Here is a 56,361-nt window from a genome sequence, read left to right as displayed (position 1 = left end):
AAAATGTACCCGGAATCCTGGGCGCAGTTTGCGGCCATCACGATGTATTTCGGCTTCAACATGACGTTTCTGCCGCAGTTCGTGGCAGGCTATTTGGGCATGCCGCGGCGCTACCACACCTATCCGGCCGAATACCAGGTCTACAACGTGATGTCGTCAGCCGGCGCGGCCGTTCTTGCAGCCGCATATCTTCTTCCGTTGATGTATCTCACGTGGTCGCTTTTCCATGGCATGCGCGCCTCCAACAATCCCTGGGGCGCGACTGGATTGGAGTGGACGACGACTTCGCCGCCGCCCCCCCAAAATTTCGACGTCCAGCCGCTGGTCGACCGGGCTCCCTATCAATACCACGCTGAGGGCGAGTCGGCGGCGACAGACGCGCCGGAAGTCCAGAACGCGAGGTCGCTGCGATGACTGACGCAACCGCACAGCTTCGGGAACCCTGGGAGGGCTTGGAGCGCCAGCGGCAGGCGGGTAAGTTCGGAATCTGGATCTTCCTTGCGAGCGAAACCCTGTTCTTCGGCGCGCTTTTGCTCACCTATGCGGTCTGCCGCATCGAGCATCCCGATGCCTTCGCCGCAGCGGGCGGGGAGACCAACATCTGGTTCGGCACGATCAACACCGCCATCCTTCTCACGAGCAGCCTTACCATGGCTGTGGCGTCGCAAGCTGCGGCTCAGAACGGACGCGCCACGCAGCTGATCCTCGCCTGCCTCGGCGCCACTGCTGCGCTCGGCGCGGCTTTCATGATCGTAAAAGGTTTCGAGTACAAGGAGGACATCGAGAAGCATCTCGTGCCTGGCGCGGCCTTCGCGCTGCCGCAGCCGGCGGCACAGTTGTTCTACGGCCTGTATTGGCTCGTGACCGGCGTCCACGCCATCCATCTGACGATCGGAATCGTGCTGGTCGTCAGGCTCATTCTGCTTGGCGCCCTCAGGCGAATTCGACTGCGCGGTAGTCCCGAGCTGGAAGTGACGGCGCTGTATTGGCATCTCGTCGACGTGGTTTGGATCTTCCTGTACCCCCTCATTTATCTGCCCGGGAGGGCCTCATGAGCGCGGGACGAGGTCATCAGCAGGGGCGGTCCTCGGGATTGTGGCTGAGGAACGCTTCGGTCTGGGCTGCCCTGCTCGGTTTGCTCCTTCTCAGCATGTTACTTGCCTACATCCCGATGGGACCGGTCACGGTTGCTTCCGGAGTGGCCATCGCAGTGGTCAAATCCACTCTGGTCCTCGTGTTCTTTATGGAGCTGGTCCGATCACGTGCGTTGATCAGGCTTGCCGCGCTCGCCGGACTGATCTTCGTGGCGGTGATGTTCGCGCTTACCCTCGCGGACGTGCTGACCAGAGCCGGGAAGATCTAGCCCACTGGGTATTGCTCGGTGCAGCACCGTACAAAGCGTGCGAACGACCCGTCCCCAGACGCGTTGTAAACCCAGGAAGGGCTGCTCTCCGGAGAAAGGATTGAGCATGAACGTACGATGGGTGAATGGTTCCCAATCGGCTAATGGGACGCTCCGGGAGCTCGCCGTGTTGGGCCAGCTTCGAGGTGCGCTGACCATCGAGGACATTCGGGCCGCGCTTCCGATCGACCGCATGACCGAGGACGACGTTGCGCGGGCAGTCGCTTATCTCGAGGAAAAAGGCATCGAAGTCCTGGTCGACCCGAGCTTGCTGATCGGACCAGCATCGACAACGCGGGAGGAACTGGTTGATCGAACCGCCGCGGCGGGACCTCCGAAGACGACCTCGCCAATGCCCGAACAGTCCCAGCAAGTGGCCCGCAGCGTACCCGCACGACCATCTGCTGGCGGGGACCTCGACCGCTCGGCCTCGGCGACGGTCTGTGTTCTTCTTGCGGCAGTCCTGGTCTGCATATTGGCTGCGATTCTCTTCTGGAAGGTTTGGTGACCCTATGTATGGTCCGGCCGTGCGTTGCAAGTGGTTTCGCCGAGCTGGCGGTGAGCGGTCTTGCATCAATGTGTCCGGCCTTTGATTGGAGCATTTGCTCCGGACCATCATGGATATCAGCGCGCGTGCGTTCTCGTTAGCGGACAGGCCTCGATTGGGCCATTTGGGTCACCAGTGTTCGCATGCGCCGGGAAGACCGAACCTCCATCTCGTCTCATCCTCTCGCAGACCTCGGCTGGAAAATGTTGATAGGGCTACGTCATCGCTTGCTCCTCATATCGCTCAGTCCCTTTGTTCGAGCCAAGGGCCGTTACTTCGTCCCGGCCCGCAGAACGTCGATCGCGTCGCGCGCAGGGGCGGTCAAGGACAGCCGTCGCGCTTGGCTTGCGGCTGGCTCGGGCGTTGCCAGGCTGCGCCTTGACCGCGCCGAGCACGGCGCGAGGATCAAGCGGGTCGGACGCCTGCATCGTCGGTCCTCGTCAGCTCGAAGGCGCGTCCTTTGGCCAGCACCGCCCAGGCGATGCGGGCAAGCTTGTTGGCGAGCGCGATCGCGACCACGTTGTGGCAACCGCCTTTTGGCGGCTTCGATCCAGGACTTGAGCCCGTAACGTTCCCAGTTCTTTATTCTGACCAGCACAACCCATGCCGCCGGAACGAACAGAACGCGCAGGTAGCGATTGCCGCGCCTTGAGATTTTGCCGAGGATCGTGCGGTCTCCCGTTGAGATCTGCTTGGGCACCAGTCCGAGCCAGGCGCCGAAGTCGCGGCCTTTGGAGAATACGTCTCCAGTGCCGATCGCGGCCACCATGGCGCTCGAAATGATCAGCCCGATGCCAGGCACCGTCATCAGGCGCGAACATGCCTGATCTTGACTGGCCAGTGCTTCGATCTCGCCGAAGAGGCTATCGATGCGCTGATCCAGCCGGCGCCAGTCGCCTGCCAACTACTCGATGATACGCAACATGCGTGGCGATAGGGCATCGGTGCGCGTCGCAAGGATAGTGGGCAATTCTGTACGCAAGAAGCCGATACCCTGGCGTACGGCGATCCCGCGTTCCAGCATGAAGGTACGAATCTGGTTGATGATGCCGGTGCGTTGCGACACCAGCCGCTCGCGCACCCGGTGCAGCGCCTGCAGATCCAGTTGCTCCGCGGTCTTGGTCGCCACGAACTTCATCGTCGGGCGCTGCACGGCTTCGGCAATCGCTTCGGCATCATTGAAGTCGTTCTTCTGCCCCTTGCTATAGGGACGGACATATTTGGCCGGCATCAATCTGGCATCGTGACCAAGCGATGCGAGTTTGCGGCTCAGGTGATGTGCGCCGCCGCCGGCCTCCATGCCGATCAGGCAAGGTGGAATATTTGCGAGCCGCGCTTCCACTTGGCCGCGCGACCACTTTTGCCGCAGCACGATGGCGCCGCGCGCATCGTGGCCCACGACGTGGAACGAGTTCTTGCCGATATCGATGCCAATCACGGCGATCGCGGTATTGGGTGTCTGAGACATGGCGGGCTCCTGGTCTTTGGCGCCCCTTGCCAGCTTCGCTTGCTGGCGGGGCGGGAGCACGGCCGGACCATCCCATTAGCGGAGGCATTTGGACGTTGACGGAATAGGCATGTGATCCCCGTCTGGGCAAGTGCGGGCCTCTGGGGCCTGCTTGGAGCTTCTTCGTTGGTGGCCGGGACCGCCGTAGCCTACCTCGCGACGCTGCCAAGGTGGCTGACCCCCGGCATCATGTCGTTCGGCTGCAGGGTTCTGATCTCGGCGGTGGCCTACGATCTCTTGGAGGATGGCTACCAGGAAGGCGGAATATTGCCGATCGTTGCCGGCGCTCTCGTCGGCTCTATCGCATGGGCCTTCGCGGACCACGTCGTCTCGGAACGTGGCGCACATCTCCGCAAGCAGTCCGGCAACCGCCAGCGGCAGGCGGCCAAGGGCGGAGGCATGGCCATCGCCGTCGGATCGCTCCTGGATGGCATTCCCGAAAGCGTTGTGCTCAGTCTCTCGTTGTTGAGTTGGAAAGGGGTGCGCAGGGCGATCCTCTGCGCGATCTTCCTGTCCAACTTTCCCGAGGGTCTGTCGAGTGCAGTTGGCATGCGCATTTCCGGACGGAGTGCGTCGTAAGGGTTCGGGCTATGGATCAGGATCGCCGTTCTGTCGGGGCTGAGCTCTCTTTGTAGCGCAGCGTGTCTGCAGGGCGCCTCCCACAGCTGACCGCCACCGTGAACGCTGTGGCGGCCGGCGCGCTTTTGACGATGGTGGTGAACATTATGATCCCGAAGCGCTGGCCGCTAGGGGTTCTCGGCCGCGAACATTCATCGGGCGCGTGGGCGATTCGTGCCGGACTGAGAAGATGCAGCGTTGCGGCAGTCTCGATGCAGCGGATGCGGCAAACAGCGCCGACTCCGACCGATGTCAGCGACAGTCGCCAGCCGAACTGTGCATCGCAGCTCTCACCGTTCGAGCATCTACCTAGCTCCTAGCTTAGGGTACTGCTGTCGGTCGCCAGCGCTTGGCGGCTTCTGAACATTGGGAGCTATCCGCTGGGCGCCACGTCCTTCTCTTGGACAGCTCCTGGATCGTGGAGAAGATCTCCGACAGCCAATCGTCGTGCTGACGTCCCAGATGGCGCCGACGACTCTCCGCTCGCCGACGGGACGCTCGCGTTTGCTGGCCGATCTCGCCGGTTCGCGCTTAGCCAGCTATGTCCCAGCGCTGTCCCGGTTCTGCGAGTTCTGTATCAGGAAGACCATCAGGAACGTGACAATGGTAGTGCCGGTGTTGATGACCAGCTGCCATGTATCGGAAAACCTGAAAAGGGGCCCCGTAACGGCCCATACGATCACCACGGAGCAAGCCAGAACAAACGTCGAGGCGCGGCCGGCTGCTTGAGAAGCTTTGTTGGCAATAGTCGGGAACAGGCTGCGACCCGGTCGATCCCTCCCCTGATCGGTCTCCCACATATCTGCCTCCTGGTTGTCGTGGATGGTCGTTGAAACACCCTGCGAAAAACAACTGCGGTCTAGCTGCGTGAGTTCCCATCCGCGGGGCGTCAGCACTCAAGAGGTAGGCCCGCCTTCGCGCGCAACACGAGCGACCCGTATAGCTCGCGCGGTTTGGTCTCGCTTGGCGGTCGGGCCGTGCGGGTAGCTCGTGGACGAACAGCACATCAGCCTCCACCGTTGTGCGATCTTGCCCCTCAAAGGCGAGAAGTTCGATCTGGTGAGCCATCCGCCTAACGGGGACGATGCGCCGCACCTGTCCGCTGCAGCGCCGGGGAAAGCGCCCGTGTTGGCAGCAATCTAATCGGCACAGAAGCCAGTCCCTGCTGCTCAGTCCGTTACTGTACACAGAACGAAAACGACGTCAGGAACGACCGCCGAGGAGCGTGATTGTGTCCCTGATGGCGCGCGCCACTGCTGGCTTTGTACGACGCGCGCACGTTGAAAGTGCAGCGCGGATTTTTCTTCAGATCCGGCTGCGTGAGTGCTCACAAGAACCGCGTGCGGACCGAACTTCCATTTCTGCTTTCCCTGGGGAGGCTACACTAGGACCCACTACAGCGCCGATTATGCCCCGGCCTATTACGGCTACCGCTATCGGCACGTGGTTCGACCGGCCTTTGTTTTTTTTGGCGGACGCTCCCGCGGCGGCACTTCTATCACCATCGCTGGTACCATCACTGGTGATGCGAAGCCGCGATAGATGGTTTGGCGCCAGACGCTGAGCTCTTGTTCGGGTCGATAGCTTGCAAGGTCGCCCGAGGCAGTTCGATGCGGATAACAGAAACGCTGCGAAGTAAACCGAGGAGGATCAGATGAACACGACAAAGAGCAAGTTTCTGCTGACCACAGCAGTGTTGCTCGCTGGCGTCAGCCTGGCGTCGGCCCAAGGCATGCGCGAAGGTGGCAGCGGCGGAATGAGCGCTGACCGAGAAGCCGGCGGCGGCGCTGCGGAACACGGCCGGTCGGGCGCTGAAATGTCGCACGGCGCAGGTGGTGCTGCCCACAGCGAGGGAATGGCGCAAGGCCGCGCAGGCGGTCGGACGGAGGGTATTCCAGCTGCGCACGATAGCGACCGCACCGCCTCCAAAGGCGAGCAGACCATCGGCCATGGACGCGGCGAGCGCGACAACGCGCGTCAGTCCCAATCCGGATCTGAGATGCATGGCAAGGACCAGACCGTCGGTCAGAGCAAGAGCGACCGCGACCAGGCGCGTCAATCCAGGTTCGAAAACGACAAGAACAAGATCGGGCAGAAGAACCAAACCATCGGCCGGGGCCGCAGCGATCGCGACAATGCGCGCCAGTCCAGGTCCGATAGCGACAAGAGCGGCCAGAAGGAGCAGACCGCCGGACAGAGCGGCAGCGACCGCACGCGTCAGTCTCAGGGCGCGGAGCAGAACAAGAGCGCGACCACCGGTGGCAACACCAAAGACAATGCGCAGGGCAGGAACGCTCAGGGTCAGAGCACGACTACGACTGGTTCCAACGCCAACAGCAACGCTCAAGGACAGGCGCAGCGCCAAGCCCAGGGTGGGACCGCTCAGAGCATGTCCGGACGCGTGCAAGTGAACGCGCAGCAGCAGGCGAAGCTGCAGCAGTCGGTATTGAACTCTCGTAATGTGGAACGGGTACGCGTCAACGACAACGCCATCCATTTCCGCGTCGATGCCGGCGTGGTCGTGCCACGGAACATCTCCGTCGTCTCCGTCTCAGCTTATCCGGCGCTTATCGACATCTATCCGGACTACCGCGACGATAGCTTCTTCGTCGTCGATGACGAGATCGTCATCACTGACCGAAGCCGCAGGATTGTCGACGTCATTCCAGCGGGTCCGCGGACGCACTTTGCCCACCGTGGCAGCTCGAGCGGTACAACCGGCGGCAGTATCGCCGCGCTAGATCTCAGCCCGGACGAGATTCGCGTTGTCCAGCGAGTCCTGATTGAACGCGGCCTGCTGTCGGGCGAGGCGGACGGCATCCTCGGACCCGATACGCGCGCCGCGCTGATCAGCTTCCAAAGACAGGAAGGCTTCCAGACAACGGGTTCGATCGATACCCGCACGGTCGCTGCCCTTGGTGTGTCCAATCAGATCAGAGCCGCGCAGGGCCGACCGACGACCGTTGGTCAAGGTCGGAACGGCGAGGCGGCGCAGCAGCACACGACGGGGCAAGGCACAAGCCAGAACAACGCGCCGGAGCAGCAGAACCAAACGTTGACCTCAGGCCAGGCAGGCACAAGCAAGCCTTCGGAACAGACGACCGGCCAGGCTCCCGCGCGAGACAACAATCAGTCCACCAGTCAGCCGGGCACCAGCCCGACCACACAGCCTGGACAAAACAACCAGAATAGCGCCCCGCCGCCTTCGACGTCGGGTCAGCCGGCCCAGAAGCAACCCAGCCGCTAAATGCGCCGGGAAAGCCCGGCCTTGAGGCGGGGCTTCTCTTTTCCGGGCAGGCTCAACCCGGTGCGCTCGGCGACGGCCTTTGCGCTGAGACCAGATTGCTGCCCGGCTGGATCTCCTAAGCCACCGGGCTGTCGATCAGCCGAGTTGCCCGGTGAGCAGAAACGCGTGTGCAATAGCGGGATTGTGGTAGGCGATGAGCAGGCTCAAGCACCATGGCAGGAGTGAGGCCAGCGCTATCAGCTCGCACTCGGACGCCGGCGGGAATCGGGATCTGACTGGCAGCTCAGTGGGCAAGGGAAGCGCTCCTTTCCGCGAAGCCTCGTCGCGCAAGCGCGAGCACTTCGCCAGCCACCGCTTTGAATCGCCGGCCCTGGCTTCAGCCGTTGCCAACGAATCGCATCCGCAACGGCTTGAGCACGAACAGAGCCAATGCAACCACCACGAAGTTCATGACGGCAGTCAATACGAAGACCAGGTGCCAACCGCCGCTCGCTGATTTGATGAGATTGGCAACCGGCACCAGGAAGGCCGACGCGCCTTTGGCAGTGTAGAGCAGGCTGAGATTGACGGTCGCAAACTTGGTTCCGAAAGTGTCCGTGCATGTGGACGGGAACAGGCTGAAGATTTCACCCCACGTCAGGAAGATCAACGCAGCGAAGAGAACGAATGCCCAGGGAGCGTGCCCCAGCGTCCCCAGCAGCCAATACGCTACGCCGCCGAGACCGAACGCGATCGCCATGGTGTGTTCGCGCCCAATTTGGTCTGAGATCCAGCCAAACAGAGGACGCGCTCCACCATTGCAGATGCTGTCGACGACCAGGGCCACGCTCAGCGCCGACGCGCCAAACAGGATTACCACGTTCCCAATATTAAAGTCCTTGGCAATAGGTGCGATCTGCGCCGTCGCCATCAACCCGCTCGCCGATACCATGATGAACATGATGTAGAGGAGCCAGAAAACCGGAGTGCCCAATACTTGCCGAGGCGTGTAGCTACGCGTCGTCTGCATCACTCTTGGTGCCGCGACGCCGACCATCTCGTCGGGATCCGGTGCCCGCAAGAACCACGCCAGAATGAAAACCATCCCGCCCTGGACCAGCCCGAACCAGAAAAAAGCTGTTTCGTAGCCGGCAGCATCAATCACCGCGCGAATAGGAATGACGGTCAGCGCCGCGCCGGCCCCGTATCCGGCAGCCGTAAGACCGACGGCCAAACCGCGACGGTCCGGAAACCACTTGACGGCTTGACCGACACAGGTCGCGTACACCGCTCCGCCTCCAGTGCCACTGACCACGGCACCGAGATAGAGCATCGCAAGCGATTCTGCGTACGCATTGATGATCCAGCCGAGAGCGACCAGGATGCCTCCAACGGCGACTACCAGCTTGGCGCCGCGTCGCCCGCCAAGACTGTCAACGATCCAGCCATGGATCGGCGTGAGCCAGGTCTCGAGCGCGATGAAGATGCTGAATGCAACCTGGATCGACGCGATCGACCAGCCATGCGCCTGGCTGATGGGATTGACGAAGAGCGTCCAACCATATTGCAGGTTGGCGATCAGTATCATGCAGAGCAGGCAGCAGATGAGCTGGGTCCGCCGTGTCGCCGGAATTGCGTGCGATCGGGAATCGATGGTTACAGTTGTCATGTTCTGTCCCTGTTCCGGCACGGATGTGCCGATTGGCCATTCATAGAGGCAGGGGCGCCCGCGTGCTTTGCGAGTTTCGGGTTGGCTCAGTTGGACTTTAAGCTCAGGTCCCGAAAGGCGGGCCTCTTTCCATCTGCCCGGTACGCGGCAGGATTTCACTGACCTTTGGAATAGGTAGAGGTCCGGGATGTTCCAAAAATGTATCTAGTCCTTTCGTTGTGGAGCACTCGTCGAATGGCCGGTCAGGCCGCTACGCCATTTGTCCGGAAGCCCTTTGCCGAAAGGGGAGATGCTGCCGGAGTCGTTCGGCCCCGATGACTTCGGAGCGAAGAGAGAGTAGTCTTGGACGATGACGTTCTATGCCGGCGGGGGGACAGGCGAGTTCGGACGTTTCGGAGAGCGTGCGATGGGATAGCGCTGGAAAATGCGCTGATCAGTGACGACCGCGAGCAGACGGTTCGGGTCCAGAATCGCGTGCTCGCTGGACTCGCGCCAGCGTCCTTCGAGCGGCTCCGTCCCTTCCTGCAGCCCGTCGCCCTCAAGCGCCGGGCGATACTTCAGGACCATCATCATCCCATCGAGCACATCTACTTCATCGAGCGCGGCGTTGCGTCGCTGCTGGCGCGGACGCAGCGCGACGGGCCCGTCGAAGTCGCGATGGTCGGACGTCTTGGCTTGGTAGGCGTCACGGCCGTGCTCGGAATTCAGAGCTCGCCCAATCGATGCCTGATGTCAGTCCCCGGTTATGCATTGCGCATTGCGGTATCCGACCTGCGACGGGTCGCGCACAGAGACCCCGACGTCCAACAGCAGTTGTTCAGCTATATCCACGCGCTGTTGGTCCAGAACACACAGACCACCCTTTGCAGCGCCCGCCACAGCGTTGAAGAAAGGCTGAGCCGATGGCTTCTGCTTGCGGCCGACCGGCTGGACGACCGGATCATTCCGGTGACTCACGACATGCTGTCGGTCAGCCTGGGTGTACGGCGGGCCAGCATCACGACGACGCTTGCGGAATTGGAGCAGATCGGCGGTCTTGCCCGGCAGCGCGGCGGGATCTACCTAACCGATCCGGCGACTCTGGAGCGTCGGACCTGCGAATGCTATCAGATCATAGCGTCGGAATACGGGCATCTGAATCGCGGCCTGCATGAGCACCGCATTCGCGCGGATCGCAGCATGATCCGCACCTGTCTTTGCTGCGTCTGACCCACTCACTCAAATTGCAGGATTGGTCGGCGCGGCGTGACTTTCGGCCTCCGTCGATCTTCGTACAGCAGCGTACCAAGTGACCGTCTTTAGTCAGAAGGCCAGCCAGCCCGTGAAAGCTATAGTGACGTTGAAGAAAGCAAGATCCAGGACGAGCCAGACTGATCCACCATCCGGATGAGCCTTCTCCGACTGGAGACATCCACGGGAGGAATCCAGATGAGTATGGGTAAATCCTTGCGCGTCTCGAGACGCCGTTTCCTGAAGCAAGCCGGTCTCACCCTGGCTGCCGCTTCAGCACCGTCTCTGACTGCGCCATTCATATCCAGAGCGCGCGCCGACGTTAAATCGCTCTCCATCGTTCAATGGAGCCATTTCGTTCCGGAATACGACAAATGGTTCGATCAGTTCGCAAAGGACTGGGGTGCGAAGAACAACGTCACCGTCACCGTAGATCACATCCCCGTCGCCAACGTCGCCGCCCGCGCGGCGGCCGAAGCCTCGGCCCAATCAGGTCACGATCTGTTCGGCTGGAATGGCGCAGGCGGGGCGCACCTCTACCGGAAGTTCCTGGTCGATGTGACAAGTCTTGTCGATGCAACCGAGAAGAAATACGGCACGGTCAGCACGATCGGTCGGCAGATCGGCTACAATCAGGACGACAGGACCTGGTCTGCATTCCCCGATTTCTACATCAGCTTCCCGGCCATGTATCGCAAGAGCATGTGGGACGAGATCGGAATGAAGCCGGACACCTGGGACAACCTCCGAATCGGCGGCGCCAAGCTGAAGGCGAAGGGGCATCCGGTCGGCATTTCGCTCGGACACAGCAACGACCCCAACACGACCTGGCGCGGCCTGCTGTGGAGCTTTGGCGGCGCGCTTCAGGATGCGGAAGGCAAGAACGTCGTGCTCAATAGCAAGGGGACGGTCGAAGCCGTCAAGTTCGCTGCCGCGCTCTACAAGGAGGCGATGACGTCGGAAGTGCTGTCGTGGGATGATTCGAGCAACAACCGCTATCTTGTTTCGGGCATCGGCTCGATGATCGTCAATCCGATCTCAGCCTATCGGACGTTCCAGAAGACAAACAAGCAGGGCGCTGACGACACCTTCGTGATGGCGCCGCCGAAGGGACCGGTGCGCCAGATCATGGGCGGCGCCTCCGAGTTCTACGGCGTCTGGAAGTTCGCCAAGAACAAGGATGGTGCGATCGAGTTTCTCAAATACTACGCCGATCATTGGCCGGAAGCGTTCAAGGCCAGCGAAGGCTACAATAACCCCTGCTTCGCAAATCTCGTGCCGAAGCCGATGCCTATTCTCTCGAACGATCCGACCTCGACTCCGGCCGACAAACTGGCGGTGCTGCAGGATTCGGAGCAGTGGTCGGCATCTCCGGGATATCCGGGACCGTCCTGGCCCGCAGTCGACGAGGTCTACAACGACTTCGTCATCTGCGACATGATGGCGAAAGCCGCGAGCGGTCAGATGTCCGCCGAGGACTCCGTCAAATGGGCGCACCAACAGGCGGAGGCGATCTTCACGAAGTGGCATGGGAAAACCTGAGGCGGCGCCCGGGTCGCGACTTTCCTTTGCGCGATCCGGCCGCTGCTGAGGTCGTCGCTTTTGACGATCACAATGGTCGCTCCGTCCAGGCATTGACGGCAGAGCGCGATGCATGAGTTCTTGGAGGTTCAATGGCAGCGGTATTGACCAGGGACATCGTCAAGCGGTTTGGCGAGGTCGCCGCCGTCAATGGCATTTCGCTGACGGTGCCGGACGGCGAGTTCATGGTGCTGCTCGGCCCCTCCGGCTGCGGCAAGACAACGTTTCTGCGCATCATCTGCGGCCTCGAGCAGCAAACCAGCGGCGATCTCCTGATCGGCGGCAACGTCGTCAACGACATCCCGCCACGGGCTCGCGGAGTTGCGATGATGTTTCAGAGCTATGGTCTCTACCCGCACTACACCGTAGCCAACAACATCGCCTTTCCGCTGCGTACGCAGCGCTTGCCCGGCGAGGAGATACGCAAAAAGGTCGCATGGGCCTCACAGCTGCTCGGCATCGGCCACCTCCTGGACCGCCGGCCGCGCCAACTCTCCGGTGGTGAGCGCCAGCGTGTTGCGCTGGCGCGCGCCCTCGTCCGCGAGCCGACCGCGCTGTTGCTGGATGAGCCGCTGTCCAATCTCGATGCCAAATTGCGCACCTCGGCTCGCCAGGAAATCAAGAACTTTCAGCAGCGCGTTCGTCTCACGACCATCTACGTGACCCACGACCAGATCGAGGCGATGGGCATGGGCGACCGCATTGCGGTGATCGACCATGGACGGGTTCGGCAAGTGGGCACGCCTACCGAGATCTACGAGGACCCTGCAGACCTTTTTGTCGCGACCTTTGTCGGTGCGCCGGCGATGAATATCGTCACCCGCAACGGCGGCGGGTACCTCGGATTTCGACCGGAGAATTTCCTGCCCAAGGACATGATCGACGACGGCGGCAAGACCGAATTCTCGTTTCGTGTCGATCGTTCCGAATATTTGGGGTCAGAACGCATCGTTTATGGCGTGATGGACGGGTTCGAGTCAAAGCAGCCGATCACCGCGAAGCTGCCGCCAGCTCATGTGGCGGAAGACAGTATTCGTCCGGGCGAATGGCATTCCTTTGCGGTGAAGAACAATGCGCTGCGGCACTTCGACGCCAGCGGCCATCGCCGAGCTCGCCACTGACCCAGGGATTTGCCGATGGCCGTCATCGCAGAACCTATTAGCAAGCCGATTTCGCGCTTTCGCTTCATCCTCGACCGTCGAGAGGTGTTCGCAGCGATCCTGGTCGCGCCGGCGATCATTTACGTCCTGCTTCTGGTGGGCTTGCCGCTCCTGCTCGCGGTCTACTACTCGCTGAGTGCCTATACGATCTACGATCCGACCTGGAAGTTTGTCGGTCTGGCCAATTTCGAGCAGATTCTGCAGGATCCGACGTTCCTCGATACCCTGCGCAACACGTTTGTTTTTACGTTCGGTTCGCAACTGCTCGGCCTCGTGCTCGGAAAGTTCGGCGCCTTTCTACTGTTGCGACCCTTCCCCGGCCGCAGGATCGTGCGGGCGCTGATCATCCTGCCGTTTGCGGTGCCGGTCGCGCTCGCCACGATCGCCTGGCAATGGATGTTCGATTCGCTCTACAGCGTGATCAACTGGACCTTGATTGCGGCCGGCCTTCTCACCCGGGAGGAGGCGCCGAACTGGCTCGGCAATTCGTACCTCGCGATGCTGTGCATCGTCATCATCAACGCCTGGCGCTTTTTCCCGTTTGCCATCGTGATCTTCCTCGCCGGCATCACCTCGGTTCCGCAGGACGTGATCGACGCTGCGACCGTCGATGGGGCGGGCTTCTGGCGTCGCAACTATCAGATCATCCTGCCGATGATCCTGCCGATCATGGCGATCGGCCTGATCTTCGGCATCGTATTCACATTCACCGATCTCTCCATCGTCTTCCTGCTGACCATGGGTGGCCCCGGTGGCGCGACTTCGGTCCTGGGCTTTGCGGGCTTTCAGACCGGCATCATCTCCGGCGACGTATCGCATGGTGCGGCCATCTCACTCTTCATGCTGCCGGTGCTGCTTGTCGTCGTGATCTTTATGCTGCGGTTCATTCGTCGTCGGGAGATCTGACATGTCGCGTCCGTTTTTACGTTCGCTCCGTGAAATTGGCTTCTTCCTCGGCCTCGCTTTTTTCGTCGTCCTAGCGGCGTTTCCGTTCTATTGGATGGTGATCACTGCGTTCAAGCAGAACAGCGACCTCTACGACGTCACCAACATCCCGTTCTGGTTCAATGAGCCGCCGACGCTCGAGCACATCAAGTATCTGTTCGAACAAACGCTGTTCGCGCGCTGGCTGCTGAACTCGCTGATCATCGGCATCTGCGTGACCGCGATCACGCTGGTGACCGCGATACCGGCCGGCTACAGCCTGGCCCGCATGACGAGCCGCAAGGGCGAAGCGCTCGGGATCATGATCTTCCTGACTTATCTGGTGCCGCCGACCCTGTTGTTCCTGCCGCTGTCCCGGATCATCGCCGGACTCGGGTTGCAAAACTCGATGTGGTCCCTGGTGTTGGTCTACCCGACGTTCACGATCCCGTTCTGCTCCTGGCTGTTGATGGGATTCTTCAAGGCGCTGCCGGTCGAGATCGAGGAAGCTGCAATCGTCGATGGCTGCAGCCTGTTCGGCGCATTCATCAAGATGGCGGTCCCCTTGTCGGTTCCGGCAATCTTGACCGTGGTGATTTTCACCTTCACCCTGACTTTGCAGGAGTTCGTCTACGCACTGACCTTCATCTCGTCGTCAGACCAAAAGCCGATCACGCTGGGCGTGTCGACCGACCTTATCCGCGGGGACGTGTTCTTCTGGGGCGAGATCATGGCCGGCGCCTTAATCGCCGCCGTCCCCGTGGCGATTGCCTACAATCTCTTCCTCGATCGCTTCATCGCCGGCATCACCGGCGGTGCCATTAAGTAGATGGTCGCAGGGCCTGCTTTGGCAAGCTGTTAGGGGGTGGGTGTCCTCGATGCGCTTCGAGGGCTACGCCGCTTCATTGGCCAGCGCAGCACGATGTGCCAAGCGCAAATAGTCCTGGCGAAACTCGGTCTAGTGACAAAGTTAAGATATATTGAGTCAAGCTGCGACGCGGTCTTCAATATCGTCGATCTCGGGCTCGTCTACGATATTGCCGTCGCGGAGGACGGTGTGGCCCGGATCTCCATAACTACGAGCGGCTGCCCCGCGACCGGCTATCTGAGGGACGGTGCCGGTGAAGCAGCGCAGTCCATCGCCGGGCTTCCATGGGTCGATGTCCAGCTCACCTACGATCGACCATGGGCCACCGACATGATGAGCCAGGCGGCGAAAGACTACCTGGGGGTCGGCCGATGAGGCAGGCCTCCCTCGGTCCCGGCCTCGATCAACTTGCTCTTGCTCGATGCCCTGCAAAAGCTTGCCGACGCCACCGAGGTTGACGCAGCCTGCCGAATTGCCGGCAACGCCTGCGTCATCCTCCGTCGAACTGCGCCAAAGGATGAGAGGCGCTTCAACGCCCCGCTACAGCGCCTCGTGCGCAAGCTGTGATCGATCTCGTGGAGGTGGCCGGATCGCATGCTGGCTAGGACTGGAAATGGAGGCGCTGCAGTTTGCAAAACATCGAAGCTATGTATACCTTTAGTCCTCTCCGGCTGCCAATTAGTCAATTTGGGATCCGCATGCGACTGACGAACTTTACCGACTACGCGCTCAGGCTGCTGATGTACGCGGCGGTCCATGACGACCGCCTGATCACCATCGAGGAAGTGTCCGAGGTCTACAAGATATCGCGCGCGCACCTGATGAAGATCACGAACACCCTGACGCGGGCAGGTTTTCTGAAGGCTGTGCGGGGACGCTCCGGCGGACTGACGCTGGCAAAGCCGCCGCGCAAGATAGGCTTGGGAGACATCGTCCGCGCCACCGAACCCGATTTCGCTCTGGTCGAATGCTTTTCTACGGGCAACCAATGCATCATCACACGCAGTTGCCGGTTGCGCGGCATCTTCCACGAGGGGCTCGATGCGTTCAATGCGGTGCTTGACAAGTACACGCTCGCCGACCTGATGCTCAGGCCCAAGGACTTTGGTGTCCGCCCCGCAGCATGACCGGCAACGCTTTCAACTCGCCGGTCAGGCGGCTAGTCTCGCCGCCAATGCTGCTTGCTCGGCGGCAGCCCGCGTCGCTGCCACTGCCATCCAATCGCGCAGAAGGCCCTTGTCCTCTTTCGAAAATGATTCCCGCCGCTTGACGTCATCCAGCGTTTCGCCTGGGTGGCATCGCTCGAAATCCTCGCGGATAAGCGCCTCGAGGTAAGTCTGTTCCGCCTCGTTCGCCGGATCTACATGGTGATGGGAGTTGCTCAACATTTCCGTTTTCCATTGACGGGTCTTCATTCACGTCACCGCGCTCAAGCATCGAAATGATCCATGCGGAACATTCGCTCGTCCCGGCTGAAGCCATGACTTCCAGCCTCTCCGCGCGCGAGAGCCGGCCGTCGTGGAAGCAGTTCGGCTTGCCATCCGCCATGATGGGCTGAACGGAACGTCGCAAGCTCAGAATCAACGGATCAGCCATGGTCTTCAGTCCCGCGGTCGAGCAGACGCAGGCGAACTCGCCAGACATAGGGTCCCGTTTCCAGATATGACCAGCCGCAACGCGAGCCATGACGCGCCTCGAGTTGCAGCCGCAGCCGCCTCGGATCGTGATCCACCACGATCTGCAGCGAGTCATCCGGCGCGAGGTGCTCGAACAGGCGGAAGAGGATCGAATGACGGTATTGCGGGTCGATATCCGCAACGTTGATGACGCGTTCAGTGCAGTTCAACTCTGGCACGATCGGACTCCTCAGGAGCTATGCTCCGCGCAGGCGGCTGCGCGGGATGTTGAGCCATCAATTCGAGGTCGCGAAACAACGCTTCGATATGTCGGATCAGCCGCTCCGACTGGGGCGGATCGAGAAGTCTGTGCAGGACCGCATGGAAATGGGGCTTCAGGATCTTTCCAGTGATCCCCCGCTCTGCGACTATCAGATCGACGATGTTCCTGCCAAGCGGAGAAAGCTCATCGCTTGTCGTCGCGGGATCTAGGATGGAGCTGATGGATCGTTCCACCTCGCTCCACTTGGCGCGCGAAATGTGGGTCAGTACGTTGCAGATATGCGGATGGGCGCGAAATGACGCGTAGATGCGGAAGGCGAGCTCGGCCGTCGGGAGCTTCGGGCGCAGCTTGCTTTTAGACACCTCTGTAGTCCGCGGCCGGGCTTGGGCCCGGAGTTTCGTACCGCGGGCCGGCCGCGCCATTGCTCGGGCGTCCAACTTGGCAGACACGGACATCACTTGACACTCCAGCTCTTAAAGATATATATGATATATATCTTTAAACGTGCTTCGACAAGGAGAATCTCTGATGATCGAGAACCTCCAAAACGCCCTATCTCAAGCACCGTCCGATCGCGTCATAGAGTTCAGCGACAACACCTTTCTCGTGGACGCCGCACTCATTGGCGAGCTCCTGCACGTGCCGGCAACCAGCGTGCCGATCCTGATGCGGGAGGGAAGGATCACGAGCGTTTGTGAGCGCGGAACCGGGCAAGACGAAGGGGAGTTTCGGCTCACCTTCTTCTACCGTAGCCGCCGCGCACGGTTGATCACGGACCCGGCGGGCCGCCTCCTCCGTAGATCGGCGATCGATTTTGGTGAACGCCCAATACCGGACGCCCTGCGCCGGGGCGCCGGCTGACAGGCATGACGTTGCTATCGGGACCAGGAGACGAGAGATGACTGATATTCATTCCATTCATGGTGTGGACCTGCCTGGCGGCGACCTCGAAATCGCTAAGATGCCGGGGCATTGGCTGCTTGCCAGGCTCGGCAAGCGTGTCTTGCGTCCTGGAGGCCTCAAACTGACGCGGGCGCTGCTCGACGATATGGCCATCAACCCCGCGGACGAGGTCGTGGAGTTTGCGCCCGGTCTCGGCGTCACCGCCCGCATGATTCTGCAACACGAGCCACAGCATTATACGGCAATCGAGCGTGACGCCCACGCGGCGCGATGGACCGGCCGGCAGCTGCCGTCCGCTCCTCATATTTCGGTCCTCGTTGGTCGATCCGACCAGACGCAGCTGCCCTCCGCGTCCGCTTCACTCGTCGTCGGTGAGGCGATGTTGAGCATGCAGACCGCGGAGCACAAGCGCCGGATCGTGGCCGAGGCGTTCCGGCTGCTGCGTCCCGGCGGCCGGTACGGCATTCACGAACTCGCTATCGTCCCGGACGACGTGCCGCCCGACCGGCAGCGCGAGATCGATCGGGCGCTTTCCTCGGTCATCCACGTCGGTGCCCGGCCGCTACGCAGTCAGGAATGGAAAGCCCTCTTACAGAGCGTCGGATTTCGCGTTGTTGCCCTCGGAAATGCGCCGATGCACCTGCTTCGGCCGCTTCGGCTGATCGAGGACGAAGGCATTCTTGGAGCTTTGAGGCTGGCAAGAAATCTCATGAAAGACAACGCGGCGCGACGCCGGGTCATGGCCATGCGATGGGTGTTCGAGCGCTATCGGTCAAACCTGAGCGCCATCTACATGGTCGCGCAAAAGGACCCATAGCGCATCGCGCGGCGGTGAGCCCGACGAAAAACAGGGAGCGACTGTCCTGATGGCAGTCGCCACCAGCCCGGTTCCGCGCGAGCGCCGGTCTTCAGGCCTTGGCTTGACTTTCCACTTCGTCCGTAGCCGTCAATGCGAGGGCGCTATGGGCATAGGCACCACCGGCCCGCATCTCGGCTGCGACCCAAATTGCCTCCATCAGTTCCTGGCGCGTGGCACCCTGGCGGAGCGCGGCCTTGGTGTGTCCCTTGATGCAGTAGGGACACTGCGTCACGTGGGCCACTGCAACCGCAATCAGCTGCTTGGTCTTCGCCGGCAGCGCGCCGTCGGCAAACACTTGGCGGCTGAAGGCCTGGAAAGCTCTTTCGGTCTCTGGCGCAAGATGTCGGCGCTTTTCGGCAAGTTCGCGTGACGATGGCGGATACAGCGTATCGGTCATTTCAATACTCCCTGTTCTCGGCGAAAGCGGAGCCGGTTGTCCCTCGCGGCCGGGGCAAGATCACTCGCCGTTAGTGATACCCAACGCACATCACGTAGTCCCGCAGCAGGATCTGCTGATATTCCAGCTCTTCGAGGAGCGCTTCGAGCGCATCCTTCGCATTGAGCACGCCGACTGGACGGGAATCCGAATCCAGAATCGGGAAGTTTTTCAGATGCCGCTCTTTCATGATCGACCAGATATCGCTCAACAAGTCGGTGGGGCGGCAATAGACGACCGGCTTAGTCATAATGTCCGAAGCCGCCGCCATGCGGGAAGCCCCCTTGCAATGACTGACTTAGCGGACAACGTCCGTCTTGGTGATGACTTTCAGCCAACACCTCCATCGGATTTGCGTACGACCACGAGGTCTGCTTCGAGGTCGCGCAGGAGCCTTGCGGCGTCGATGAGTGAAGCCTCGTCGCCGAGGATGATGAGGCGGTCGCGTGCGGCGGGCAGCATTGCTTCGACAATCATTGACGGCCGATGCTCCCATGATGGGTTTTAACGTCGTTGATGCGCTCGTGTCAGAGTGTCCGCCGATGTCTGTCGAAAATGCGATCCGTCTCATCTCAAGCTCCATTCAGTTTCCTTTGAGAAGTAGATCCCTGAGCACGACGGCGTCGTTGTGTGCATCGTCATGCGCGGCGTAGACGAGCGTGATTGGCCCATCCTGTGCGAGCTCGCGCAACCGCTCGAACTCGGCGGGGTGCTGCTGGATTTCCGACCGGTAACGCCGCCGAAATTCCGGCCAGCGCTCGGGGGCATGTCCGAACCATTTGCGCAGCTGAGTGCTGGGCGCAATCGCCTTCAGCCATTCATCGATAGCGGCGTTCGTCTTCTTCACTCCGCGTGGCCACAGCCGGTCTATGAGAACTCGGGTTCCGTCTTCGGAGGTGGCCGGCTCGTAGGCTCGTTTGATCCTGATACGGTCTGCCGCGGTCTTCCTGCTCATGGCTATACTCCTTCCCTTGCCGTTGGAGCGATCCGGTGTCCGGCTCTTAAGGGGCGGCGTCAATTTCGCCATCCCCGAGCGCGGTTCGTACTCCGGAACGGAGAAGCGCGTGATCTTCAACGGGTCACTGGCCGGAAAGGTCTCCTGAAGCTCGGTGTCCAACTGAAGATCCAGCGCCTTCCTGGCGTCTTGATTGAGCAACCGTCTCGTCATGGCGCTCTCCTTCTGATTGCTTCGGTCACCGTCGCGAAGATGATCGACTCCCCTCCAGACGGCTATGTCCCCTCCATCATTGAATTCGCGGGAGAACTTCGAATTCGTGAAATCGCGGCGGCGAAGGCAACGTCCATTCGAGCGTAGTCGCTCCCGCTCCCCACGGGTTGCCAGCCGCTCTCGACTTGCGGGCAAGGGCGTAAACGAGCCCGGAAAAGAACACGAGCAGGCCGGCGGCGGAAACATAAGCGCCGATCGAGGAGATCAGGTTCATGCCCGCGAACGCGTCCGGATAATCCACGATGCGTCGCGGCATTCCCGACAGGCCGAGGAAATGCATGGGAAAGAATGCGAGATTGACGCCGATGAAGGTCAGCCAGAAGTGCAGCTTGCCCAGTGTCTCCGAGTACACGTATCCCGTAAACTTCGGGAACCAGTAGTACCATCCGGCGAAGATCGAGAAGACGGCGCCCAGTGACAGCACGTAGTGGAAGTGTGCGACGACGTAGTAAGTGTCTTGTAACGATCGATCGACCCCCGGATTGGCGAGCACCACGCCGGTCACGCCACCGATCGTGAACACGAAGATGAATCCAATCGCCCAGAGCATTGGCGTTTCGAATTTCAACGAACCGCCCCACATGGTGGCGATCCACGAGAATATTTTGACACCGGTTGGCACGGCGATCACCATGCTGGCGGCAGCGAAATAGGCCTGAGCGCTGCTCGACATGCCCACGGTGTACATGTGATGGGCCCAGACGACGAAGCCGATGAATCCGATGGCAATCATCGCATAAGCCATTCCGAGATAGCCGAACACGGGTTTGCGGCTGAAAGTCGAGACCACCTGGCTGATGATCCCGAACCCGGGCACGATCATGATGTAGACCTCTGGGTGACCGAAGAACCAGAAGAGGTGTTGGAACAGCACGGGGTCGCCGCCGCCATCCGGGGCGAAGAAGGTCGTCCCGAAATTGCGGTCGGTTAGCAGCATGGTGATGCCGCCGGCGAGCACGGGCAGTGATAAGAGCAGCAGGAATGCCGTCACCAGCACCGACCACACGAACAAAGGCATTTTGTGCATGGTCATGCCGGGGGCACGCATGTTGAAAATGGTGGTGATGAAATTGATCGCACCCAGGATCGAAGACGCGCCGGCCAGATGTAGCGACAGGATAACGAAATCAACCGACGGGCCGGGATGCCCGGCGGTTGAGAGCGGTGCGTAGAGTGTCCAGCCGGTGCCTGCTCCGGTAGAGCCGGGTTCACCTTCGACGAACATGGAAATGATGAGCAGCGCGAACGAGGCAGGGAGCAGCCAGAATGAGATGTTGTTCATACGCGGGAAGGCCATGTCCGGTGCGCCGATCATCAAGGGGACCAGCCAGTTACCGAAACCTCCCATCATAGCCGGCATGAGCGTGAAAAAGATCATGATCAGGCCGTGGCCGGTCACGAAGACGTTGTAGGTGTGCGGGTTGGCGAAGATCTGCACGCCTGGCTCTTGCAATTCGGCCCGGATCGCCACTGACAATATCGCGCCGATCAATCCGGCGGACATCGCAAACACCAAATACATCGTGCCGATGTCCTTGTGATTGGTCGAGTAGACGTAGCGACGCCAGCCCGTTGGGTGATGGTTTATATGCCGATCGGAGGAGGCGGCTTCTGACACCGACATCTTTATTTTTCCTTGAGCTGCGAGGCGCGCTCGCCCTGTGACGAACCCTTATCTCGACAGAACGCTTGACGGTTTCAATCCAGGGTTCTTCGGCCCCATTCTTTTAGAGTGCTGGCTGTCTTCTGATCGTCTGGCGAAAGGCTTCCATGCTCATTCGCAGTCTCCCGCACGTCCTGACGATCTTGTCACGCAAAGCGTGGTTTATGACGAGAGCCCTCAAGGCACCCCCTAGATCGCGCTGCTTCCGATCTGACGCAGTCGGGGAGGCCAGTCCGAAGTAAGCCGGATCGAGTTCGTGCATGTAGCACGGCGGCGACGCATATTCGTTTGTGGCGGGCTCGTCATAGTGGCGTTCAAAGCAGCCTCGGCTCATATTCATCTTTTCATTCATCGACACGCGCCTCCTCGTTCGTTGCCCGGAAGTGGTGACGTGTAGTCCACGTCCAATCTTGCTGCGACGTCTGTCCGAATTCCTTCCGATCAGACTGGCCTGGCCCATCGCGCGACAATCTGTAGGTCGGCGACGAACGACAAAATCGATTCGAAGTGCGAACCATTTGACGTTGTCATTGGCCACTTCCGCATGGAGTCACTCTCCGACGACTCGTAGCTCGTGCTGGCTTGCAACGGAAAGCAAGGCCGGACGCCGCGATTCACCCGTTGAGAGGGGAAACGCGTTCGGTGTGGCGCTTCCCAACCCGCGTTTTGCGGCATAGCTGCGACGAAACAGGACGACCTCGCCGACGACAGATAGAGCGATTTCTTCCGCTGTACGTGCGTCGATATTGATCCCGGCTGGCGCTCGAATGCGATCGAGAGACGGGCGATCGAAGCCGGCCGCGCGCAAATAGTCGATGACAAGGGCAGTTCTTTTCCGACTCGCAATCAGGCCGATGTAGCCAGCATCGCTGGCAAGCAGGCGTCGCAGCGAGTCATGGTCGCCGCGATGCTGGGTCGCAATGACCACGAAGTCGTTCGCTGTCGGCCTGAGCGCGACGTAGCTGGGATCATCGATGATCAGGTCCTTCGCGTCCGGATATCGATCTGGGGAAGCCGCGGGATCATCTACCACCACGTCGAACGACAGCAGCGCACCGAGGTGGCAAAGGCATTCGGCCACGCGTCCGTGACCGAGAATCCAGAGCGTGGGTCGCGGGATGACGGGCTCGACGTAAACCCGCATGCATGGCATGCCCGCGCCGAGGACTTCATCGTCAAGATCGAGATCGACGACTTGTGGAATTTCGCTCTCGAGGACTTCGATAGCAGCATGTGCAATGGTTGATTCGGCACGCCCGCCGCCAACCCACCCGCATATCACCGTGCCTTCGCCGTCGAAAATCGCTTTGGCGCCCACGCGCGCTGAGGTGGAGCCTTTTGCCTCGATCACTATGCCGAGCGCAAAGGGTCTTTGGGCGGCCATCAATTCCGACGTTACGGTCAGAACGTCTGTCCCGGCGAAATCAGCAGTCGGCCGCGTCATTGCCATCGGCGTATGCCCTGACATCGCTACGTACCGATCCGGAGGAACGATCACCGCCGATCGGCCGCAGCCCTTGGACTAACCGAGACCATCGTCGCTCTTCAGTTTGAAGCAGACAAACGAATTTAATAGCGCTATCAATACAAAAAAAGTGCTGTATGGCCCGGAGGGCGGACCCGTGGACGTGGAGCTTGCGCGAACCTTTCTGGAGATCGTCAAAGCCCGCAGTTTTGTGCGAGCGGCGGAACAGCTCAATGTGAGTCAAACGGCGGTAAGTGCACGTATTCGAACGCTGGAGGAGCAGCTTGGCCGCCCCCTGTTCGTTCGCAACAAAAATGGTGCGTCGCTCACGGCGGCTGGCGAGCAGTTCCTGCGTTACGCGCCAATGTTCGTGCAGTTGTGGCAAAGGGCGCGACATCAGGTCGCTGTGCCCCCCGGGCGGCGGGCTGTTCTGGCCATTGGCGGTGAGTTGAGCCTCTGGCATCCGTGGCTCATCGAATGGCTTCACTGGATGCGCCACTCCGCGCCCGATGTTGCGCTTCGCGTCCAGGTCGACGTGCCCGACGGCCTGACCAATCAAGTGTCGACGGGCGCGTTAGATATAGCGGTGATGTATACACCGCAGCATCGGCCCGGTGCGCGTGTCGAATTGCTTCTAGAGGAAAAGCTTGTTCTCGTTACGACCAAGCCGGAAGCCGGGGCGGTCGCGTTGGACAGCTATGTCTACGTCGACTGGGGGCCAGACTTTGCCCATCATCACGAGCTAAGTTTTCCCGAAGACAACAACCCAGGTCTTTTCGTCGGCCTCGGGCCGCTGGCGCTGACCTACATCCTCGAAGCGGGCGGATCAGGTTATTTTCGACAGCGCGTGGTTGCGCCTTACATAGCCGCAGGAAAGCTGCACCTCGTTCCGGGCGCCCCGAGTTTCTTCTATCCGGTCTACGCCGTCTGTTCAGCGCAAGCCGACAATGAATTGATCGACTTGGCCCTTGATGGACTGCGCGGCATCGCTTCAGCCGACCAGCTGGGCCGCAGATCCACCGCGGTCGCCCCGTCGGCCTTATGAGCGGCGCCTGCACACGCGAGCGTTCGGCGTAACCGGCGTGCGGCGAGCCTTCGACGCTCGCCTAGGCCGCTCGCGCTTTAAGTCAAGATAACCGCCACGATCATCCCAACGAGCGTCAGGACAAGACCCGCGACCAACATCGGGACTAGGCTGCTGCCGGAATAGGGATCAGTGGAAGCCTCATCGCTCACGGGTTGGCCTCGATATCTCATGGCTTTTCTCCTTCCTACTGGCGCGTGGATCTTTCGCAATGGCCGAGCATGAGGCGGTTGGCGTTCGCGATGCCGGATTCGAGGCTCGAAGCAATCCGTCGCGCGCGTTCGGCGAACTGCGACGCGGATTCCGGTGGGCAGATCTCGCGCGCGGTCTGCTCGAACGGTTCGAGCCGATCGGGGTCGACAGGCAACGGAATGTGGGTGTGCCCTGATGGCGCCTGGTCATCAGCCGGACCGATGACCCGAAGGCGCACATCGCGAAAGGTTTGGTTCCCAATCGTGGATGCGCGCATCGAACACGCGCGCCAGTATGCCGTCCGCTCGAACGGTCGCGTAAAAGGTACGCACTACCCCCTCATTTATCGCCTCGCTAATTCCGCTCCGCTCCGCGATCCCGGCAGAAATCCGTTCGCGCCGCTCCACCGGCATCATGAGAACTCCATAATAGGTATTTGCGATACATGTTTACAGGAGTATAGTTACGCTGCAAAGCCAAATTTCGGAGGGCTCCTCAATGACTGACGTCTGGCTCCCATCCTTGACGACTGATAACCCCCAGGCCGGCTTTGAGCTCGCAGTAAAGCTCTCGCGAATGGGCGTGAAGCTGACGCAGCCCTCCGATCAAGTGAGATCCCATCTGCGCGCTGCTTACGAGCAAGATTCCGCGCAACTGATAACCGCCTCCCACGTGATTGCGGTCCACTTCCAAACAGTTGCCGCGGCAAACAACTGGTGGCGATAGCGAGGACGGTCTGCCGCCCAGGCATGCTCACTCCGAGTGTTCTGGAACTGCCTCAAACCAGCGTCAACGTAAGCAGCTCCAGCGCATGGCATCATCTAAAGCAGCGCCGCGCTGGGGCATGGACCCCGAGCCGCGCGGACAAATCAAGATAGGCGAACCGATCAAGGAAGGGCGGCTGCGCGCGAACAGAGCCTGTCGCGGGGCGCGTTCGATCGAAAATGATATTCGCGCTATTGGACTTCCCGTTCCCTCCGCGTGAAACAAATGGCTGAAAGCATTGCAGCCTGATTTGAGATGCGCGCTTTCGCCGCAATGATCACGGCGCCAGAAATAGCTATGTTTGTCTCGCTATGATCTATGTCATCGACGTCGAATCGCGCATCGCGCGGCTACAACTGCGCGCTGGTCGCCTGCACGCAGGCATTTAGCCGGACGGCTGCGCGCCGTCCGGGTTCTCCTCCCTTTGTTGATTGAATGTCGTGGCTTCCGTCTGAGAGCCGCCTCGTATCGAATAAAAGGAGCCTGCCGTGTTGCCTCTCCCGAAGATTACATTGACGTCATCCGACCATCCTCGTCTCGAGCAAATCGCGCGCGGCCGCCCAGCACGGGGATATTGACGCGATCTTCCTAGTCGGCGAAATTAGCCGGTCGGAGATTGTGCCCGACGACATGTGTCACGTTGACTCGCTCGTAACGATCGGATCGTGGGTCACGTACCGGACGAACTGGGGTGTGCCCCGAAAGACTGTCCAGCTGGTCTGGCCTGAAGACCAGTCATCTGATCTCGCTTGCGTTTCAGTTTTGTCGTCGTTGGGCGCAGCCTTGATCGGCCTGCGAGTGGGCGACCAAATGCCCTACTTCGTCGGCGGCTGCCTGAACCTCGTCAGGGTTCAGAGCGTGAAACGATCCGAAGCCAATGTCGTGCCGCTGTTCCGTGCACCGGCACTGGCGAAAGCGCCGCCGTTTGACGATGACCCAGGACCAACCGCCGCCTAGACACGGATCAAAGGGACAATTGGAGACATCAATGACTCATACCAAGACCAACGGTCGAAAACGGGAAGCAGTGCTGCCGCCCATCAAGGTGACAGAGGATGATAGGCGCCGCCTCAACGTGCTGGCCAACTCGAGTATCGAACTCTTCCCACGCGTCTCTCATTTTCTCGCAAGAGAATTGGAACGTGCGACCGTTCTCGCCGACGTCGCAGATCTAGACGGGGTCGTTAGGATGGGTTCGCAAGTCAGCTACCGGGTTGATGAGACGAACGAAACCCGTGAAGTAGTGCTTGTCTATCCCCATGAAGCTGACATCAATCTGAACAGAATCTCGGTCCTAACTCCCGTCGGAGCAGCCCTAGTCGGTCTATCCACCGGACAGAGCATAGAATTTCAAACACCGGGCCGCCAGACCAGGTCATTGACTGTGCTTGGTGTATCCCAATGAGCGGCAAGCGCTGCGCCCCGCAAGTGCAGTCGGTACCGTTTTTGGGTACCCCAAACCATTGAAGCCGCTGATTCCGACGGTGCTGCCCGGATCTACCAACTCGGCGGCATCGTCCGCGGTCATCACCTTGGACAGCAGGTTCCGATCACCAATTCGCGAACTATTCATTGCCTCTCCCACCTTGGCTCGGCAGATTCGCCTGATACCGGGACATGCTTGAACCCGGCTGATCTGGATCAAGACCCAGGTTGCACTGGCGGCCGCGCGCGATGAACTTCCGTTGCCCCGAGCGGGTCAGGCGCTCGGTCTCAATGCTCCATTCCCGGCATTACTTCGCCGTTGTAGATCTCGGGGTTCTTTGCACCCTCCACATGAAGAACCCCGAGAAGACCTCGTTCCATACGGGCAAGTGCGTGATCGACGAGAGTGAAGTTGCCTGGCACGTCCAGCTTGAATTCGGTGATGACGGCGCCACCCGGCGGAACGGTAACCGTCTGGATGCCTTGGAGAGGAGGCGTGGTGATGCTACCCAAATTGTACACCTTATCGAAGATCTCGCCGATGACGTGGAATGACGAGGTGTAGTTGGGTCCGCCGACTCCGAAGAAGATCCGCACGGTGTCGCCGACTTTGGCGTCAAGCGGGTGCAGCTTGCTGAGCGCACCAACCGAGCCATTGAATACGAAATATTCGGGTCGTTCATTGAGGAGCTTGTCGACGCTGAATTCGGCGCTGCCGTGCTGGCCGAAGGCGATGTCGGAATAGATTTCGCCTTGCATCACATAGAATTCGCGGTCGACAGCTGGAAGCCCGCCCTCCGGCTCGACGAGAATGAGACCGTACATGCCGTTGGCGATGTGCTCGGCGACCATGGGCGTCGCGCAGTGATAGACGTAGAGCCCCGGCGCCAGCGCCTTCCAAGTCATCGATTTCTCCTTGCCGGGGTCGACCTGCAGCGCGGCCGCACCGCCGCCAGGACCCGTCGCCGCATGGAAATCGATAGAATGGATCATGGCACTGTCAGCCGAGTTCTTCAAATGGATGTCGATGGTGTCGCCGACACGTACTCGGATGAACGGGCCTGGCACTTTGCCGTTGAAGGTCCAGTAGCCGAACGTGGTGCCTTCGGCGAGCCTGCCCTCGACCTCGACGCTCAAGAGATCGACGCGAACGGTCTGCGGGTCGCGCTTGCCGATCGGGGGCGGCAGATCGCCAGGCTCGCGGGAGATGTCTGCCTCAACCACGGTCTGCGGAGATGGCCTCGGCGTCACTATGAACTGGCCTTCCATGCCCGCCAGACGATGTCCCGGTACGCTGCAGTAATACGTGAAGTCACCGGATTTGTTGGCTCTGAACGCGATGGTCGTACTCGCGCCCTTGCCGGTGACCCGCGGAGATTTGGTGTCCTGGTCGGGAAAGACGATGTCGTGCTCGGCACCTTCGCCGTTGATGAGCGTGAGCTGGACGACCTGATCTTCGGAAGCGGTCAGCACGGGGTTGACCTTGCCCTCAATCGCGCCGCCGACACCGATGTAGACCATGCGTCCTTCGGCGATGCCGGACCGCAGCGTGTATTTCGCGTCGGCAATGTAGCCGATATCGGCGCCGGTAGCGCTCTGGGGCCGGCTCGGGGTCGGCGATGGTGCTGGGGTTGGCTGAGCTTGAGGAGTCGAGGTTCCCGCGGAATTCTGGCCGGCGATGGCAGAGGCGGCCAGGAAGGCGATGACATCGGCACGGTCGTGATCCGTCTTCAAGCCTGGGAACGGCATCTTGTTGCCGGGTACGACCTTCGCTGGATCGTCGAGATATCGGTCGAGTGTCTGAGGATCCCAGACGAGGTTCGATTGCTTCATCGCGGGAGAGTAGTTGTAGCCCGGTTCGATACCCGACTTGCGGCCAATTACTCCGGCGAGTGAGGGGCCCAGCATGTTTTTTCCGGCCTCAATCGAGTGGCAGGCCTGGCACTTCCGGAAGACTAGGCGTCCGGCCGCCGGGTCGCCGCCGCGAGACGCCGGTGCTGCTGCGACCGACGGCGTCTGAGGTTTGGCTGCCGGAGCAGCCTGGCCGCTTGTCGTCGACGCCGGCGAGGGCGTCGTCTGCGTCATGTGATTATGGCTCGTTTGAGCCTGTTTTGTCTCCTCAGCCTGTGGAGCCCCTGTCTTCTCCGCCGAGGCAGTCTGCTGGGTGGCAAGTGCAGGCGACGATGGCGCAGGCTGCGGCTCGGCATTAGCTCTGGGAGCCGATTGCGAGGACGGCGTGTTGCGCGCGATCTCGCGTCCGGCTCCAGCTGGCGGCTTCTCGGAGGAAGCAGTCTGGTTCTGCGGCCTAGCGCTATCGGTTGAATAGAAAACTTGCCCAACCCAGAAGCCGCCGATGATCAGAACCAAACCAATCAGGAGTATCGACCAGCGGCGCAGCGCCTCGGCGGCAGTGTCCCACATCGAATTGTCCTCCGGTGTTTCTTTATGAGTTTGCAAGCCTTCTATCGCGGAACCGCCCAACGTCAATTGGCAAATCGGAGGGCTGCCCGGCGGGTCGGAATGGCGATGCTTGGGCAGATCTGCGATCGCGGCTTCGTTGTTGCGGGGCCTTTGCTACAGAGCGGCGTGCCGCATGCTGTTCAACACTCCGCCCTCGCCCGGCGCGTTTTGTATGTCTCAGGCTAGGGGACTGACTTCGCCCTCATGAAAGGGCAGACTTGTCCAACTTTGCCCACGGCTGCCTCTACTTTGCTTGGCCGTACGACCGAGCTTCGAAAGCTCAAGACATTTCAGACGTCGCTGGGCTTCTACGATCTCGCGATCGCGGCGCCCTCGATGAAGGCAGCGCTCGAGGCCTGGGGCGCCGGCAGCAATCTCTTCCATCAGGGCGTCGCCAAGGAGACGGACGACCCGGACGTTGTCGCTGCGACGACGTCGAAACCCGGCGTGGTGCTCAAGCGGCCCGCCGGATCCAACGGCTGCTTCTCCGAGCACTCCGATCTCCCGTCCGACCTGGGATCCGGCGAGAACGGGCCCCGCCGCGAAAGACATCGGCCGAAGCCCGCCAAGATGCTCCCAAGATCAGCGAACGAGAAGCTCGAAAGGCCGCCGCCGACTTCGAGATGGAGCGGAATCGCCGCGAAGCCGAGCGCCGGTGGGAAGAGGCCGCCCGAGAAGGGGATCGCGAACGGCGCGAGAGGGCGGCGGCCAAAGCGCAAGCTGTGCTGGACAAGGCCGAGCGCGAGCACGACAGGAAAGCAGCGGCCATCCAGGCCGAAGTCGAGGCCCTCGAGAAGCGGTCACGCGCCGAGGATGACCGGTGGGAAAAAGAAACAGAACAGCTGCGAGCCGCGCTGCGACGTGCGCGCGAGTAGGCAAGCCTGTTGCCATGGCGGCTGAGATCTCACCCTCATCCGAACCGATTATATGATAAATCATATGGACCAATGAACCGTCGCATTTGACCGTGCCAATCATGGCTCGGTCAGGATTCGATCAGCGTTTTCCTACGCGAAATTCGCAAATCGCAAAGGCGCTCGCGCGTAATGTCGTGCGATTGCGAAAGGATCGAGGCTGGACGCAGGACGAGCTCGCGGCCAAGCTGGGCATCGAGCAGATGGCGGTGAGCCTGATCGAGAACGCCCGCGCCAACCCAACTCTTGAAGCACTGGAAGCCATCGCAGCCTGCTTCGGCGTGAAATTCGTTGACCTCTTCGAAACGCGCACAGCGAAATAGCCCTCGCTCTACGGGATACGAATTCCCTTCGCGGTCGCCCCTTCAAATTGAAAATTGATGCCGGCCTGCTCGAAAGCCGTACGAAGCTTCAGGAGTGTCGACGCGTAGGGCACCGACTCGCCCTTTTCGAAGCGCAGAATGGTCTTCTCCGAGACGCCGGATTTCTCGGCCAGTTCCCGCTTGCTCCAATACAACCAGGCGCGCGCTGCACGGGCCTGAGGTGGAGTAAGCAATTCGTTAACCATGAGTGGGGCTGACACAAGACGTCTTCCCTTGGGTATGGTAGATTGTGAACACTCTTTCGACGCTCTTCGTAGGGGACCACAAGCTAGACCGACCAGCACGGCCGTCTAGCCGTCCACCATACGTAATCTAATCCTTGAACGGGATTGAGTTGCGAGGCGGTCGGAAGATCAAAATCAGCGGAGTTTGGTTGGACTGCTCGCGGCGCAGCGTTCAGACGCGCACCTGGGCGTCCCCTGCACATCCCGACGTTTCCGTGTACCCGCCGGCGTTCGGCCGCCCCCTAAGATGCTCACGCTTCGTGCGCCGGCTACGTTCGCCGGCGATTATATGATTTATCATATCAATGGAGCTCTGTCGATGCACAGCAAGGACTCGTCGAATCCTTCCGATCGCCGAACCGGAGCCTACCGAGCTGGTGGTCGTCCAGACTTTCTTGAGCGGGCGCGCAGAAACGTGCCGGTTCGAGTCCTTTTTCCCCACCCTCTCAGCTGGTGGAGAACACGGCGGCCCGGGGAATTCAAGGAAGTCGACATCTACATTGCCCGTTTCGTTCTCTCCAAGTCCGCGATCATCGGCGAGGCCCATTGGCATCTTGGCGCCGCTGGCAATGCGGCGATCGCCATCAATGTTGCTCGCCGTGCGAACAAGCGGCGGGGCGCTTCGCTGGTGTCCCTGGATGTCGCCATGACGGCTGTTCTCTGCATCGCCCTGGAGGGCAACATCGAGGCGAAGCTGTTTATCGCCGCCATCCTCCACCAGCGGTCTGAGATCGACCAGATATCCGGCGAACTGTCGGACAGATGGCTCGATTTTGCCCCACCGTGGGCGTGACGAGCCAGCGGTCGACATGCCGGAGCCTGAGGATCGTGATCCGCCCGACGCATCACTTACACGAATCCTTCCAAAGGATTACGCGAGGTACATCTGCAGTCCATCGTGGCGCAACAATCCGGTTCGTGTGCGCGAGCTCGCGGCCGCGGGTTTCCAGTGTCGTCTATGCCCCCACTCGGAGGCGAATGGATACGTCATCGAGGCCCATCACCGCACCTATGTTCGCATGGGTTGCGAGATCGATGGCGATCTCACCGCCTTGTGTCGTGAATGCCACAGGGGAGTGACTTCTATGCTTCGTGCCCGACGTTACGCCGAGCTCAACCAGCCGATAGCGCAGGACTACACGAGACCCGAGATAGCCGCGCTCTTTGATCCATCAACTCCAGGAACGTTGAAATGAGTGTAGATCGTATAGCTCTGCGACTGATCGGCGTTGGACCGATGTTGATGCACTCGAGCCGGCTTGCCGACCCCTTGCATCCAACGACGAAGGCAATTTCAGCGATCACCTCAAAAAGGGCCAAAACGGACGCGGATCACGAGCGGATTGCAGAACTGGAATGGCATGGCTCGCTCTGGCTCTTCAATGGCAAGCCCTGCCTGCCACCCCACACGTTGAAGCGCGTGTTCGTAGACGGCGCCAAATTGCGCAGAAAGGGCCCCATCGCGAAGGCGGCGTTCCGGGCCGATGGTCCCGCAATCCTCGACTACGACGGTCCAGCGACCCTGCCCGAGCTTTGGGCTGATGAACGATTTCGATTCCGCGATGTCGTCCGCGTCCATGACGCGCTCACCATTCGAACCCGCCCTTGCTTTCCCGATTGGCGAGCAGAGGTGAGAGCAACGTATCTTCCGTCCATGATCAACCGCGCCGAGATCATCGAGTATTTCAGGATCTCGGGACCCTACGGGCTCGGCGACTATCGCCCGGAGTTCGGCCGGTTTCTCGTCGAAGAGATTACTTGAATGACCCGCCCAGTGGCCTGCCACTGAGCGCATGGCGTGGCGGGGCGTGTCCCGGCCTGACATGGCACGGCCCGGCTCAGCGAGCCCCGGGCACCGAACATCTGCAGTCGTTAGCGATTGCGCGCCGAAAGCGCGAATGGCGGAGTATTGCCTGTGCAAAGCAAACTCAGTTCGAACACCAACTCCTGCGGCGGACATCGGAATGCGGCACGCGTGCTGGTCTATTGGCGCACGCGTGCCGCGGACACCTTCGATCCGCGAATGCGTGCGAATATTGATAATTGGCTTCGTAGCCTGTCCGCGACCTCACCAGAATGGCGCGCCGCAATCGGGGGCGACGCAGCTTGCGCCGTCGCCATGGCTTTGCGTCTTTGGCCGCTTCGCGCAGTCTGCCCTCTCGTCGATATGGTCATGACCATACTGCTTGCCGCTGCATTCGATAATGCGGCCGCGGCAAACGTGCTGGCTGTCGTGCTGCAGAAAGCGCCAATTTCGCATCGAACGCGCAGGATGCTGTCGAGATCCTGGTCGACGCACCAGCGCAAATTGGCGCGGCGCACGACCAGCGGGACGCTTGGGGTCAAATTCCAGAAAACGCCAGGGAGCGAGTCGTGAAGCAAATAGCACATATGGGGCCGCTGGAGCGTGCCACCTACCGGCGGCTCTGGCGAAAACTCCGGGACTTTCGGTCCAACCTGTCCAAGCCGACGGTCGCAGCCACCGAACCGGACGAGCTTCCCGCGGCCGAGGCAGGTCCCCATGACGTCCGTTCGCAGGGCGGCAGATGGGTCAGCTTGCGAGAAGTTACGGAGAACCTTCTGCCTCCTTCACATCAGATTCGCGGAAAGTCGTTCAGGCCCGTTGCGACACGTGCGACCTTTCCAGTTACTCCCCACCTTGCCGCGGCGTCCTTGCTCTTCGCACGCCTTTTCGATCAACGTCCCGAGCTCCTGCGGGCGATCTATGAAGCCGCGCCGGTAGTCCTGATTGATATCGCCGATCGCCAGATGCTCGATCAGGTGACGGTCGTCTGGAAAGGCATTCTCTTCAGCGAAGATGCCCGGCTGATGGACACCTCTGAATTGAAGCATGTCTGCACCAAGATCGACGCAGCCTCTATGATCGTGAAGGAAACTCCGAAACCATCGCTCAAAGAGAGATACGAATATGAAGCGATCGATGCGCTCTGCGCGGAATGTCCAGTCGTCGCAATGTCGCCGCTAGCCGAAAGCCACTTGCCTGCCATTCTGCGTCAAGCAGCTACGGTGCGGATCGTCTTTCCAAGGCTTGACGCGGCGACCATTGCTCGGGTGATAAGGCTGCTGACCGGAGAGTCCGTCCGCGACACCATCAGCGAGAAGATCGCATCGCAGACCACTTTGGCTGATCTCGTCATAGCCGTGCGGTTTGATCGTACGCCCGCACAATGCATTGCCGAACTGCAGCGCCTGAGCGATGCCAAACAGAATCTCAAAGCAGCGCGTGATCTGGCGCTCTCGGACCTGCACGGGCTGGGAGAAGCCCGCGTCTGGGCTGAAGCGACAATCTCCGACATCAAAGCCTGGAAAGAGGGTCACATCTCCTGGTCTGCCGCGCTCTCGTCAGGAGTCGCGCTCAACGGTCCGCCCGGCTGCGGCAAGACAACTTTCGCCGCCGTCTTCTGCCGCGAAGCCGGGCTGCACATGGTGAGTGCCTCTTTGGCGAAATGGCAGGGTTCAGGCGAGGGACATCTCGGGCATCTCTTGCGCGCGATGCGACAGGACTTCGAGGAGGCACGCGCCAACATACCAGCGTGCGTCTTTATCGACGAGATCGATTCCATTGCCGACCGCGCCCGCATTGACCACGCATGGCGGGACTACGTTGTGGAAGTTGTGAATGCGGTGCTCGCCGAGATCGATGGCATCAAGGGGCGTGAGGGCGTTCTGGTCATCGGCGCGACCAACGCGATCAGTCGCTGTGAGCCCGCCCTACTGCGTTCCGGTCGCCTGGAGAAGATTGTCAACATTGGTTTGCCGGATTCTGCTGAACTGGAGCGCATGTTCAGGGTGCGATTGCGAGGCGACCTGCAGCAAGAGGACCTGACCGCGATCGTCGAGTTGGCAACCGGCATGGTCGGTGCGGACGTCGAGCGCGTGGTCAAGGACGCGCGCAGGACAGCCCGCAATGACGGAGGCCGGCCTCTCGCTTTGCGCGACCTGCGCGGCGCACTGGTGACGAGCGATGATCGGCCACTTGAGCTGCGATGGCGCAACTGCGTGCACGAAGCCGGCCACCTGGTGGCCGACGTGATCCATTTCGGTCCCGACAACGTGTTTGCGAATACGGCCCGGGTCGGCTCACGCGGCGGCAGATCGGTGCGCACCACTGCTCCGGCTTGCGCAGGAACGCTTGAGGTCTATCGCCGGCGGCTCCAGGTGATTTTGGCCGGACGGGCTGCCGAGGAACTGCTGCTCGGTGCCGGCTCGCATGGTGCGGGCGGGGCGCGGGAGTCGGACCTCGACCATGCGACATCGCTGGCGGCGGCCATGGTCGGTTCGCTCGGGGTGATCGGCGCGGATCACATCACCTACTTCGGTGCGCGTGACGATACGCGAACATTGTTATCGTTTGCGGAAGTCCGAGTGCGGGTCGCGCGCGAGCTGGCCGACGCGGCCGCGGCGGCACGGTCACTCCTCGAGGCAAACCGCGCGGTAGTCGAGGTTGTGGCGCAGCGGTTGATGGATCGTGGGCGTGTGGCGGGCTCGGAAGTCTCGGAGGTGTTGCGCCAAGTCAGCATTCAGGCATCGAGCGCCTGCGCTGCATCGGCGCAGGCGCAATCGACAACGTCGGCGACCAGTGCGGGAAGTGCACTAGTGCACGTTAGACATGGAGAGCACCGATGATCGCGACTAGTCAGACAAAGACTACCAGCCGCGCCGACCTTAAGACCGAGCCGAGTAAAACCGATCGCTTGCCGGCCAGAGTCGCGCTTCGCCCTCACCCGGAGCAATGGAGCGAGGAAGAACTCATGACTCTAAGTGAAGCGGCGGCGTTGTACTGGCCGATGGGTCCTCTGACCTGCACGTCGCTTCGCACAGCGGTGCGAGACGGCAAACTTGAGGTGGCCGAAATAGCGGGCAAGCTTCTGACCAACAAGATCTCGATCAGGAAGATGGCGCAATGCGTGGTGCGCGTGGACGCTGCGACGACCACCTCCGCCGGGCATCAGCCACCTGCGATGAGCCAGGCCATCGCCCCACGCACCGTTGCTGAATTCCGTCGCATGATGGCTGAAGGTCGGATTTGAACAGGAGACGGTGATGAAGCTCGCCGGACATCTAGGGCTCGTCCGCAGTCACTCCCGCTCGCTCGATCGAGAGGTGGTCCAAGATCGCGCGGTAATCCTTGGTTCGGTCCGGCTGCCGCAAGGATTCGGGGCGGCGGACAACCAACGCGCCACCGTCTTCAGGAAGGAGGACGACGCCGACGGAACGGGCCTGAAAGAGGTCCAGGACATGCGCTGCATGCTCCGCGTTGCTCATCTGCAGCTCCGGACCGAGAAACACGTAAAACGTAGGCAGGTAGCTTGCCATGAGCACGGACTGTGCAAGCGCATTGAGAGGATCGGGCCCGTACAGCGGCGATCCGACGTAGAGGTCCGCCCCCCCCACGATGAATCCTTCCGAGTTACGGAATTCGAATCCTATGGTCTGGAAGTATCGAATTGACGGTCGGCGTTGCGAAACCGTTCCGCGCCCAAACAGCTTCTTAGCTTGTATCGTGATCGCTTCGCTGCAGGCCGCCACGAGAACGGTACGTTCCCTGGCCCTATTCCCCTCGTACGCGTGGCCCTCGGACTTGCGCAATTCCTTGCGGAGGTCACGCAACGTCATCTTGCGCTGCTTGAGCGCTTGGAGAGCCTTGAGCCCGGCGACGGGGTCACGGCCGTAAAGCCGAATTGCGAGTTCGGCCGGACCGAAGGTGGGAGGAAGAAGCGAACCAGGGCTGAGAGCGTGGGAAGTTTCGATCTCGCCCAAGCGATCCAAGGCGGACACGTACCGGCGCAACATGAGCTCGGATAGCTCCGTGGCCTCGGTCGCAAGCTGCCAAACATCGATGCCACGTGGCCGTGCTGCACTCCATTCGCGCAGGATGGAACCGATCACATGCCAGGGCTGGCCGCTCTCGCGGGCATCGCGCAACCGCACTGCAGGGTCCTTTTTCACGCAAAATCCTTTTGACTTACTCGTAGTACAGTACTATTTGCGAGGCGACGCGTAGCACATTCCACGACTTTTACTCGCGCATGCCGGTCGGCAAGCCACAAGAAGTAACCTGAAATTCAAACCATTTTGCGGGGAAACATGGACTTATACCGTCGCCGACTCTCGGAGTTTCCACCGATTCCGTGTCGGAACGATTGCCGCTTTTTGGCAGGCAAGGCGCCAAAGGATGCGTTTCCGAGCGACACATTAGAGGATGTGGTTGCTCGGATCGGGGCCGACGCCGTCGACCGCCACGAGGTCGACGGAGTTGAAGCCACGGGCCGATCGGCAGTTCTCGCCAACTCCAATCGCCAGAGAACGCGCCCGATTGGCCGTCGCATGCTGTCCGCATTGCGACCGCTAGCTCGACAATGGCGGGCGGCGCGCGGCGGGGACCGCCTCCAGCGAGACCGAACGTGTCGCTACCATGGTGCGCTTCTTGGCGCCCTCCCGAGTTCGACTCCAGGTTACGAACACGACTGGAGCGCAGCTGCGCGCATCGTCAGAAATGCGACGGTACCGCCCGATGAGAAATCGGATGTCCTCCAGCGACAATGTCACGCGGGAGCCTAATAGCACATGGCACGCCAAGCGGCGGCACCTGGGCGAGATCAAGGATTCGCCTGCGGTGCCCCAATCGACACCCTTCGGCCAGTGACCAGGAGTGACGAGAAATGGGACAACATTTTTCGGGGATAAACGGGTTTGCTCCGGCACAGCTGCTCGAAGCATCCGATGCTGAAAGGTTTGCCATCGAGCGGTTCATGGCCACCAGCGACCTAGAGCTCGCCGACAAGTACAAGTTTCCGAAAGACGATGCGCAGGGCAATCGGTTGCCCGCGGAGATTTCAGGCCTGATTCCCGCCAATATTCTCAAGATCGACGGCGGCGAAATTGACTGGCGCGAGGCCATCACCCGATTTTTGGTTTGGCAAGGCCATCCGATCAAGAAGGCGGACTCGCTCGCGGATGTCGCGTACGCCTTATCCGAGCTTCATGCCAACCGTCGCGGTCCGAAGCGGAAGGGCCCTCGGCTTTACCCCCGTGGCAACTTCATCTGGATGACGGACGGCTTCGATCGCAAGACGACAGGGTTTCCCTATCAGAAGGGCGACAATTACAAGGCACACGTGGGAGCCAACGCCAAGCTCTCCGAAATGGTCGAAGTTCGAGTCCGCGCGGTGCTCGGCCGCATCCTCAAGCGAGATGTCACCGTCTCACAAATGTTCACGTGGTGGCTGCAAAAAAACATGCCGGGCGCGCGTCCGGATGGACTGTCGAAGGAGCGCTACGACACGGTCGCAAACGAGCTTGAGCATCTCGAAGAATACATGGGCAATGACACGCTCGAATGTCTGGGCTGGAGCACGGGCGTCAGCTACATCGAATGGGCCACTGCGCGACAGATCAAGTCGCAATCGTCTGAGGCTGATCCAACTGAAATCCGCTATGTCGCGCGAAGCACCGCCCGGCTGCATGTGCAAACCCTCGTCATGATCGTGCGGTGGTATTTTCAGGAATGTAACATCGACCCCGTTGCGATCAAGATACCGAGACAGCGGAGGCACGCCGTCCAGTACCTGACCATCGACGAGATCGTCCGATTGATCTCTGCGGCCCGCGGCAAGATCTACGACGCCGCAGGCAATATCATCGGCCATCACGACAGGCGTAGGCGATACGAGTGCGTGGTGAGATTCATCATCATCTATCTCTACGGAGGCACGCGGCACAACAACATCCTGCTGCTCACATGGTTTCAGGATGCGATCCTGGGGCACATCAATGTTGAACAGAGCTTCATAGAACGTCAGGGCCCCACCGCCGACATCACGAACAAGCAAAAAGGCACCTCTCCTCTGATCGGCTCGCTGGTCGAGCTTGCGCTGCGCTGGGCTGCAGAGGACGAGGCCATGCGTGAGACGTTTCCTGGCAAGTACGTCCACGTCATCCATGATGAGGACGGAAACGCACTCGTCGTTCTCGAGAAGGGCAAGGAGCATCTGAGGAGCCACCGCATGCAAAAGCTCTTCAACGAAGTACGTCAACTCGCCGGCCTCCCCCATGTTCGCCCTCACATGCTCAAGCACTCCGGCGTCACCTTCGCTGTCCGCGCCGGAATGCCCTTGGCGGAGGTCGAGCTTTCGTTTTCGACCTCACTGTGGACGCTTTGGACCTGCTACGTCCATCTGAAGCCGCAGCTTGTCGCCCAAAGGATCTACGATCCGTCGTTGCTCAAGCTGATCAATCTGCGCAAAATCTCATCCAAGCCGCTTTCGCGTGTGGTGGCTTCCACGAAAAAGTCGTTGCAGCCGGCGGCACGTGCAGGCGCGGCCAGCTATGCGTAGGCCGTCCGGCACGGTCTCGTCGCGCCCTCTGGCGGCCCAGAACGCCCTGCGCGATGGCGATGTGCGGATGTTCCTGCGCGAGGGCTTTTGGCCCGAAGCGAGCTGCGCGCAGGATGCTCCGGGTGCCGCTCTTGCGGCCGGCATTGCGCTCATGGCGCTCGCCGGTTTTCCGCCAAAGCTGTTGGCTAACGTCAAGCTGGCCAATGCCTTGCCGAAGGGCAAGCCGACTACCATCATGGTCGAGCTGGGCGGGCAACTGGAGGCGGTTCGGGTCACGCCAGCGGTTGCCGTCCTCATCGAGTCCTGGAAGCGCGTACGGCCTCCAACGACGTCAGACCGGCTTTTTGTCCGCCACGGTGGGGCTCCGTTTTCACGCAAGGGATTCATTCAAAGGCATTTCCAGCATCTTGGTCTGAATGGCTCGCTCCACTCGCACACAAGGCGGTTTTTCATCGAGCGCTTCTTCAGCGCGGTACGCGCCAAGGGCCTCAGCGTGCCCGAGGCGTCCGCTGTTGCTTCATCATTGGATCGCTATCTGGCGAGATTAGACCGCAGCCAACGCCATGCGAGCCCCAGTGTGGAGGACGAGCGGATTGTGCTCGAGCATGCGGACCCGTTTCCCGGTTCGAGCAAGCGGTTCTTCGAGGATTCCCATGCTCTATCAGACGCCAAGGCGCGCGGGACATTGCTCCCCGATCGGTATTTGGCCTGCTTTCGTTTGAAGGGCACGCCGGCCCATGGGCTGCCTGCGGATCACCCCCTGCGAGCTGATCTGGCGCGGATGGAGTGGTCTCCCGATTGGCCGATGCGGTACAGGCAATGTGCCGACCTCTATCGGCGTCATCGCGACGACATCAAGCGACACACCGGCGACGGGTCCATTCTGGTCGACGAGTGGGCGGAACTCTTCGGACTCTGCACGCGCCGTTACCGGGCCATGGCGCGCTACATCGAACAGCCGCTGCGGCCGACTCCCTTCTTCAAGTCCCGTCTGGATGCCTCTCAGTGCGAGCTTACGCTGGAAGAAGAGAGGCGGCTCGCCAGTATTGGCGCGACTGCCTGGCCGCGGTCGAGAGGAGAGTGCAGAAAGGTTCGGATCGCTGTGCTTCGAAAGCACGCCGGATTTGTTTTCGGGCTTGTAGAGGTCGGGAAGATTACAAACCGGCAAGGCGCCAGGCTGTTTCGAATGCCGCTCACAGCATTCGTCTGGGTGAAGCACGATTATGCTGCTGGCGTCTTCGATTATTGGCTCCGGTCCGAGCCGCTGACGCGAGCTGAATCGCTGTTATGGCGAGAATTCGTCTTCAGCAAGCGCGGCGAGCGCCGCAAAGGCCAGAAAGCTCCCGACTTCATTCGCGGTCTTCGGCTTCGCTACGGCGTGCCGCTCCCGCACGTCACCATGATGAAGGCTCTGAAAAAGAGGCCATCTTCCCAACGGCGGCAGAGTTCATACGGCAAGACGGCATTCCCGCTGAGCAAGGCCGAACGACGGCGTCTGGAGAAGATTGCCGCATCCAGCTGGCCCAGCAAGCGACGGATTCGCTTCCGGCTTTCACTGTTGCGAGAGCACGCTGCTTTTGTTTTCGATCTCGTCCGGCTGAAACGCTTGCGCCTGCCGGATATCGCCCGGCTATTCCGAATGGGCGCTAACCGAACAGGTGAGCTCTTCTTGCTCTATCGAGAAGGAGACTTGGCGCTCGCGCTCTACAAGCCGAGGTGGGCCGAGGCACGTGACCGCATGGCGCTTTTTCTGCGCGAGTTTAACGCACGAGACGATGGGCAAAGCCTGCCTGAGTTTCTTCGGGAATTTCGCCGCCGCCATCGAATATTTATTCCGGCCCACAATGCCCGTGAGTATCTGCGCAGGATCAGCAAGAAAGAAGGCAAGCCTGCGTCTTATGGCGGTAGCAAGCTGACAAACCTCCCGCGTCCTCCCCTCACCCGCGACGAACGGTGGCGGTTGAAGAAAATTGGAGGCATCGACTGGGAAGGCGCGCGCGACGTCGATGATCTGCGTCGGGAGATGCTGGGTTCGGAAGGCGATTTCTTGATGGGCCTGCTCGTGGACCGCAAGCTGTCGGTCAAGGAGGCCGCTCCTCTCATTAACGTTTCCCACTCTATTGTTCATGGAATGCGAACTGATTGGCTTGCTGGACTGTTCGCCCGTCATGTCGAGCCGCCGCCGGCCGGCGCGGAGCGCAAGCGCCAGATCAGGATCGTGCAGCGGCAACTGAACGGGGCGGGCAGCAACGAGCCGCTGGGGCATTTCGTTGTCAGACTGGGACGGCTTGGCGTGCTCCTGCCCCGTCACTTGATCGAGGACCTGCGGAAACGAGCTTGGTCCGCGGCCGCCTGATCCCGCTTTCTCCATAAGTGTCTCTTTGATTGTGGCCCGCCCGCAGGCGGGCCGCTTTTTTTGCCTTCGGCGACCTCGCGCGGACGCGCCGCTCGAACGCGCATGTCATGTCGACGATCGCGGTCTCTGGGAGCCGTCGCTTATCGCAGCTGCGCTCGTACGCGAGGAAGATGCAGGGCCGCCCCGTGCGGCCCGCGCGCAATTGTGACCACATTGCGGCAGAGAGCGGTTTGCCACATTTGCCGGGAATTGAGCGGGTCGTGTACATGAATTTGTGCATCAATTAGGCTGCCCCGGTCTCGAAAGGATGGATTAGGTCGCATGAAACGACCCAAAACCGCTCCGAAACGGGTCAAATTGGCTTAACAACGCAAGTCCGGTCGCGATCGGCGTCAGCCATGAAAAGTTTAACCGCTGAGTAGTATTTAAAAATAGACAGATGTTTCAGTTATTTAGCTGGAAATAGTCCCCTTCCAGCTTCTTCTTGTACCGAATTTTGTGCGATAATTAGACGCCGGACGGCGAGATCAGATGAGATTGTTTGAGAACGAAGTCATTGTCGACTGTGCTAACAAGTAAAATAGGGACACCTTAAAACCGAATCTCATGCCCCGTACGGCCCGTCTCATTGCACCTGGCCACCCTCACCACGTGACGCATCGCGGCGTCGACCGACAGCGCGTTTTCTTCGCTGACTCGGATTACCAAGACTATCTCTCCATTCTCGAGCAGGAAGCGCGGCGGACAGGCACGGCGGTCTGGGCCTATTGTCTGATGCCCAACCACGTCCATCTGGTTCTCACGCCTTCGACTGCCACCGGGCTCGGTCGCACGATCGGAGAAACGTCCCGCCGGTTTGCACGTCTCAGCAACCGGCGTCGCGAAGTTAAGGGGGCGGTATGGCAGAGCCGATTCTACTCCGTGGCGTTGGACGAACGGCACCTTCTGGAAGCGGTGCGATACGTCCTGCTCAATCCCGTCCGCGCCAACCTGACCGGGAGCGCTGATTTTTGGCCATGGTCGAGCTTCCGGGCGCACAAGACGGGCCATGACAGCATTGTAGTCCCCTCGCCACTTGCCGACCGCATCGGGGCTGTTGAAGCGTTCTTGGCCACAGGCATGACGCGCGACACCGCGGACCAAATTAGGGCAGCCACGCGGACGGGGCGGCCGTTGGGCGATAAAATCTTCTCGGAACGCATTGCTCGCTCTCAAGGCGTCGAACTCCCGACGCGCGGCCGAGGCCGTCCGGCCTTCACAGGCCGGCCGCAATAATGGCGGTAGGCGCCTGCCAAAGACGGCGATCAAGGTGAGTGTCCAAGTCGCAGGCATCAAAAGCTAGCTCTCCCCACCAACTGATTCTGACCATCCGCCCTGCGGGCGAGGCGCCCCGGGCGCTGACGCTCTGCGCGCTACTGCGACCCGGGGATCTGCGTGAGATGGATGATGGGTATAATGGCAGGAGCCACGTTCGAGGTCCCGGCTTAAAGCGTATGTGACGCCGATCCGCCTCATCGAGGAAGCCAGCGAGCCTGGGCAGCTTGGGGCGGAGCTGATCGGCGACCTTCCGCCACTGCGCGCGTGCGGCCTCGGCATCGTCCTGGGCAAACGCGGTTGCGATGAAGGCGGAGACGACGCGCCGCCCGCTCTTGCCGGCATGCGCCAGCGCGTTGCGCATGAAGTGCACGCGACAGCGCTGCCAACTGGCGTTGAGCACCTTGCGGACGGTGGCCTTGATGCCCTCGTGGGCGTCGGAGACGACCAGCTTGACACCGCGCAGGCCGCGGCGGGCGAGCTTGCGCAAGAATGCCGTCCAGAACGTCTCGGCTTCGGAGGGACCGATATCCATGCCGAGCACCTCGCGCCGGCCGTCGCTGTTGACGCCGACCGCGACAATCACCGCGACCGACACGATGCGGCCATTCTGGCGCACCTTCACGTAGGTGGCGTCGATCCACAGATACGGCCAGTCGCCCTCGATCGGGCGGGCGAGGAAGGCCTTCACCTTGTCGTCGATCTCGCCGCACAGCCGGCTCACCTGGCTTTTGGAAATGCCGCTCATGCCCATCGCCTGCACCAGATCGTCCACCGAGCGGGTCGAGACGCCCTGCACGTAGGCCTCCTGCACCACGGCGGTGAGCGCCTTCTCGGCCATGCGGCGCGGCTCCAGGAAGCCCGGGAAGTAAGAGCCCTTGCGCAGCTTGGGGATGCGCAGCTCGACCGCGCCGGCGCGGGTCTCCCAGATCCGGTCGCGGTAGCCGTTGCGCTGGGCCAGACGCTCGGGGTTCTTCTCGCCGTAGGCCGCCCCGGTCTGGCTTTCGACTTCCAGCTCCATCAGACGCTGGGCGGCAAAGCCGATCATCTCGCGCAACAGATCGGCATCAGGGGTCTTCTCCACGAGCGTGCGCAGGTTCATCATATCGTCGGTCATCGGTGGTTCCTCGGTTGCGTTGGCGTGTCGCAACCCGATCCTACCGGCGAATCGCCGGTGACCACCGCAAAGCCGCCCGCCCGCTACGGCGCTATGTGAGGGCGCGCGTGCGGGCGGCTTTGCTCTACCGAGCTACACCATCACTGGGGACACGACCCGTTGAGACTCGCTTGACCTCAGTGGTAACTAGCCTACCGCGATTAAAAGCGTTTCGCCGGTCGCAACCAGCGACCGGTTGCCAGAATCATCCTCAGCAAAGAGCTCGGCCCTGGAAAAGATCTGCTTACGTCCGGCACGAACCGTCACGCCTGTCGCGACAAAACCGCGACCGACTGCAGGCCTCAGACAGTTCATGGAGAAATGCGATGCAGTCACGGCCCCGACGAGAGTCGCGGCCGCAAACCCGCACGCCGTGTCGAGCAACGCAGCGATCATCCCAGCATGAAGATGGCCGGCATATTGTGTGCCATCATCGCTCCAGGGCATTCGGAGCTCCGCATTTCCGTCGGCAGCTGAAACGACTTCGAACCCGAAACGACGGTTGAAGTTCGCGGCAGCGTTTGCAGCAGCGAGTTGTTGCAGGTTCATTGGTTGGCTGTTTGTCATCCGCGGCTCCTCTTTTGGCGAACAATCTCTCGGGGACCGAACTGACGAGCTGGTTACGATCGGTTCGCCGAGAGGGCTTCTGCTCAGCGCTTCGACGAGAAAATCTGCTGGTCTTGACGTCGAGCGCGGGTCTTTACTCCGCGCCGCGACACGATCGCCGGCAGCGGTCGTCCCGCTGGCTCTTCTCAAGACGACCTGAAGCCCTCCGCCGTGACATGCACGCGCAATTACCCAATTTGCAAATCTGCGCTGGCAGCAGCCCCCACTGCCCTACTCGCCGAGAGTTCGAATCAGGTTCTTATCCATTTTTTTCCCGCCCATGGACGGTGTCGTGCCTTCACGCATCAGCAGACCGTGGCGCCGAGACGGTCAGAGTCGAATCCCAGATGCAATGTCACAAGGAGTCGGTCCATTTCGTCCTGTCTTGATAGCACGAGATTTCTGAGGTCAGGAAAGGAGCGAGCATGTCGAGGAATATTCTTGTCATTGGCGGCGGCTTTGCCGGGTTTTGGGCGGCGATCGCCGCCCGGCGCGTTGCTAAATCGGCGGCGGATATCACTGTCGTCTCAAGGGAGCCACGGCTCGAGATAAGGCCGAGGCTGTACGAAGCCAGGCCAGACACTCTCGCGGTCGACGTTCTTCCGTACCTGGACAAAGTCGATGTGAACTTCGTCCGCGGGGAAGCAGCCGAGCTGGACACAACCGGGAAGATCGTATCGCTCGATGATGGCACCCGCCTCACTTACGATCGCCTGATCGTCGCCACAGGCAGCCGCATCTGTCGTCCGCCGGTGCCCGGTGCCGCGGAGGCCTATTCAGTCGACACCCAAACGGAAGCGATCACTTTCGATCGACGCCTGAAAGAGCTCGCCAGCGACACGAGAGAACCCACTATCGCCGTTGTCGGCGCTGGCTTCACAGGCATCGAACTATCGCTCGAGCTGCGGGATCGACTCGTGGCGCACGGCGCAGCGGAGGCAGCGGAACGGTTGCGGATCGTCTTGATCGACCGGTCGAACGTGGTCGGACCCGAGCTTGGGCCTGGGCCGCGTTCGGAGATCGAACGTGCTTTGCAGTCTGCTCGCATCGAGCTCCGACTTGACGCGACGATCACAGGACTTGCGTCAAATCTTGTGAGATTCGCGGATGGCAGCGTGCTTTCCGCTGATGCCGTCGTGCTCGCGACGGGTATGAGAGCCTCGTCTTTCGCAGCCAAGGTTCCGGGCGAGCGAGATGAGCTCGGCCGGGTCATCGTCGACGCGGAGCTCAGGGCCCCCGCCGCGCCGGGCGTCTTCGTTGCCGGCGATGCTGCGGCAGCCGACACTGGAGATGGGCATCGGGCTCTGCAATCTTGCCAGCACGCCTTGCAGATCGGGCGCGTTGCCGGCGAGAACGCCGCGCGGGACCTGCTTGGGATGCCTGCTGTGCCGTATTCTCAATTGAACTATGTCACCTGTCTGGACCTCGGTCGATGGGGCGCCGTCAGGACCCAGGGTTGGGATCGACGAGTTGAGTTGACCGGCGCTGAAGGCAAGGCATTGAAGCGAAAAATCAATACGAAGCTAATCTATCCACCAGCCGACGGTGGGGCTGAAGCTCTGCTTGCGAGTTCGACCATCGACATCGTCAAACGATACGCGATCGACGGGTCGCGATAGGTTGCGGATGATTTCAAAGCCGAAATCCAGCCACGCAGATCACAGCCATAAAGAGGCCGCCAATTGAGGCGGCCTCATTTATTAGCCACTGCATCCTGAAAGCATTCTTCATGCTTGCAATAGCGGCGGTCGCGGTCATTTGCGCGCGACGGGCGGCAGTGCGGGTGGCGACATCGCCTTCAAACCATCCACGAAAGTGACTGCGCGAGGAACGTAGATCCGCCGTGCCGCTGCCACTGCCCGTGCGCCATCACGACGACCTCTGGCCGCCAGTTCAGCACCTTCTCACGCGCCTTGCACGCCGACCGACGGTCGAGAAACGATAGACGGACATCGAGCGGCGCACGAGCACCGCTAAGTGCAGTGATGCCCAACAGCCGCGCTAGATATCGTTGCCAGGGCTTCCATTTCATCCTGAGGTAATCCTCGTCAAAGGCCTGAACGAGGTCGCCGAAAATCGCCGTGCCGGATGCTCTATGGAAGAATGCGACCTCGTCCAGCAACGGCGAGCCGCGAAACCAGGCTTGATCGATGTCACGGCTCCAGGCGGCCGGCGGCTCATCACTCAGTTCAGGTTCAAAGATCAGGTCGGGTCGCTTGCCGATCGTTGACGCTGGGCCCCAAAGATGTGCTTGCGGGAAGCATTCCTGCCACTGCGACAGGAAGAGGTGGTGAAGCTTGTTCGGGCTGACGATATGCTGCACGGGACCGAGGCAGGCCAGGACCGCGCGCAGCTCTTCGTTGAGGTCGATCGGCGACCAGACCCAGAGGCCACCACCCGATAGTCTGACGGTTACCATTCGGGTGGGATACGGAAAGCCGTGGAAACTTACGTCCGGCCCGTCCGCTAGCCAGATCCTGTCCGCTATCGATTGGAGCATCGTTGTCTCGCCGGAGTATCAAGACGTGGGCGGGGCCTCGAGCCAGTACGTCAAGGACGTGCTGGCACGCCATCCCGTGGGGGACCTCTCGTCCTTCTCAGCCGAGAACTCTGCGTAGCCGTTCAGTCCTTCGAGTTCTCCTGTTCCTGAACTGTCCACGATCTCCCAACGGCCGCGGACGACCGAGCCCGCTTCCATGGCTCCCTCGGCCTTGAGCAGGAATGATCCCGTCAGGATCCCGATTGAGCCGGCAATGCGCTCGTAGCAGATTAGAGTGCCCGTGCCGTCGGGACGTTCGAGCCTCAGATGCGTGGCCCTCCCTTCGCCGGCGATGCCGCCGACAAACTTTTCCACCAGGCGCGTTTCGACGATGGCAAGGCCGCTCGCGTCCGTCTCGTTGAGGACGGACCTCTCGTATTTTTCCACCTCTACGTTGCTCTCCACCATGCGAGGCTCATACCTCGCCTCTCCGTGAGCCGCCAAGGCGCCGCCGTGAGAAACCGGAGCGAATCGCAAAACGCTTTCAAGAGCAATCGCCGCTTCCCACGCCCTCACCGTCGAGTATTCGGCGAGCACACGCAAAGCCTCGTGCATCTCGGCCACGGTGATGCCTGCCTGAAGGGCCATGCACGCATGCGCAGCAAAAACCTGTCCGAGAGTTCCGCTCACGACATCGATAGTTAAACTAGCAAACAGTCGCTCGCGGTGGCCAAGGCTAGGTCGTGCCCAAAGCTCAGACGATTGTCGTTCGATAGCCGAGGCAAGCTTGGGATCGACGGATCGGAGAACTCGAAGAGCATGTGCCGGATACGGCGTTGCCGGATGAGGCGACGGAGCGCGTGCTGCATGGCTGTCGGGGTTGTGGCCGAGCTCTGCAACGACGACTGCCAGTCGCTCGAACGCCCGCGAGGTCGGATTAAGACCGGCCGCTGGCGCGACATGACGCAAAAGCTCGCGCAGGTCTTCAACGGACATATCGGCCTTGCTTAAGGCCATGGCGACATGCAGCTCGAATGGCAGACCAAGCTCGCGCACCGCAATATCTCCCGCAAGAAGCAGACAGGTCTTTTCGCGCATCGAGAGCTGTGACGGCGACCAGATGCCACGGGCGGCCTCAAGCCCCATGGATCCGAAAACAGGATCAAGCCTCAGGACGCGATCGGGGGACACTAACTCCATGATGCACTCCTTTTCGTTGATGTCGTGGTCACTGCACCGAGCTCCGTCAATAAATGCCAGGCAAGAGACGAGCCGTGCGGGCTCGATAGCTACGGTACTGCTCGCCAAACGCGTCGATCAGCAGTGCTTCTTCGGCATTCATCCGCCCGACCACCGGCATGATTGTCGCGGCTGCCAACAAAACGCCCGCCATTGAGCGGAAGGCAAGGGCCCAGCCGAGGACACATAGGAGCATGCCGAGATAACTCGGATGACGTATCCGGCGATACGGCCCGGTGGTAACGAGGCGATGTTCTGGCTGAATCGCGACAAGTCCACTGAAGCGATTGCCAAGTACGAATACTGGCCAGAGCCTCAGCACTCCGCCCGTCGTGTAAACAACGACGCCGCACCAGCGCGTTGTGTCGCCGTCAATCGTCCCCCAGTCTAATCGGTCCGTGAAAGCCGGTAGCCAGCCGATGAGAATGCCGAGAGCCGCGAAGGCGGCCAGAACCCAGCGGTTCGACCGATCCTCACGAACGCCCGAGCTCAGATTTCCGGCGGTAAACATGGCTGCAACCGTCAGCACGACCGTAACCACTGTCAGCGCCGTCAGTGGTGCATGAGCAAAGAACGGGCGCAGCCCACCCCACCCGAGGATGGCCAAGCTGATAAACGCAGCTGTCCCCAACGCCGCCGTGATGACAAGGGATGCGAGGGCATGTAGCCGATCTGGATCTGCTGTGAGGACCATCGATCTTGCATCTGTCAGACTTTCCTCGAAGCTTGGTCGTTCCCGCGGACACCGGACAGGACTGCGCAGAGCACCAGCACCAACGCCAACAATGTCAGCGCCGCACTCACGGCATGCGCATATTCCCACTGCTGCCGAACTAGGCCGAGATTTGCCGGCATCTCTGTCCAATTCCGTGTGAGAGCGTTCATCCGATAGATGAAGCACCAGAAAATGACCTGGGTACCAATGAGCAAGCCAAGCGCCCCCAGCGAAAGCCAGCGCGCGACGGGAATGTCCCACATTGCGATCGCATGGCCGAGCGTGCAGCCGACCGCGATGACGATCGCGATGCCGAAGAACGCCCAACCATCATAGGCCCTTTGCATCGTCATGTAGTCGACCGATGACATCCTCGATTTGTTGAACATCTCAAAGAAGTGGGCGCCTTCCGGGACGAGGTAGATTGCGACGGAGACGACAGTGGCAATTCGCAGTACGTCGGCCCAATATCGCTTTTGGCCAGCAGCGTGCTCAAGCATCGGAGAGCCCTGATCCGAGACCGCCAGCGAGCGCCTGGTCGAAGACATGCTTCAGCTTGTCTGGATTACGAACGACATAAACCATGTCGATCTTGTCGCTGGCAATCTCGATAGCGATGGTAAAGAGTTCTCCATTTGCGAGAGTTGCCACGCATCCGTGGAGCCCGTTGATTATCGCCGGCCGCAGCTCGACGACAGGCTCCGCGCGCTTGCGCGCCAGCCCCGCGAGAAGCGCGAGAATCCTGGCGCGTCCGACGATTGGGTTGAGAGCGGCTCGCCGTTTGCCGCCGCCGTCGGTGTACAACACCGCGTCCTCGGAGAGGACGCTCGCCAGGCCGTCGACATTGCCGGTTCGATAGGCTGTCATGAAGGCCTGGAGAATCTTATTCCCTTTGTCAGGTTGAACCTGAAACCGCGGTCGCGAGTCTCGGATATGGGCCCGCGCCCGCGCCGACAATTGGCGGCAAGTTGCCACATTGCGTCCGAGCAGGCGCGCCACTTCCTCGAATTCGACATCAAAGACGTCGTGCAACAGGAAGGCTGCCCGCTCGAGGGGAGAAAGCCGTTCCAGGGCCAACATCAATCCGACGGACAGATCGGTTGCATAGTCGCTTGCCGTCTCCGCGGCCAAACTCTCGGCCTCCAGCACAGGCTCTGGCAACCATGGGCCGACATAGGTTTCCCGCTTAACGCGGGCGGATTTCATCTGATCAAGACAGATGCGGGTGACGACCTTGGCAAGGAACGCTCGTGGCGATTCGACTCTCGCCTTGTCCGTTCCATGCCACCGAAGGTAGGCCTCCTGCACGGCATCCTCGGCTTCGGTCAGCGAGCCAAGCATGCGATACGCCAGGCCGGTCAGATAGCGGCGGTGTCTTTCAAACTGGTCTGCGGCCCTGTACCCGCTCTCTGCGGGCAATCTGTGGTCCTGTAAGGCATCCCTCATGGTACACCTCCGAGAAAGCGGCTGAGCTGAAAGTCAGCTGGCCTGGCGTTCGCCCGGATGTTCGGCGCGAGCTCCTATGGCAAGGCGATTGAAGCCATTGATGAGCGCGATCGCAACGGAGAGCGCGATGATCTCATCGTGCGAGAAGCGCCGCTGCAGTTCTTCAAACACTTCATCCGGGGCATGGGTTTCCGCAATCCGCGTCAAACTTTCGGTCCACGCTAGCGCCACCCGCTCCCGATCTGAGAACAGCGCCGACTCGCGCCAGGCGTCCAATAGGAGCAGCCGGGTAGGACTTTCGCCGTGCTTGAACGCCTCGCCGCTGTGCATGTGCAGACAGAAATTGCACCCGTTTAATTGCGAAGCTCTCACCTTGACCAGTGCGAGAAGCTTTGAATTAAGATGGCCCGCCGCCCATCGATCGGCGACGCGCATGGCCTCAATGCCCTCATTCGGGATTGCAAGATTGATGCGTGGTGTCACTTGGCGACCTCCTCGACTGTCTCATGATAGAGAGACGACAGACGGGCGTGGATCGTGACATGTGCATTGGTTGCAAAGAAACAATGCTGCCTTGCAAAACGTTCCGAGCTCGTGCGGATTGCCAGCCCCGGTTCGACCTTTCCGGCAGCACCTTCATTTGCCAACGTCGCCAGCGAAGCACGATTGCAACCACCGCTATCACCGGCACGCGAAGCCCCCATAACCAGACGACATGTTGAGCCCAATTGGCGATGCCGTGGGAAGCTTGAGTTAAGTCCGCAAAAGGCAGCAGACTTTCGCCTTGAGAGACGCCCCTGTGTCCTCGGTCTCCAGGGGAGCTGAGAGAGCGTACTTCTCAGGTTCGCCAACCTCATAAAAAAAATGCGTAGGCGTGTCACATCACCGCCACCGCCTCGTCAGTGTTTTGACGGATGGTGAGACAGGTCGCAGCTGTGACAGCAGTCAAATATTTGTCGCGGCTCATCCGGAACGCCAAGCCGGCGGCAGTTAGAACTCGGACATATTCACCTCGAACGTTATGGCCAGGGTTGGAGAGAGGCGTGCGCGAAGTCGTCGGGGCGGTCAGGTTGGCCACTCAATCTAAACCACGCAGATTGCCCGCCCGTGTACCTCATGCGTTTCTGTCGTAAACCGCGGAGCCCCCGTATGGCAGCTTACTCGTTTAGTGTTATCGGAGTGCTTGTCCTCTGCCTTTTGTCTATTCTGCTGGCGATCCATTCAGGATCATCCAAAGGAAGAGCGGGCGCACTCTCCGGACCTGTTCTGCCGGCCGATGACGACAACTTGCTGTACCGGATTGATCGCGTCCACATGAATGCGGTGGAGGCGCTGCCGCCATTTGTCGTCGCATCAGTCTTGGCCATGATGGTGCGAGTTAGCGCCGGTGCGCTTGCAACGCTCGTATGGGTCTATGTCGCAATTCGTTTGATCCACGTCGTGGTCTATTTGCGCGGCGGCAAGGCAGCCAAAGGCGGCGACATCAGAACCATTCTCTACGTTTCCGGAGCGCTCGTTAATGTTGTTCTCATCGCCACCACCGCCGTCGCGACCATCCGTTGACCTCTCATCGGCGCCTCGTTCCGGACATTCGCGACCACGTGCCCTTCTATGTTTATTTCCCTGAGATGCCGTTGGTGTGGATCATTCCCGTTCGCCAACGACCGCTTGAATCCAGCCACTCCGATGACCGATCTTTCCTTAATTGGCGGGCCGCTTCGGTGACTCCACGCCAAGGAACGCCGTGTGCAGGTCCGATCGGGACGGAGCAAGATCTGCGCGCCTTGGTCCACGTTGAGTTGGGAGCTCTTGCTCCGAGACAAATGCCAAGCCGGGTTCTGCTGCTCATCCGATCCCTTCGAGGAGGCGTTGGCAGACGGGCGCCCCAGATTGATCCAATGCATCCGCCGAGGCTCCCATGTAGGTCGGCGCGCCGAATTCGATGGCCTCACTAACTTCGAGGTCCGCTACCGCTGCTGCGCTTCGGTGACGCAAGCAGCGCGTCGAGGCCTCGAACTTCTGCATCTCCGTCTCTGTGATGGACGACGGCGCCCTTGATTTGTCGATTCCATGACTGTCGCCTCTTCCCGGACCTGGCTTCAACAGCGCCGCCTATCGCCACTGCGACGTGCTTCGGCGAATCCGGCGGCGAAGCGATCAGGTCGCCGATTCCGGGCACGGCCGCGTTGCGTGATCTATTGACCTAGTGGAGCATCGTGCGGCGCGACCACAGCTTCAGGATCTGCAAATTTCGCTCCCCGGCCCGCCACGTTCGCTGCGACAGCCTCGATGTGATCTGGGGAACCGATCAGGGCGTGTTGCTCCCGTCTCTCGCTCGCAAGACCCACACCCGCATCACAGGCAACGGCTTCGTTCAAGAGCCGCTTCACGGCGCGAATCGCGGACGGACTCCTGGCGGCGATCTCATGCGCGGTCTTCATCGCTTCTGCATGTGGATCGTCGACCACACGCGTCACCAGCCTGTGAGAAAGAGCCTCCTCGGCACTGAAGATCCGCCCGGTGTAGGTCAGCTCCCTGACGACATCTTCCGCAGCAAGGTGACGCATCAGCTGCGTGCCAGACATGTCCGGTACGAGGCCCCATTTCGACTCAAGCACTGCCAGTTTGGTTCCCGGGGCGACGTAGCGAATGTCCGCACCGAGGGCGATCTGAAAGCCGCCACCGAAGGCCAAGCCATGAACCGCCGCTATCACCGGCACGGGAAGTTGCCGCCATAACCAGACGACATGTTGAGCCCAATTGGCAATGCCGTGGGAAGCTTGAGTCAAGTCCGCAAAAGGCAGCAGACTTTCGCCTCGCGAGATTGCATCGAGCCGTTCGACATCCAGGCCAGCGCAGAAGGCGCGGCCTTCGCCGGATAAAACGACTGCCCGAACTCCCGTGTGACCCCTGAGCCGCTCACCCGCCTCCGCCAATGCCTTGAACATTGGGGGATCCAGAGCATTCATCTTTTCGGGACGATTCAGGCGCACGTCAGCAACACTCGCTTCTAGAGTGATGGTCACACGACCGTCTATCATTCTCGCACCTCAGCGAACACTCATTTTAAGCCGACTTCGATGGCCTGATCGATAGCAACAAGGGGGACCGCTCCTGCAAACCAGTTCCGCCCCCTTGAGAACATCTCACCAAAGAGTCTTCTTTCGACTGCTGTCACAACTGCGACCCGTCTCATCCGTCAAAATACTGACGACGTGGGTGGGGGTGATGTGACACGCCTGCGCAATTTTTTTCCAGGGACGCCGTTGTCGGCCTCGGTGGGAGGGCGGACAGACTTTTTCGCCCGCTGTGCCTAAGGAGGAGCTGATCAGCTATGTCGGCGAGCGCGAGCAGCCCTAGCGCGCGTTGATTTCCCGTAACGCACCCTACTTGCTCGCGATGTCTTAGGAAGTCTCGTGGGTTGACCTCGCGCTAGCTTTCACTTCGATCACAATCACCGCAAGCCGCGGCCTGCATCGCCTCTGCCACCAGTTTGACTACCGATTTTTGCGCGCCATGCGAGAGCTTGCCGATTTAGAACACGCTGCTATTTTTGCGACGTGCTTCGCGATTTCTTCGGTCGACTTTCGCCATTTGCGAGCCACACGCTGCATCCGTGATGTCGGAATGATCACTCCTCGCTTGGTGGTCGAGCCCGAGCCAACAATTGTCCTCATAGAACTCTTCTGCCCCGAGCACAGAATTCACGATCGAAATGATCGCCCCTTTCGCTTGGCATCCTCAAGACATGCGGACAGGAGAGCTGACCCAATGCCGGTGCGTCATCTGCGGCTTTGATCGCACTATGGACAGCGACCCTGAGCGAGGCCGAGGTGGCGATGAAGCTGGCTGCGGCGACCGCGGGCTGGAGCGGAGGTCGTCGCAGGGATCGTAGTCGGCGATCTCCGCAGCGTGTCGGCCGGTTAAGGTGGCTGGAAACTTTCAATGACAGCCAGGCACCGCGCCGCGGGATCGCCCGATTGTCCGGACGTCCCGGCCATCCTCGCTAAGTCGGCTGTGACCGTCGTCGAACTAATGCCGGCCCTTGGGCGTGAGGTCGAGCCACATGAAGGCACCCATCAGATTTTCAATTCCACGGGAATACGCCGAATAGGTGTGGAAGATCTCGCCGGTCTCGTTTTTGACGAATATGCTGGCTCCCATCATATCTTCGCTGCTCTTGAGCGGGATCGTGTCGTAGTTGAACTTCGCTGTGCCAGCGGCCAAATCCTCCTTTTTGAATGACACCCCGAAATCATAGTTGAAGTCACTGCCATAGGATGACACCCAGGGAAATGACCAGCCTAAAGCGCGTTTCACTTGCTCGATTTGCTCGATTGGTGCGCGTGAAATCACGGCAAACGACAGATCGGCATCATCAAAGTGCTTGCGCGCCGCATCGAAATGATCGGCGACGAATGAGCACCCTTTGCAAACGTGATCGGAACCCGGGGTCAGCATGAAGTGATAGACAGCGAGCTGGCCGCGATCATCGAACAGGTCGGCAAGTGTGCACTTGCCATCCGGTCCCTCGAAGACGTAGGGCTTATCAATCTTAACCCAAGGCAACTGGCGGCGCTTCTTTCTCAGTTCGTCGAGTTTGTGCGTAATCTCCTTCTCTTCGGCGAACAGCGCCTTGCGTGCGGAAAGCCATTCCTCACGTGAGACGATTTTCGGTGGGGAGAGAGTGCCTGCTGCCATCATCAGAACTCCTCTGATCGGGTTTTAAACGTAGGCGGCAACGGCCGGTTCCTTGCTTGACCAGCAACTATAAAGATCTTCGAAAACCATTCGAGAGGGACGATCTCGTCAAGCACATCGAGCCGATGTGCGGGCGAGTTGAAAGGAGAGCAATTGAGTAGGTTGGGTGTGTTTCGATCCTGGATGTTCATGAAAGTCGTCCAGGATGCCATGGAGGACAGAGACTTTCGGCCCGATCGCAGGCAGTCGGGGACGGCACGGCCTTTTCCGCCTTGGCGCCTTCGTGGCGGCCCGGGCAGCCTGCGATTGGGTCGAGCGCGCACCAAATATCTGGTTTTCGCGTCGTTCGGACGCAAGTGGTCGACACTGATCCGGGCGGCCCGAAGGCCGCCTCCTTCAGTATCGCAGCAAGGCCTGCAGCGGCGCCTTGTCGGAAAGGGCTGAGCGGCATGCCGGATCACGGACGAAGGCGATCTGCGCTCTGCGCTCAAGTGCCTGCTGGAGCGCCGCCTCAACGAGGTCATCGACCGCATCGAGATCGGCCTCGCCGCAAACCGGACACTTGGACAGCCGTGCGTCTTCGAACAAACTCCCGCAGAGCCGGCATTGCGTGCCAGCAGCAGCGTAGCTATCGTCAATGACTAAGGTGAGAACCCGTCCCTCGCTCAGACAGTCTAAGGTCTCCTGTGTTCCCGTTGAGACCGCCACTGGATTCGCCTCGCGCAACCGGTCGATAAGCTCGCGCTCCTCTTGGGCTTTGAGCTGATCTTGTATCGCGGCGGCCGCAGCACCGATTTCGGCGGACGACGCATGCACGCTGGTCTCGAACGCCGTAAGGCGGGAGAGAGACTCCTTCGACAGATGACCGCGGAAAGCCGCGCTCATGTCGGGAGGCGCGCACAGAAGGATGTGGGACGTTTCGAACTCTTGACCGATGATCTCAGCCATCGAAGCCAAGGCCTTTGCCTCGTCCTTCATGAGTTGGATCGCCAGCGCATCGCGGCGGTCGCGCGGGACACGATCCGTCAGCATGCCCCGAATGCGCTGCCCCTTGACGCGGTAGATCTCTTCAATGGTGCCGAGATGGCTGACGAAAAAGCGGCTCTGCTCCCGCGACAGAAGCGCAAGTAGCATGCGGTCGCTGCGGCCCCAGGTGCGTAATAAAGGTCGCAGGTAAGGCCGGGGTCCAATCTGGATACTGTCCGGCAGTGGAATCGGCAGGGCGATCTGCCGCCAGATCCCACGTTCGCGACAAGCGAAGAATGCAGCGCCACGGCCGAGTTCGGGCAATTGCTGATCCAGCGCGCCCTGGATATCTTCGATGTCGGCATTGACGCTGGCCCGAGTGGACTGATCAGTC

The 56,361-nt window shown here is 60.6% G+C and carries 54 protein-coding genes and 5 pseudogenes (2 of these 59 only partly in view); 33 read left to right on the top strand and 26 right to left on the bottom strand.

The window, feature by feature from the left end:
• The 4 genes from XH80_RS16325 to XH80_RS16310 all read left to right on the top strand — a co-directional run.
• Positions 1-414, top strand: partial view of a cytochrome c oxidase subunit I gene (locus tag XH80_RS16325; RefSeq protein ID WP_271599443.1) — the 3' end only. Its footprint begins 1,260 nt before the window's first position; the window shows 414 of its 1,674 coding nt (coding positions 1,261-1,674); its start codon lies off the left edge, out of view; it ends in the stop codon at positions 412-414.
• On the top strand, positions 411-1,055 hold the full coding sequence (locus XH80_RS16320; protein WP_271599442.1) for a cytochrome c oxidase subunit 3: 645 nt from the start codon (positions 411-413) through the stop codon (positions 1,053-1,055). Before XH80_RS16325 ends, XH80_RS16320 begins: the two co-directional genes overlap by 4 nt.
• Positions 1,052-1,363, top strand: coding sequence for a cytochrome C oxidase subunit IV family protein (locus XH80_RS16315; protein WP_271599441.1), 312 nt, complete (start codon positions 1,052-1,054; stop codon positions 1,361-1,363). Before XH80_RS16320 ends, XH80_RS16315 begins: the two co-directional genes overlap by 4 nt.
• Before the next feature lie 106 nt (positions 1,364-1,469).
• Positions 1,470-1,910 (top strand): RNA polymerase sigma factor region1.1 domain-containing protein, encoded by a 441-nt coding sequence (locus XH80_RS16310; RefSeq protein WP_271599440.1) that lies wholly within the window; start codon positions 1,470-1,472, stop codon positions 1,908-1,910.
• A gap of 444 nt (positions 1,911-2,354) precedes the next feature.
• On the opposite strand, the pseudogene XH80_RS16305 reads toward XH80_RS16310, so the two are convergent.
• Positions 2,355-3,417: pseudogene (locus XH80_RS16305) on the bottom strand (IS110 family transposase).
• 165 nt (positions 3,418-3,582) lie between these two features.
• On the opposite strand from XH80_RS16305, the gene XH80_RS16300 reads away from it, so the two are divergent.
• The gene (locus XH80_RS16300) at positions 3,583-4,035 is read left to right on the top strand and encodes a hypothetical protein (RefSeq protein ID WP_271599439.1); all 453 of its coding nucleotides are present in this window, start codon (positions 3,583-3,585) and stop codon (positions 4,033-4,035) included.
• 587 nt (positions 4,036-4,622) lie between these two features.
• Here XH80_RS16300 and XH80_RS16295 read toward each other — a convergent pair.
• A pseudogene (locus tag XH80_RS16295) lies at positions 4,623-4,874 on the bottom strand (low affinity iron permease family protein); the annotation flags it as partial.
• An 854-nt stretch (positions 4,875-5,728) separates the two neighbouring features.
• Between XH80_RS16295 and XH80_RS16290 the strand changes: the two are divergent.
• On the top strand, positions 5,729-7,321 hold the full coding sequence (locus XH80_RS16290; protein ID WP_271599438.1) for a peptidoglycan-binding protein: 1,593 nt from the start codon (positions 5,729-5,731) through the stop codon (positions 7,319-7,321).
• A 376-nt stretch (positions 7,322-7,697) separates the two neighbouring features.
• Here the strand turns inward: XH80_RS16290 and oxlT are convergent, their stop codons facing one another.
• Complete coding sequence (gene oxlT, locus XH80_RS16285) at positions 7,698-8,969, bottom strand: oxalate/formate MFS antiporter (protein ID WP_271599437.1); 1,272 nt, start codon at positions 8,967-8,969, stop codon at positions 7,698-7,700.
• 342 nt (positions 8,970-9,311) lie between these two features.
• Between oxlT and XH80_RS16280 the strand changes: the two genes are divergently transcribed.
• The 7 genes from XH80_RS16280 to XH80_RS16250 all read left to right on the top strand — a co-directional run bounded on the left by XH80_RS16280 (position 9,312) and on the right by XH80_RS16250 (position 15,859).
• The gene (locus XH80_RS16280) at positions 9,312-10,178 is read left to right on the top strand and encodes a Crp/Fnr family transcriptional regulator (protein WP_271599436.1); all 867 of its coding nucleotides are present in this window, start codon (positions 9,312-9,314) and stop codon (positions 10,176-10,178) included.
• Positions 10,179-10,397: 219 nt separating this feature from the next.
• The gene (locus XH80_RS16275; RefSeq protein WP_271599435.1) at positions 10,398-11,741 is read left to right on the top strand and encodes an extracellular solute-binding protein; all 1,344 of its coding nucleotides are present in this window, start codon (positions 10,398-10,400) and stop codon (positions 11,739-11,741) included.
• 131 nt (positions 11,742-11,872) lie between these two features.
• A complete protein-coding gene (locus XH80_RS16270; RefSeq protein WP_271599434.1) occupies positions 11,873-12,901 on the top strand; it encodes an ABC transporter ATP-binding protein in 1,029 nt (342 codons plus the stop codon).
• A gap of 15 nt (positions 12,902-12,916) precedes the next feature.
• Entirely contained in the window at positions 12,917-13,846 is a 930-nt protein-coding gene (locus tag XH80_RS16265; protein WP_271599433.1) for a carbohydrate ABC transporter permease, read from the top strand.
• Position 13,847: 1 nt separating this feature from the next.
• Complete coding sequence (locus XH80_RS16260) at positions 13,848-14,693, top strand: carbohydrate ABC transporter permease (RefSeq protein ID WP_271599432.1); 846 nt, start codon at positions 13,848-13,850, stop codon at positions 14,691-14,693.
• Between the two features lie 132 nt (positions 14,694-14,825).
• Positions 14,826-15,107: a metal-sulfur cluster assembly factor gene (locus XH80_RS16255; RefSeq protein WP_271599431.1), complete on the top strand. Its 282-nt coding sequence runs from the start codon at positions 14,826-14,828 to the stop codon at positions 15,105-15,107.
• Between the two features lie 323 nt (positions 15,108-15,430).
• Positions 15,431-15,859, top strand: a complete 429-nt coding sequence (locus XH80_RS16250; protein ID WP_271599509.1) for an RrF2 family transcriptional regulator — start codon at positions 15,431-15,433, stop codon at positions 15,857-15,859.
• 24 nt (positions 15,860-15,883) lie between these two features.
• Here XH80_RS16250 and XH80_RS16245 read toward each other — a convergent pair whose 3' ends face one another.
• The 3 genes from XH80_RS16245 to XH80_RS16235 form a co-directional block, all read right to left on the bottom strand.
• The gene (locus tag XH80_RS16245) at positions 15,884-16,147 is read right to left on the bottom strand and encodes a hypothetical protein (RefSeq protein WP_271599430.1); all 264 of its coding nucleotides are present in this window, start codon (positions 16,145-16,147) and stop codon (positions 15,884-15,886) included.
• Between the two features lie 173 nt (positions 16,148-16,320).
• Positions 16,321-16,587 carry a DUF2249 domain-containing protein gene (locus XH80_RS16240; protein WP_271599429.1) on the bottom strand — a complete coding sequence of 89 codons (267 nt, stop codon included), beginning with the start codon at positions 16,585-16,587 and terminating at the stop codon, positions 16,321-16,323.
• Positions 16,565-16,993: a hypothetical protein gene (locus XH80_RS16235; RefSeq protein ID WP_271599428.1), complete on the bottom strand. Its 429-nt coding sequence runs from the start codon at positions 16,991-16,993 to the stop codon at positions 16,565-16,567. Before XH80_RS16235 ends, XH80_RS16240 begins: the two co-directional genes overlap by 23 nt.
• 166 nt (positions 16,994-17,159) lie before the next feature.
• Here XH80_RS16235 and XH80_RS16230 point away from each other — a divergent pair, with 166 nt between their 5' ends.
• The gene (locus XH80_RS16230) at positions 17,160-17,492 is read left to right on the top strand and encodes a DUF6522 family protein (protein WP_271599427.1); all 333 of its coding nucleotides are present in this window, start codon (positions 17,160-17,162) and stop codon (positions 17,490-17,492) included.
• A 37-nt stretch (positions 17,493-17,529) separates the two neighbouring features.
• Entirely contained in the window at positions 17,530-18,351 is an 822-nt protein-coding gene (locus tag XH80_RS16225) for a class I SAM-dependent methyltransferase (protein ID WP_271599426.1), read from the top strand.
• Between the two features lie 91 nt (positions 18,352-18,442).
• On the opposite strand, the gene XH80_RS16220 is transcribed toward XH80_RS16225, so the two are convergent.
• The 6 genes from XH80_RS16220 to XH80_RS16195 form a co-directional block, all read right to left on the bottom strand.
• On the bottom strand, positions 18,443-18,790 hold the full coding sequence (locus XH80_RS16220) for a carboxymuconolactone decarboxylase family protein (RefSeq protein WP_271599425.1): 348 nt from the start codon (positions 18,788-18,790) through the stop codon (positions 18,443-18,445).
• Between the two features lie 70 nt (positions 18,791-18,860).
• Positions 18,861-19,100 carry a CBS domain-containing protein gene (locus XH80_RS16215; protein WP_271599424.1) on the bottom strand — a complete coding sequence of 80 codons (240 nt, stop codon included), beginning with the start codon at positions 19,098-19,100 and terminating at the stop codon, positions 18,861-18,863.
• Between the two features lie 59 nt (positions 19,101-19,159).
• The gene (locus tag XH80_RS16210) at positions 19,160-19,306 is read right to left on the bottom strand and encodes a hypothetical protein (RefSeq protein WP_271599423.1); all 147 of its coding nucleotides are present in this window, start codon (positions 19,304-19,306) and stop codon (positions 19,160-19,162) included.
• A gap of 106 nt (positions 19,307-19,412) precedes the next feature.
• A complete protein-coding gene (locus XH80_RS43750; protein WP_333968750.1) occupies positions 19,413-19,997 on the bottom strand; it encodes a DUF488 domain-containing protein in 585 nt (194 codons plus the stop codon).
• 76 nt (positions 19,998-20,073) lie between these two features.
• Complete coding sequence (ctaD, locus tag XH80_RS16200; protein ID WP_271599422.1) at positions 20,074-21,681, bottom strand: cytochrome c oxidase subunit I; 1,608 nt, start codon at positions 21,679-21,681, stop codon at positions 20,074-20,076.
• A 589-nt stretch (positions 21,682-22,270) separates the two neighbouring features.
• Positions 22,271-23,170: an XdhC family protein gene (locus XH80_RS16195; RefSeq protein ID WP_271599421.1), complete on the bottom strand. Its 900-nt coding sequence runs from the start codon at positions 23,168-23,170 to the stop codon at positions 22,271-22,273.
• A 172-nt stretch (positions 23,171-23,342) separates the two neighbouring features.
• Here XH80_RS16195 and XH80_RS16190 point away from each other — a divergent pair, with 172 nt between their 5' ends.
• The 6 genes and pseudogenes from XH80_RS16190 (at position 23,343) to rnk (ending at position 26,631) form a co-directional block, all read left to right on the top strand.
• Positions 23,343-24,230, top strand: a complete 888-nt coding sequence (locus XH80_RS16190) for a LysR family transcriptional regulator (RefSeq protein ID WP_271599507.1) — start codon at positions 23,343-23,345, stop codon at positions 24,228-24,230.
• A gap of 250 nt (positions 24,231-24,480) precedes the next feature.
• Entirely contained in the window at positions 24,481-24,657 is a 177-nt protein-coding gene (locus tag XH80_RS16185; RefSeq protein ID WP_271599420.1) for a hypothetical protein, read from the top strand.
• 302 nt (positions 24,658-24,959) lie between these two features.
• Entirely contained in the window at positions 24,960-25,187 is a 228-nt protein-coding gene (locus XH80_RS16180) for a hexameric tyrosine-coordinated heme protein (RefSeq protein ID WP_271599419.1), read from the top strand.
• A 669-nt stretch (positions 25,188-25,856) separates the two neighbouring features.
• Positions 25,857-25,985: pseudogene (locus XH80_RS16175) on the top strand (GreA/GreB family elongation factor); the annotation flags it as partial.
• 51 nt (positions 25,986-26,036) lie between these two features.
• Entirely contained in the window at positions 26,037-26,183 is a 147-nt protein-coding gene (locus tag XH80_RS16170) for a hypothetical protein (RefSeq protein WP_271599515.1), read from the top strand.
• Positions 26,184-26,214: 31 nt separating this feature from the next.
• A complete protein-coding gene (gene rnk / locus XH80_RS16165) occupies positions 26,215-26,631 on the top strand; it encodes a nucleoside diphosphate kinase regulator (RefSeq protein WP_271599418.1) in 417 nt (138 codons plus the stop codon).
• A gap of 308 nt (positions 26,632-26,939) precedes the next feature.
• On the opposite strand, the gene nirK is transcribed toward rnk, so the two are convergent.
• Positions 26,940-29,072 carry a copper-containing nitrite reductase gene (gene nirK, locus XH80_RS16155; RefSeq protein ID WP_271599416.1) on the bottom strand — a complete coding sequence of 711 codons (2,133 nt, stop codon included), beginning with the start codon at positions 29,070-29,072 and terminating at the stop codon, positions 26,940-26,942.
• A 243-nt stretch (positions 29,073-29,315) separates the two neighbouring features.
• Between nirK and XH80_RS43980 the strand changes: the two are divergent.
• Together XH80_RS43980 and XH80_RS16145 are read left to right on the top strand one after the other, a co-directional pair.
• A pseudogene (locus XH80_RS43980) lies at positions 29,316-29,986 on the top strand (cell envelope biogenesis protein TolA).
• A gap of 92 nt (positions 29,987-30,078) precedes the next feature.
• Positions 30,079-30,348, top strand: coding sequence for a helix-turn-helix domain-containing protein (locus tag XH80_RS16145; RefSeq protein WP_271599506.1), 270 nt, complete (start codon positions 30,079-30,081; stop codon positions 30,346-30,348).
• Positions 30,349-30,356: 8 nt separating this feature from the next.
• Here XH80_RS16145 and XH80_RS16140 read toward each other — a convergent pair whose 3' ends face one another.
• Complete coding sequence (locus XH80_RS16140; protein ID WP_271599415.1) at positions 30,357-30,593, bottom strand: helix-turn-helix domain-containing protein; 237 nt, start codon at positions 30,591-30,593, stop codon at positions 30,357-30,359.
• 328 nt (positions 30,594-30,921) lie between these two features.
• Here XH80_RS16140 and XH80_RS16135 point away from each other — a divergent pair, with 328 nt between their 5' ends.
• The 5 genes from XH80_RS16135 (at position 30,922) to XH80_RS16115 (ending at position 35,683) form a co-directional block, all read left to right on the top strand.
• On the top strand, positions 30,922-31,425 hold the full coding sequence (locus XH80_RS16135) for a hypothetical protein (protein WP_271599414.1): 504 nt from the start codon (positions 30,922-30,924) through the stop codon (positions 31,423-31,425).
• 444 nt (positions 31,426-31,869) lie between these two features.
• Positions 31,870-32,394 carry a hypothetical protein gene (locus tag XH80_RS16130; protein ID WP_271599413.1) on the top strand — a complete coding sequence of 175 codons (525 nt, stop codon included), beginning with the start codon at positions 31,870-31,872 and terminating at the stop codon, positions 32,392-32,394.
• Positions 32,395-32,547: 153 nt separating this feature from the next.
• Positions 32,548-33,009, top strand: coding sequence for a hypothetical protein (locus tag XH80_RS16125; RefSeq protein WP_271599412.1), 462 nt, complete (start codon positions 32,548-32,550; stop codon positions 33,007-33,009).
• Positions 33,010-33,305: 296 nt separating this feature from the next.
• A complete protein-coding gene (locus tag XH80_RS16120; protein ID WP_271599411.1) occupies positions 33,306-35,279 on the top strand; it encodes an AAA family ATPase in 1,974 nt (657 codons plus the stop codon).
• Positions 35,276-35,683, top strand: coding sequence for a hypothetical protein (locus XH80_RS16115; protein ID WP_271599410.1), 408 nt, complete (start codon positions 35,276-35,278; stop codon positions 35,681-35,683). The genes XH80_RS16120 and XH80_RS16115 overlap by 4 nt, the downstream gene beginning before the upstream one ends.
• A gap of 31 nt (positions 35,684-35,714) precedes the next feature.
• Here the strand turns inward: XH80_RS16115 and XH80_RS16110 are convergent, their stop codons facing one another.
• Positions 35,715-36,602, bottom strand: a complete 888-nt coding sequence (locus XH80_RS16110; protein WP_271599409.1) for a hypothetical protein — start codon at positions 36,600-36,602, stop codon at positions 35,715-35,717.
• 713 nt (positions 36,603-37,315) lie between these two features.
• Between XH80_RS16110 and XH80_RS16105 the strand changes: the two genes are divergently transcribed.
• The 3 genes from XH80_RS16105 to XH80_RS43975 all read left to right on the top strand — a co-directional run bounded on the left by XH80_RS16105 (position 37,316) and on the right by XH80_RS43975 (position 42,620).
• Entirely contained in the window at positions 37,316-38,989 is a 1,674-nt protein-coding gene (locus tag XH80_RS16105; protein WP_271599408.1) for a tyrosine-type recombinase/integrase, read from the top strand.
• Positions 38,990-39,056: 67 nt separating this feature from the next.
• A complete protein-coding gene (locus XH80_RS16100) occupies positions 39,057-41,345 on the top strand; it encodes a hypothetical protein (RefSeq protein WP_271599407.1) in 2,289 nt (762 codons plus the stop codon).
• 606 nt (positions 41,346-41,951) lie between these two features.
• Entirely contained in the window at positions 41,952-42,620 is a 669-nt protein-coding gene (locus XH80_RS43975; protein WP_442869148.1) for a transposase, read from the top strand.
• Between the two features lie 237 nt (positions 42,621-42,857).
• Here the strand turns inward: XH80_RS43975 and XH80_RS16095 are convergent.
• Together XH80_RS16095 and XH80_RS16090 are read right to left on the bottom strand one after the other, a co-directional pair.
• Positions 42,858-43,776, bottom strand: a pseudogene (locus XH80_RS16095) (IS256 family transposase); the annotation flags it as partial.
• A gap of 186 nt (positions 43,777-43,962) precedes the next feature.
• Positions 43,963-44,382 (bottom strand): PaaI family thioesterase, encoded by a 420-nt coding sequence (locus tag XH80_RS16090; protein WP_237863250.1) that lies wholly within the window; start codon positions 44,380-44,382, stop codon positions 43,963-43,965.
• Positions 44,383-44,846: 464 nt separating this feature from the next.
• Here XH80_RS16090 and XH80_RS16085 point away from each other — a divergent pair, with 464 nt between their 5' ends.
• Complete coding sequence (locus XH80_RS16085; protein WP_271599406.1) at positions 44,847-46,040, top strand: NAD(P)/FAD-dependent oxidoreductase; 1,194 nt, start codon at positions 44,847-44,849, stop codon at positions 46,038-46,040.
• Between the two features lie 179 nt (positions 46,041-46,219).
• On the opposite strand, the gene XH80_RS16080 is transcribed toward XH80_RS16085, so the two are convergent.
• The 6 genes from XH80_RS16080 to XH80_RS16055 all read right to left on the bottom strand — a co-directional run bounded on the left by XH80_RS16080 (position 46,220) and on the right by XH80_RS16055 (position 50,783).
• Positions 46,220-46,921 carry a DUF4336 domain-containing protein gene (locus tag XH80_RS16080; RefSeq protein WP_271599405.1) on the bottom strand — a complete coding sequence of 234 codons (702 nt, stop codon included), beginning with the start codon at positions 46,919-46,921 and terminating at the stop codon, positions 46,220-46,222.
• A gap of 18 nt (positions 46,922-46,939) precedes the next feature.
• The gene (locus XH80_RS16075) at positions 46,940-48,100 is read right to left on the bottom strand and encodes a DUF3224 domain-containing protein (RefSeq protein WP_237863252.1); all 1,161 of its coding nucleotides are present in this window, start codon (positions 48,098-48,100) and stop codon (positions 46,940-46,942) included.
• Between the two features lie 46 nt (positions 48,101-48,146).
• Positions 48,147-48,833 carry a methyltransferase family protein gene (locus XH80_RS16070; RefSeq protein ID WP_271599404.1) on the bottom strand — a complete coding sequence of 229 codons (687 nt, stop codon included), beginning with the start codon at positions 48,831-48,833 and terminating at the stop codon, positions 48,147-48,149.
• 14 nt (positions 48,834-48,847) lie between these two features.
• A complete protein-coding gene (locus XH80_RS16065; RefSeq protein WP_271599403.1) occupies positions 48,848-49,207 on the bottom strand; it encodes a hypothetical protein in 360 nt (119 codons plus the stop codon).
• A 139-nt stretch (positions 49,208-49,346) separates the two neighbouring features.
• Positions 49,347-50,273: a sigma-70 family RNA polymerase sigma factor gene (locus XH80_RS16060; protein ID WP_271599402.1), complete on the bottom strand. Its 927-nt coding sequence runs from the start codon at positions 50,271-50,273 to the stop codon at positions 49,347-49,349.
• A 60-nt stretch (positions 50,274-50,333) separates the two neighbouring features.
• Positions 50,334-50,783: a carboxymuconolactone decarboxylase family protein gene (locus XH80_RS16055; protein ID WP_271599401.1), complete on the bottom strand. Its 450-nt coding sequence runs from the start codon at positions 50,781-50,783 to the stop codon at positions 50,334-50,336.
• A 666-nt stretch (positions 50,784-51,449) separates the two neighbouring features.
• Between XH80_RS16055 and XH80_RS16050 the strand changes: the two genes are divergently transcribed.
• The gene (locus XH80_RS16050) at positions 51,450-51,863 is read left to right on the top strand and encodes an MAPEG family protein (protein ID WP_271599400.1); all 414 of its coding nucleotides are present in this window, start codon (positions 51,450-51,452) and stop codon (positions 51,861-51,863) included.
• Between the two features lie 632 nt (positions 51,864-52,495).
• Here XH80_RS16050 and XH80_RS16045 read toward each other — a convergent pair.
• The 3 genes from XH80_RS16045 to XH80_RS16035 form a co-directional block, all read right to left on the bottom strand.
• Positions 52,496-53,338 carry a crotonase/enoyl-CoA hydratase family protein gene (locus tag XH80_RS16045; RefSeq protein WP_271599505.1) on the bottom strand — a complete coding sequence of 281 codons (843 nt, stop codon included), beginning with the start codon at positions 53,336-53,338 and terminating at the stop codon, positions 52,496-52,498.
• A gap of 994 nt (positions 53,339-54,332) precedes the next feature.
• A complete protein-coding gene (locus XH80_RS16040; RefSeq protein WP_271599399.1) occupies positions 54,333-55,004 on the bottom strand; it encodes a DUF899 domain-containing protein in 672 nt (223 codons plus the stop codon).
• A 393-nt stretch (positions 55,005-55,397) separates the two neighbouring features.
• Positions 55,398-56,361: the 3' portion of a baeRF10 domain-containing protein gene (locus tag XH80_RS16035; protein WP_271599398.1), read on the bottom strand. Its footprint extends 260 nt past the window's final position; the window shows 964 of its 1,224 coding nt (coding positions 261-1,224); its start codon lies off the right edge, out of view — the gene reads right to left on this strand; its stop codon occupies positions 55,398-55,400.

The organism is Bradyrhizobium sp. CCBAU 45384 (assembly GCF_028128665.1).
Classification (GTDB): domain Bacteria; phylum Pseudomonadota; class Alphaproteobacteria; order Rhizobiales; family Xanthobacteraceae; genus Bradyrhizobium; species Bradyrhizobium manausense.
Note: the sequence above shows the minus strand (reverse complement) of the source record. Positions and strands in the feature narration are given on the sequence as shown.

What these genes read in the sequence shown, in the direction of transcription:
- XH80_RS16070 (WP_271599404.1), bottom strand. Translation starts at nt 48,833, where the DNA reads ATGGTCCTCACAGCAGATCCAGATCGGCTACATGCCCTCGCATCCCTT.
- XH80_RS16310 (WP_271599440.1), top strand. Translation starts at nt 1,470, where the DNA reads ATGAACGTACGATGGGTGAATGGTTCCCAATCGGCTAATGGGACGCTC.
- XH80_RS16170 (WP_271599515.1), top strand. Translation starts at nt 26,037, where the DNA reads ATGCCCTACTTCGTCGGCGGCTGCCTGAACCTCGTCAGGGTTCAGAGC.
- XH80_RS16180 (WP_271599419.1), top strand. Translation starts at nt 24,960, where the DNA reads ATGACTGACGTCTGGCTCCCATCCTTGACGACTGATAACCCCCAGGCC.
- XH80_RS16210 (WP_271599423.1), bottom strand. Translation starts at nt 19,306, where the DNA reads ATGATTGTCGAAGCAATGCTGCCCGCCGCACGCGACCGCCTCATCATC.
- ctaD (WP_271599422.1), bottom strand. Translation starts at nt 21,681, where the DNA reads ATGTCGGTGTCAGAAGCCGCCTCCTCCGATCGGCATATAAACCATCAC.
- XH80_RS16220 (WP_271599425.1), bottom strand. Translation starts at nt 18,790, where the DNA reads ATGACCGATACGCTGTATCCGCCATCGTCACGCGAACTTGCCGAAAAG.
- XH80_RS16195 (WP_271599421.1), bottom strand. Translation starts at nt 23,170, where the DNA reads ATGGCAATGACGCGGCCGACTGCTGATTTCGCCGGGACAGACGTTCTG.
- XH80_RS16105 (WP_271599408.1), top strand. Translation starts at nt 37,316, where the DNA reads ATGGGACAACATTTTTCGGGGATAAACGGGTTTGCTCCGGCACAGCTG.
- XH80_RS16215 (WP_271599424.1), bottom strand. Translation starts at nt 19,100, where the DNA reads ATGGCGGCGGCTTCGGACATTATGACTAAGCCGGTCGTCTATTGCCGC.
- XH80_RS16260 (WP_271599432.1), top strand. Translation starts at nt 13,848, where the DNA reads ATGTCGCGTCCGTTTTTACGTTCGCTCCGTGAAATTGGCTTCTTCCTC.
- XH80_RS16115 (WP_271599410.1), top strand. Translation starts at nt 35,276, where the DNA reads ATGATCGCGACTAGTCAGACAAAGACTACCAGCCGCGCCGACCTTAAG.
- XH80_RS16290 (WP_271599438.1), top strand. Translation starts at nt 5,729, where the DNA reads ATGAACACGACAAAGAGCAAGTTTCTGCTGACCACAGCAGTGTTGCTC.
- XH80_RS16265 (WP_271599433.1), top strand. Translation starts at nt 12,917, where the DNA reads ATGGCCGTCATCGCAGAACCTATTAGCAAGCCGATTTCGCGCTTTCGC.
- XH80_RS16085 (WP_271599406.1), top strand. Translation starts at nt 44,847, where the DNA reads ATGTCGAGGAATATTCTTGTCATTGGCGGCGGCTTTGCCGGGTTTTGG.
- XH80_RS16080 (WP_271599405.1), bottom strand. Translation starts at nt 46,921, where the DNA reads ATGCTCCAATCGATAGCGGACAGGATCTGGCTAGCGGACGGGCCGGAC.
- XH80_RS16245 (WP_271599430.1), bottom strand. Translation starts at nt 16,147, where the DNA reads ATGAAGACCCGTCAATGGAAAACGGAAATGTTGAGCAACTCCCATCAC.
- rnk (WP_271599418.1), top strand. Translation starts at nt 26,215, where the DNA reads ATGACTCATACCAAGACCAACGGTCGAAAACGGGAAGCAGTGCTGCCG.
- XH80_RS16250 (WP_271599509.1), top strand. Translation starts at nt 15,431, where the DNA reads ATGCGACTGACGAACTTTACCGACTACGCGCTCAGGCTGCTGATGTAC.
- nirK (WP_271599416.1), bottom strand. Translation starts at nt 29,072, where the DNA reads ATGTGGGACACTGCCGCCGAGGCGCTGCGCCGCTGGTCGATACTCCTG.
- XH80_RS43975 (WP_442869148.1), top strand. Translation starts at nt 41,952, where the DNA reads ATGCCCCGTACGGCCCGTCTCATTGCACCTGGCCACCCTCACCACGTG.
- XH80_RS16320 (WP_271599442.1), top strand. Translation starts at nt 411, where the DNA reads ATGACTGACGCAACCGCACAGCTTCGGGAACCCTGGGAGGGCTTGGAG.
- XH80_RS16090 (WP_237863250.1), bottom strand. Translation starts at nt 44,382, where the DNA reads ATGACAAACAGCCAACCAATGAACCTGCAACAACTCGCTGCTGCAAAC.
- XH80_RS16075 (WP_237863252.1), bottom strand. Translation starts at nt 48,100, where the DNA reads ATGGAGTTAGTGTCCCCCGATCGCGTCCTGAGGCTTGATCCTGTTTTC.
- XH80_RS43750 (WP_333968750.1), bottom strand. Translation starts at nt 19,997, where the DNA reads ATGACGAGACGGTTGCTCAATCAAGACGCCAGGAAGGCGCTGGATCTT.
- XH80_RS16315 (WP_271599441.1), top strand. Translation starts at nt 1,052, where the DNA reads ATGAGCGCGGGACGAGGTCATCAGCAGGGGCGGTCCTCGGGATTGTGG.
- XH80_RS16225 (WP_271599426.1), top strand. Translation starts at nt 17,530, where the DNA reads ATGACTGATATTCATTCCATTCATGGTGTGGACCTGCCTGGCGGCGAC.
- XH80_RS16130 (WP_271599413.1), top strand. Translation starts at nt 31,870, where the DNA reads ATGTTGATGCACTCGAGCCGGCTTGCCGACCCCTTGCATCCAACGACG.
- XH80_RS16270 (WP_271599434.1), top strand. Translation starts at nt 11,873, where the DNA reads ATGGCAGCGGTATTGACCAGGGACATCGTCAAGCGGTTTGGCGAGGTC.
- XH80_RS16065 (WP_271599403.1), bottom strand. Translation starts at nt 49,207, where the DNA reads ATGACGATGCAAAGGGCCTATGATGGTTGGGCGTTCTTCGGCATCGCG.
- XH80_RS16140 (WP_271599415.1), bottom strand. Translation starts at nt 30,593, where the DNA reads ATGGTTAACGAATTGCTTACTCCACCTCAGGCCCGTGCAGCGCGCGCC.
- XH80_RS16040 (WP_271599399.1), bottom strand. Translation starts at nt 55,004, where the DNA reads ATGATGGCAGCAGGCACTCTCTCCCCACCGAAAATCGTCTCACGTGAG.
- XH80_RS16275 (WP_271599435.1), top strand. Translation starts at nt 10,398, where the DNA reads ATGAGTATGGGTAAATCCTTGCGCGTCTCGAGACGCCGTTTCCTGAAG.
- XH80_RS16050 (WP_271599400.1), top strand. Translation starts at nt 51,450, where the DNA reads ATGGCAGCTTACTCGTTTAGTGTTATCGGAGTGCTTGTCCTCTGCCTT.
- XH80_RS16135 (WP_271599414.1), top strand. Translation starts at nt 30,922, where the DNA reads ATGATTTATCATATCAATGGAGCTCTGTCGATGCACAGCAAGGACTCG.
- XH80_RS16100 (WP_271599407.1), top strand. Translation starts at nt 39,057, where the DNA reads ATGTTCCTGCGCGAGGGCTTTTGGCCCGAAGCGAGCTGCGCGCAGGAT.
- XH80_RS16185 (WP_271599420.1), top strand. Translation starts at nt 24,481, where the DNA reads ATGGCCGAGCATGAGGCGGTTGGCGTTCGCGATGCCGGATTCGAGGCT.
- oxlT (WP_271599437.1), bottom strand. Translation starts at nt 8,969, where the DNA reads ATGACAACTGTAACCATCGATTCCCGATCGCACGCAATTCCGGCGACA.
- XH80_RS16230 (WP_271599427.1), top strand. Translation starts at nt 17,160, where the DNA reads ATGATCGAGAACCTCCAAAACGCCCTATCTCAAGCACCGTCCGATCGC.